The sequence below is a fragment of the Duganella callida genome, from assembly GCF_004614165.1.
GTDB lineage: Bacteria > Pseudomonadota > Gammaproteobacteria > Burkholderiales > Burkholderiaceae_D > Rugamonas > Rugamonas callida.
Genome location: NZ_SPVG01000042.1, coordinates 1 through 57671 on the forward strand (window position 1 = coordinate 1; position 57671 = coordinate 57671).

Sequence of the window (57671 nt, forward strand, 5' to 3'; positions counted from 1 at the left end):
TAGGCGCGCCTACGGCTGGGCTCGTGACGCAATGAAAGACCTGACCCCGGAGTTAGTGGCCCCAGAAGCGGACCTGGCCTTGCAGGGAGACGGTGCCGTTGATGTTGATGCTGCCCAGGTTGCCCGTCACCGGCGCGGTGGGGTCGGTCTGGACGCTCAGCGATTCGAAGCCGAAGTTGGTGTATTTGACGTAGCCCGGCAGGCCGATGGCGATGTAGTCGCCGTTGCCGTCGCTGCGGTTCTGCACGCCCAGGCTGACGGCAAACATGTCCACCGCGCCGCGCACATTCTTGAAGACGATGTAGCGCATCTGCCCATCGCCGTTGAATCCCAGCGACAGCCGGCTGTCGCTGACGGCGCCCACCAGCGTCGGGTCGTTCAGCACCACGTGCGCGGCGAAGCTGATGCCGTCGCCGCCGCGCACCTGCGACAGTTCCTGGTCGTCCAGCGCGCGCAGTTCGCCCGCCTGCACCGCGCCGATCCCCAGCATCAACAGGAATAAGGCCCGCTTCATCAGTATTTGAATTTGATGTCGAGGTACTGGATCTGCACCGAGCCGATGCGCGAGGAGCCCAGGTCCACCGCCGGCTGACCCGGACTGACGAAGGAGATGTTGTCGACCGCGATGCTGCCGGCCGGCGCCTGGCCGCTGCCATAGCGCGCATCGGGCCAGTCGATGCCGATGTGCAGACGCGGTCCCAGTTCGTCGGTCAGCGCATTGATCACCGCCGGCTGCGATGCCACGTTGGCGATCGCCCAGGTGCCGCCCCCCGCGCCGCCGATGTGGATACCGCTCAGTATCATTGCCTCGGTGGCGTCGTCGCGGCCGCGTGGCTGGAACGACAGCTGGCCGATGTCCAGCTTGAGCGCCGCGCCGAAAGCGATGCCGTCGTTGACCTGCGGGGTGGTGAACTGCAGGCCGCCGCCGTAGAACACCAGGTCCTTGACCGCCACGCTGCCCTGCTCGCGCACCACGCCATCGGCGCCCACGCCCCAGTCGTAGGCCATCTGCCAGCGCTGGTCGCCATTCAGGTTGGCGGGAAAGGCGATGTCGATCACGTTCGCCAGGCCCGGCGCGCCCGGCACCACGTCCAGCCGGAACGGATCGGAAAACGGCAGCGGATTGTCGCTGCGCGATGCCGCGAATTTTTCCACGTACAGGCTGGAACCCGATGGCGTGGTGTAGCTGACGCGCGCATCGCCGCTCATGGCGAAACCGTTCAGGTCGAAGCTGACGCCGTCGCGCCCGCGCACCGAGGACAGCGCCGCGTCGTTCATCGGCTCCATCGCCGACACCACTTGCGCCGCACACGCCCATGCCAGTACCGCCAGCGCGCCGCGCATCATCGTCCCTTCGGCAGGTTGGGCGGCGTGATGCCGTTGGTGCTCAGCGCCTGCAGCTTGTCGCGCCAGTTCAGCCACACGCCCGCCTGCGCGGTGTCGGCCGCCGGCTGTCCGGCCGCGGCCGGGAACTGCACCGCCGTCTTCAGCAGCGACACCCAGAAATCGCGGCTGCCGCCACTCACGTCGCCGGCCGTCACGCCGCCCAGCTGCGACAAGGTCAGACACGGCGCCGCGCACGAACCATCCCAGCGCTTGCCGCCCAAGGTGTCGGTGTGCGAGTCCAGCACGATGGCGCTACCGTCGGCCGCCTTCCCCGTCACCTTCATCGAACCGGATAACGTGGTGATCTGCAGACCGATATCGCCCTGGATCGATTCAAAGCCGAAGCGCATGCCGATCGCCTCGCGCGAGGCGCCATCGGCCGCATTGCGGTACACGAATTCGAAATAGGGATTGCTGATCTGGACCGTGCGCTGCGCGTCGGTGCCGTCGCTGCGGCCGAACTGCATCAGCCCGATGTCGAGATCGGCGCCGCTGCCGTTGCGCGCGGCGTAGCTGTATTCGCCCAGGCGCATGTTGCGCAGGTTGGCGCTGAGCGTGATGTCGGCGTCCAGCGCGACTTTGCTGAAGTCGAAGCCGTTCAGGCTGGTGTTGGTCATGCTGACCAGCCCTTGCCCGTAGGTGTTGGACAGTTCCTCTTCGCTCATCGGCTGTATCTGCGCGCACGCCGCGTGCACGCGGCACAGCAGCGCAACGCCCAGCGTCAGCCGGCGCAATATGGTGGCAATCATGGGAGTGAAGCGGCGGTCTCGGTAAGACCGCCGCCGCTCAGCCGATTAGTGAGCGAAGATCCACACGGTGGTACCGCGCATGTCGATCTGGTTCATGGCGACCGAACCGAAGGAGGCAGCGTTGTTGCCCATCTTGATGGCGTCGACCGACACGTTCAGGTAGTGGCCGTCCGCGACCACGCTCTGCGGAATCGCGATCTGCACCACGTCGCCGCCGGTGGCCGGGTTGTAGAAGGTGCCTGGATTGGTCACACCGGCGGCGCCGGCGGCCTGCAGGAACGAAGCCTTCGACAGGATGTCGATGTTGGCGGCGATCAGGCCATTGACCTTGATGCCGTTGAACGAGACCGAACCGCCGCCCAGACCGTTGGCGTCCAGCGCGTCGGTGTCGGTGTAGGTGAAGGAGTCGATCTTGATGTTCAGGTTGGCGGCGATGGATACGCCGTCCTGGCCGCTGACGGTGCTCAGCTCAGCGTCCTGAATCGGGGTCATGGCCGAAGCCGAGAAAGCCAGGGTTGCCAGGGCTGCTGCTACTGCGGTTTTGATGAATTGCATGAATCGTCTCCGTTGATTGGTGTGTTTTTTTTAAGTGCTGCGGGACCATCTTATGGCCCCGCGCTTGCTGCCGTCCATGACTGCGCAGGCCAAGCAACGTGCCTGGCGAGCCGCCGGATTAGTGCGCGAAGATCCAGACGGTGGTGCCGCGCATGTCGATCTGGTTCATGGCGACCGAGCCGAACGAGGCGGCATTGTTGCCCATCTTGATCGCGTCGACCGAGACGTTGAGGTAATGGCCGTCCGCCACCACGCTTTGCGGAATCGCGATCTGCACCACGTCGCCGCCGGTGGCCGGGTTGTAGAAGGTGCCTGGATTGGTCACGCCGGCGGCGCCGGCGGCGGCCAGGAAGGAGTTCTTCGACAGGATGTCGATGTTGGCGGCGATCAGGCCGTTGACCTTGATGCCGTTGAACGAGACCGAGCCGCCGCCCAGACCGTTGGCGTCCAGCGCGTCGGTGTCGGTGTAGACGAAGGAATCGATCTTGATGTTCAGGTTGGCGGCGATCGACACGCCGTCCTGGCCGCTGACGGTGCTCAGTTCAGCGTCCTGGATCGGGGTCATGGCCGAAGCCGAGAATGCCAGGGTTGCCAGGGCGGTTGCGATTGCGGTCTTGATGATTTGCATTTGCTATCTCCGGTTATCAGTGGTTGTTGTCTGGGATGGTCCACGCCTCTGCGATGGATCCGCCGCTCCGGTAAGAACGCCGGCGCACCGCGACCGGGGCCTGGAAAAATTAATATTTGACTATTAATTAAAATCCATCATAGGAGCTGGTCGCGGCATGGGTCCAGCTTGTTGCACTGACCGTTTAAGCCAACAACTTGGCCCTGAGAGCCATCAGAGCGAGAGCGTTGTTGCAACGATGTCGCATTGCTCATGCGCGCGAATAGCATAGCTGGCAAGCTAAAAGCTAGAGTCACATGTCTAAAAAAGAAGCTGCGGTGGCTCCAAAAACCATGCGTTAATAAATTACAAAAAAGAAAAGACGAGTTGCCGCTTAAATAAAGCACGACCGTACTAATCTACAAACAGAGGAGACAACATGCAGATCGAAACTGGCGCCCGACGCCTGTGGGCGGAGCTCACACTTTTTTCTTCCGCGCGCGAGCGCCCGCACGGGAGACGCCTCCCATGCTGATGCTGTTGCTGGGCGTAGTCGCCGCCATCATCGGCGGCGCCGGTGTCATGTCCAGACACGAACCGGTCGACCGGCCCAAGGGCCAGTACGACATTCCGCTGACGCTGACCGGCAACGGCAGCTATGTGCAGTCGGTGCAGATCGAGCCGTTCATCGAGCTCAAGTACAAACACATCGTGCGCCAGGCCTTCGACTTCAGCTGCGGCTCGGCCGCGCTGGTGACCATCCTCAACTATCACCTCGGCGTGATGGTCAACGAACAGCAGGCCATGGAAGGCATGCTGGAGAAGGGCGAGAAGGACAAGATCATCGAGCGGCGCGGCTTCTCGCTGCTCGACATGAAGCGCTACGTCGGCTCGCTCGGTCTGTCCGGCGCCGGCTTCAAGGCCGAGATCAAGGACCTGATGACCCTGGACGAACCGGCCATCGTGCCGATCGACTACGCCGGCTCCAAGCACTTCGTGGTGCTGCGCGGCATACGCGACGGCGTGGTCTACATCGCCGATCCGTCGGCCGGCAACATCGTGTTCTCGGTGGAGGAGTTCAGCCATTGGTGGGACAAGAACACGCTGTTCATCATCTCGCCCGCCAAGGGCCAGAAGCCGGTCGGCCAACTGGCCCTGAACGACCGGGAACTGGGCGCGGTCGACATGGACCGCGTCACCGGCAAGGGCCGCCAGGACGCCCTCAGCAGCACCGCCCTCCAGCTGATGCGCGCCGTGAATTCCGGTGCGGCCGGCACCTGGATGCACCGCAACTAACCCTCAGCGCAGTCACACTCACAAGGAAGCCGACATGACGTTTCGTACCATTCCCTTTGCCGTCGCCGTTGCGCTGATGGCGAGCTCCAGCTTTGCCCAGACCAGCAACACCACCCCTGCCACCGCCGACGCCGCGCGCGACGCGCTGGCCAAGAAGGAAGGCGAAGGCGACCAGAGCGCCCTGCTCAAGCAGACCCTGACCGCCGTCGACAAACAGTACACGCTGATCCGCCGCGGCGGCTTCCAGCTGACCTATGACCTCAGCTACAGCTACGTCGGCGAGGAGCGCATCGTCACCGACATCGCCAACGGCAACGCCACCCTGTTCAATATCGAGAACAACAACTCGCACACGGTGACCAACACCTTTTCGGCCGACTACGGCGTGCTGGACAACCTGACCGCCAACGTCACCCTGCCGCTGCTGTCGCGCTATGCCGACACGGCGGCGCGCAGCGGCATGTCCAACTCGATCGGCGACCTCGGCTTCGGCGCGCGCTGGCAGCCGTTCGAGGCGCGCCGCGACCAGCCCGGCCTGACCCTGACCGGCAACGTGCGGCTGCCGACCGGCCGCAGCCCGTTCAAGATCATCGCCGGCAGCGGCGAGGCCACCGGCAGCGGCGTCGGCGCCGTCACGGCCGGCCTCAACGTCAACAAGATCGTCGACCCGGTCGCGCTGTTCGGCTCGCTGAATTTCACCGCCTACACGCCGGCCAAGGACCTGTGGCAGATCAACGGCAGCCGCATCCTGACGCGCGTGCAGCCGGGCACCACCTTCGGCTTCGGCATGGGCTTCGCGTATGCGCTGTCGTATGGCATCTCGACCACGGTGTCGTTCCAGGAAGCGATCTCGGCCGGCTCCAAGCTGCGCTTTGCCGACGGCCTGGAAGCCAAGACCCACATGCAGACCTCGGGCATCCTCAACCTGGGCCTGGGCTACCGCGTCTCGCCCAAGACCACGATCAATTTTTCGGTCGGCATCGGCGTCACGCCGGACTCGCCCAACCTGGTGGTCGGCATGAACCTGCCGCTGAGCTTCTGACATGATGCGCAAGCTCGCCATCGCCACGGCGGTCGCCGGCACGCTGAGCGCGCCGGTGCACGCGGCGCTGACCGAAAACCTCACCACCAGCGTGGTCGCGATGGCGCTGGGGAACGCGGTGACGGCCGATCCGCCGGGCGTGTCGTCGATCCACTTCAACCCGGCCGGCCTGGCGCGCATGACGGGGGATAGCGAGAGCATCCACAATTTCGTGGCTTCGATCCGCACCAAGGCCAGCTTCACACCGGGACCGAATTTCGACGTCGGCGGCTGGCGCGACGATCCGCTGTCGAACACCTCGACCGGGCCGGTGCGGCAGATCATGTACATCCCCGGTTACGGCATGCCGGGCTGGCGGCTGCCGGCGGTGGCCGTTCCGGGCATCGGCATGACCTGGAACAAGGCCGGCTCGCCATGGACCTTCGGCACCGACAGCTACATGTCGCAGGCGATGAGCCTGGACCGTAGCACCGATCCCAACGATCCGGGCCAGTACCAGGGCCGGCAGTTGCAGATCCAGCGCCTGGTGTATGCCTCGCCGGCGCTGGGCTACAAGGTATCGGACACGCTGCGCGTCGGCGTGGCCGTGCCCATCGCCCACGCCGCCTTCGTGGTCGATACCAATATGCGCTTCCCCAACGAACTGCTGGGCGTATTCGGCCAGCTGCAGAAGGGCTGGTGCCCGGAAGACGGCGGCAACATCATCGACGTGTTCGGCTTCGGCGTCTGCGGCGGCGGCAAGGACGGCATGGTCAGCCCGTTCAAGAAGGCGGCCAATATGCGCGTCGAGCTGACCGCGCCGTTCGATCCGACCATCAACTTCGGCGTGCTGTGGGAACCCAGGCCGTGGTTCGCGCTGGGCGCGGTGTACCAGGGCGGCTCCAAGACCCACTACACCGGCAGCTATGTGTTCAAGACCGAACCGATGCTGCGCAACTTCGTGCGCGGCATGAACGCCAGTCTGCTGGGACCGATCGCCGGCGCGGTGCTGGGCTTCCCGTCCTCGATCCCGGCCGAGCAGAAGGGCAATATGAGCGCGACCATCCCCTTCCCCGCGCACCTGCAGCTGGGGATCAAGCTCAAGCCGGTCAAGTACGTGCAGCTGAACGTGGACGCCAGCTACGCGCGCTGGAGCGAATGGGACGCGCTGCGCTTCCAGTTCGACCAGAGCGTCAAGCTGCTGGAGGTGGCGCGGCTCTACGGCATCCCGGACTCGGGCAAGCTGGTGATCCCGCGCGGCTACAAGAGCGTGGTCAACTTCGCCTATGGCCTGCAACTGAATCCGCTTGACCGGCTGTCGATACGGCTGGGTTACGAGCCGCGCAAGACCTCGGTCCCTGCCGACAAGATCGACCTGCTGGCGCCGCTGCCCGATACCAGGCTGCTCAGCGCCGGCATCGGCTTCAAGCTCAGCAAGACGATGGACATCAACGTCACCGGCTCCTACATGACCGGCAAGTTCTACGCCCCGGCCAACAGCAGCTGCAATATGAACTGCAACACCTTCCTCAACGTGATCTACAACCCCTACGCGGGGCAGGACGTGCGCGGCGACATCCACGTCCGTTATTTCGGCTTTGAACTCAACAAGCGTTTCTGATTTTGAAGGAGCACACCATGAAAAACACAAGCGAACAAATGCGACGCGGCCTGGCGCTGCTGGTCCTGAGCGCGGCCTGTAGCGGCCTGTATGCCGCCGACACCGTACCGCCTGCCAAGAAAGAGCTGGTCGACAAGGTGCTCAAGCTGTGGAACCCGGACAGCATCGGCGAATCCATGTTGCAGGCGCCGGTCGGCAACGCCGTCAACCAGGCGCGCGCCATGCTGCAAGGGCGCGCCTCGCCGGAAAAGCGTGACGCGGCCATGAACGACATCGTCGGCGAAGCCAAGAAATTCATGACCGAAGCCGCGCCCATCACGCGTGCCAGCGCCGACAAACTGATCCAGACCAAAATCGCCCCCATGCTGGCCGAGCGCTACACCGAGGAGGAACTGAAGCAGCTGATCGCCATCCTCGAATCGCCGGTGAAACAGAAATTCGAAGGCATGCTGCCGGAAATGCAGAAGACGCTGGGCGAAGGCGTGGCGGACGACACCCGCGCGGTGATCGATCCCAAGCTGCAGGGATTGCAGGAAAAAATCGGCCTGCGCCTGCGCGCCGCGGTCACGCCATGACGTATTCATCCGCCCTGCATCTGGTGCGCGGCGTGAAATCGCGCCTGGCGCAGTCCGGCGTCCAGGCGGACGCGCTGTTCCGCCAGGCCGGCCTGGACGAAGGCGACGGCCTGGCCTGCGACGCGCTGACCCTGTCGGACAAGCTGAGCCACCTGTGGGAATTGCTGGTGCAGCAATCGGGCGACCCGACCATCGGCCTGAAGATCGCCACTCCGCACCGGCTCGGCTGGCTGGGCGTGATGGGCCACATCATGCTGGTGTCGCCGACGGTGCAAAGCTCGATCGAGCGCTGCCAAGGCCACACGCGGGTCGGCCTGGTGCTGCCCGGCGCGCGGCGCGTCGTGCCGCAACAGCGCTACGACTTCGTCTGGTGCGTGCTGCTGCGTTCGCTGCGCTGCGCCGCCGGGCGCGACGACATCGCGCCGGTGGTGGTCGAATACAGCTTCCCCGAACCAGCCAGCGCCCGGGTGTACCAAGACACCTTCGGCTGTCCGGTGCGCTTCGACATGCCGCACAACGTGATGGAATTTTCCGATACGGATTTGGTGTCGGCGCTGCCGGCCAACCCGCCGCTGCTCGATGGCGGCGGCGAAAAAGTGCTGGCCTCGCTGGCGGCGGCGCAACCGCCGACCTTCAGCGCCAAGGTGCAAACGCTATTGGCCAGCCTGCTGCCGAAAGGCCCGCCGCACCGCGACGACGTTGCCGCGCAGATGATGATGAGCGAACGCACGCTGCAGCGCCGCCTGGCCGAAGAAGGCACCAGCTTCACCAACCTGGTCGACGACACCCGGCGCGAACTGGCGCGGCAATCGCTGAGCGCGGGCGAACTGTCGCTGAAAATGCTGAGTTTCCAGCTGGGTTTCTCCGAGCCGAGCGCGTTCTACCGGGCCTGCAAGCGCTGGTTCGGCATGGCGCCGTCGGACATCCAGCACCTGGCCAGCAAGCCGAAAGACAACGAGTAAAACACAATGGGATGGCTCATGAATAACCAACACAAATCCATGCTGGGTCAGCTGCTGATACGTCAGAAGCTGATCACCGAAGAACAACTGGCGGCGGCGATCGAACTGCAGCGCAAGACCGGTCAGCGGCTGGGCGACATCTTCGCCGAGCTGGAACTGATCACGCAAGAGCACATCGACAGCGCCCTGCGCAAGCAGCGGCGCCTGCGGATAGCGGCAGCGATCGCCGCCTCGCTGCTGGCGCCGCTGGAAACCTACGCCGCCACCGCCTTGCCGGCCGCCGCGCTGAGCAGCAGCGCCCCGGTCACCCTGGGCCGCGAGCAAGAGCGCGCATTGCAGGCGCTGACCGAAGAGGAGCTGGGCGACACCTCGGCGCAGGGCCTGAGCGACGACCTGATCAACGCGGTAAAGCAGGCCAAAGGCAACGGCGTGGCCGTGATCGGCGAAATGGGCAAGCTGCTGAATCCGGTGCTAGGCTTCCTGGAAGCGGACACCAGCATGAAAAACGTCGTCTACGACCCGGGCAAGGCCGTCGCGACGATCAACAAGGACGGCTCCCTGACACTGAGCCTGCCATCGTCGATAGGCGAAATCGCCTTCAACAACATCCATGTGCGCGGCACCGAAGGCAGCAGCTTCGGCAGCATCTCCATCAAAGGCATCGACCTGAGCGGCACCACCATCACGCTCGGTGTCCGGTAAGTCGGAGTTTATTTGTTGCGCGGGACGGCGAAGGCGTCGCCGGCTTTCCACTCGGGCAGCTGGGGGTCGTTGGCGATCAGACGGCCCAGGTTCAGGGTGTATTGCGCCATCTGCACCATGCCGGACAAGTCCCAGCTCGGGTCGTATTCGTCGCTGGCCTGGTGGTAGCGCGTGCGATAGGCGGCGGCCTTGGCTTTCGCGCCTTCCGGGTCCTTGATGTAGTCGCGGCCCGATTCGATCGAGAACGCCGGTACGCCCCTCTTGGCGAAGTTGAAGTGGTCGCTGCGGAAATAGCCGCCGCCCAGGTCGGGCTTGGCTTCCGCGATCTTCATGCCCATCGCTTTGGCGGTGGTTTCGGCCATTTTGCCCAGCTCGGTACGCTCGCTGCCCTGGGTGCCGATGTCGCGCGTGGCGCCGACGAAGTTCAGGCTGTCCAGGTTGAGGTTGGCTGCGGTCTTCGCCAGCGGCCACAGCGGCGATGCGGCGTAGGCTGCGCTGCCCAGCAGGCCTTGTTCTTCGGCCGCCACCCACAGGAACATCTGGCTGCGCTTGGCCGGGTGCCGCTGCGCTTCGGCCGCCATCGCCAGCAACGCGGCGGCGCCGGAGGCATTGTCCACGGCGCCGTTGAAGATGGTATCGGCCTTGGCCTCGCCGTCACGCGGCTGTATGCCCAGGTGGTCCCAGTGCGCGCTGTAGATTACCACTTCGCTTTTCAGCTTCGGATCGGTGCCCGGCACCACGGCTGCGACGTTGAATTGTTCGACCTTGCGCACGGCTGCGTTCATGTCGCCATGCAGTCTGGCGCCCAGCGGCACCGGTTTGAAGTCTTTTTTCTCGGCGGCGGCGCGCAGCGTGTCCAGGTCCTGGCCGGCGGCGGCAAACAAGGCGCGCGCGGTGTCTTCGGTGATCCAGCCCTGCAGCTGCGTGCCCAGCGTGCCGGCCGCCAGCTGGAAGCGTTCGACGCCCGACCAGCTGTTCTGGATCACGCTCCAGCCGTACGATGCGCTCGGCGTGGTGTGGATCAGCAGCACGCCGGCCGCACCCTGGCGCTGCGCTTCTTCGAATTTGTAGGTCCAGCGGCCGTAATAGGTCAGGCCCTTGCCGTTGAAGCGGTTGGGCTGCTGCGCCGTCGGCTGCGGGTCGTTGACCATCATGACCAGGATTTTGCCCTTCAGGTCCATGCCCTTGTAGTCGTTCCACTGTTCGTCCGGTGCGGTGATGCCGTAGCCGACGAACACCAGGTCGGTGTTGAAGCTGTGCGCCGCCATCGCGTCGCCCGGGGCGAACACCCAGTCCTTGCCGAAGGCGATGTCCAGCACCTTGCCGCCCGCTTCCAGTTTCAGCGTGCTGTCGGCCGGCTGCGTTTTGACGCCCGCGATCTGCACCGGTTGACGGAAGCTGCCGCCGTTACCAGGCTGCAGCCCCAGCGCCATCGCCTGTGCTTCCAGGTAGGCGACGGTCAGGTCGCCGCCACGCTGGCCGGTGCCGCGGCCTTCGAGCAGGTCGCTGGCCAGGAATTGCAGGTGCGCGCGCAGCGGCGCTTCCTGCACGCTGGCGGTCTTGCCGCCATCTGGCTGGGCGTGGACGGGGATTGCCAGCGCAAGGCTCATGGCCAGTGCGGAGGCGACGAAGGATGGCGTCATTTTTTGCATGATGTCCTGTGTCGTGATGTGGATGCGTTTTTCGCGCGCACATTGTATGCGATTTGCCGCACCCACTGGCTGCCGCCGGTTGCGCAGCGCAGCATGAACGCCAGGCGTTAAAATGACGACATGACGCCACGTATTCCCTACATCGGCCGCTTCGCGCCCTCGCCCACCGGTCCTCTGCATATCGGCTCGCTGGTCGCCGCCATGGCCAGTTATCTCGACGCCAAGGTCCACCACGGCCAGTGGCTGGTGCGCATCGAGGATGTGGATGTCGGCCGCAACGTGGCCGGCGCCGATGAGCATATCCTCGCCTCGCTGCAGCGCTGCGGCATGCATTGGGATGGCGAAGTCACGTGGCAGACCCAACGCTATGCGCTGTACCGGCAGGCGGTCGCGCAGTTGGGTGAGCTGGCCTATCCCTGCGCCTGCTCGCGCAAGGAAATCGCTTCCCCGATTTATCCCGGCACCTGCCGCAACGGCCTGGCGCCCGGCAAGCAGGGACGCGCGCTGCGCCTGAAGGTGCCGCAAACGCCGCACTGCGTGCTGTCGTTCGAGGACCGCTGGTTCGGTCACTACCAGCAGGACATCACCGCCGATGTCGGCGACTACGTGATCCTGCGCGCCGACGGTTATTGGGCCTACCAATTGGCGGTGGTGGTGGACGACGGCGCGCAAGGCATCACCGATATCGTGCGCGGCGCCGATCTGCTGGATTCGACGCCGCGCCAGCTGTATCTGCAGCAGGCGCTGGGGCTGCCGCAACCAAGCTATCTGCACGTGCCGGTGGTGGTGAACGAAGCCGGCGACAAACTGTCCAAACAAACGGGGGCGCAAGCCTTCGACCGTGGCGGCGATCCGCAACGGCTGCTGCGCGACGCCATGCTGCCGGCCGCGCGCTTCCTTGGTCTTGACGTGCACGCCGACAGTATCGACGCTTTCTGGCGCAAGGCGATTCCTGCCTGGGCGCAACTGCTGCAAACCCTGCCGCGTTCAGCCTAAGCCGTGCGCTGCCGATCACCGCTTTTCTCTACACTACGCAGATGGAAGTCGAACTCAAACTTTTGCTGGCGCCGGAAGATAATGACAGGCTGCTCAAGCATCCCCTGATCGGCGGCGAGGGACGCACGCAGCGGCTGGCCGCGCGCTACTTCGATACGCCCGACCTGCACTTGCTGCGTCACGGTGCTGGCCTGCGCGTGCGCAAGGTTGACGGCGAGTGGATACAGACCATGAAGGCCGGCGGCAGCGTGCAAAGCGGCTTGCACAGCCGCAACGAATGGGAGTGTCCGATCGACCGCTCGTGGCCGCGCCTGGGCAAGCTGCGCAAGCTGGTCGGCGACGATGCGCCATGGCGCGCCATGCTCGATGCGCGCGACCTCAAGGAACGCCTGGAACCGCTGTTCCTGGTGGATGTCACGCGCCAGCTGTGGGATCTGGAGGTCGATGGCAGCCATATCGAAGTGGCGCTCGATCACGGCCACATCGAACGCCATGGCAAGCGCGTGGCCATCAACGAACTCGAACTGGAACTGAAGGAAGGCCAGCCGGCCAGCCTGTACGCCTTCGCGCTGCATCTGCTGGAAGACATCCCTCTGCGCATCAGCAACGTCAACAAGGCGCAGCGCGGCTACATGCTGGTGCGCGAAGTGGGCGTCGCCCCCTGCCGCGCGCAATCGCTGGACTTGCCCCACGACGCCAGCATCGGCGACGCGCAGCTGGCGATACTGGGCAACTGCCTGCAGCATATCCAGAACAACGAGACCGCCGTCATCGAAGGAACCGATCCGGAAACGCTGCACCAGATGCGCGTCGGCGTGCGCCGCCTGCGCTCCGCGCTGAAGCTGTTCGACGCGGTGGCGCCCTGCCCACCCGGTCTGGCCGAAGATGTCCAGTGGCTGGGCGATCAACTGGGCGCGGCGCGCGATTGGGACGTGCTGGTGACATCAACCCTGCCGCGCGCCGACGTCAGCGCCGCCGGCGGCAATGCGCTGATGGATCTGCAGGCGCTGGTGCTGGAAACCTCGCACGCCAAACGCCGCCTGGCAGCGGAAGCCCTGCTGTCTACGCGCTATACGAAACTGATGCTGACACTCGGCTCATGGATGCTGCAGACCGCACCGCTGCTGAGCGGTTCGGCCGCCAGCTTCTCGCGTCAGACGCTGCAGCAGCTGCACGGGAAAATGCTGAAACGCGCCAAGCGCATGAACGACGACGATCCGGTCAGCGCGCACCGTACCCGCATCGCCGCCAAGCGTGCCCGCTACGCGCTGGAGTTCTTCCATGCGCTGTACCGGCCGAAAAGTGTACGGGCCTATCTGAAAAACCTGTCCGCCACCCAGGACGAACTGGGGCGGCATAACGATCTGGTGATGGCCGCGCGCATGCTGCAGGCACTGGCGCGGGAACACCCGCAAGCAGCCGGCGAAATCCAGTTCGCGCGCGGCTATCTGCTGGCCAGGGAAAGCGCACAGCCGGCCGATCTGGACGCCATCCGCGGCCGCCTGCACCACCTGCGCCTGCCGCACGCCAGCCGTTAGTCAACCGTTCGTCAACCGTTCGTCAGCCGCTTAACAGCGGTCAGCGGCGCGCCTGCTTCGCGGTCACGGTCCAGGTCAGCGTGCCCTTGCATTTCGCCTGCTGCACGGCAGCCAATGTATCGTCGGCCTCGGTGCTGGCCTGGGCATATTCCTTGGAACCGGTCAGCTTGAAGTGCAGCGCCGGCGTGGCCGAATTGGCCGTCTTGGACAACGTCGCCTGGAAACCGCGGTCGTTCAGGATCTTGCGGCAATCCTCCATGCCGTTCGATTCCGTGCCGACGATGTCGATGGTGAAGATCCAGCTTTCGGTATAGCCGCGCGCCGCGCGTGCCGGCTCCGGCAGCATCAACTCCGACGGCAGGATGGCGGCGCCGGCGCTCGCGGCCAGCATGGAAGCGCTCAGCAGCAGCGCGCGCACAAATGGACGAACCATGGAGATTCCTTCAAATCCGGTAAAGCCCCTATGGTATCAGGCCAGCAGCGGATAGAGTGTGGCCACCAGCAGCAACGCCATCACGATATTGAAGATGCGGACCGAGCGCGCATCCTGCAACACGCGGCGCATCGCCACGCCGAACGCCGCCCAGCTGCCGACGCAGAGCATGCCCACGCACCAGAACACGCCCGCCAGCAGCGCCACGTCCAGCAACTGGAAGCCCTGCGGCAGATAAGTGGTCAGCGCACCGATGGTCATCACCCACGCCTTCGGATTCACCCACTGGAAAGCCGCCGCGCCCCAGAAGCCCATCGGCCGGGCATTGCTTGCCTGGGTGCCGGTCATCGGCGCCGCGCGCGCCAGCTTCCAGGCCAGCCAGAGCAGGTACAGCGCACCGGCATATTTGAGGATGGTCTGTAACAGCGGCAGCTGTTCGAACACCACGTGCAGCCCGAGTCCGGTGGCAAAGATCATGAAGGCGAACCCGCAGCAAATGCCGAACAGATGCGGCAGCGAACGCGCAAAGCCGTAATTCAGGCCGGACGCCAGAATCATGGTGTTGTTGGGGCCTGGCGTGATGGAACTGACGGCGGCAAAGCCGCACAGGGGCAGCAGCAGATCGGGCGACATGATGGTATCCGGTGATGAAGGTGTACCTGCATTGTAGGGCCCGGTGTACTGGTACTGACCAGCACACTTTACACGAATTGTGCCGTCACTGTATTGGTCTCTTTACCGATACGACTTGCCGCGCCGTCCAAGCTGCTTGTAGAAGCCTTCCAGTTCGCGGCCCACCAGATCCTGGCCGTTTTCGATTACGAAGTCCTGGAACGACGCCGCCACCTTGGGGATGGCCTGTCCGCTCAGGTGCATGATGTGCCAGTCCGCCTCCACCGGGTTCTGCGCCATCGGCAGCATGGCCAGCAGGCCGGCCTCGAATTCCAGGCCGCAGGCGTGGACCGACAGGAATCCCACGCCCAGCCCGGCCGACACCATGCGCTTGATCGCCTCGTTGCTCGACACCTCGGAGCCGAATTCCGCCGCATGGCCCGCTTCGCGCAGCAGTTTTTCGACTGCCGTGCGGGTGCCGGAGCCGCGTTCGCGCACCAGCAGGTTGGCCGCCATCACGTCGTTGAGGGTCAGTTTTTTCTTCTTCATCAGCGGATGCGACGGGCTGGCCACAAAGGCCATCGGATGACGCGCGAACTTGGCGGCATTGGTGCGCAACTCGCGCGGCGGCGTGCCCATGATGGCCAGATCGATCTCGTTCTTGCCCAGAAGGCTGATCATCTCGTTGCGGTTGCCCACCTGGAGCTTCAGCCGCACGTCCGGACGCTCCAGCGTGAACGGCACCAGCAGCGGCGGCAGCAGGTGCTCGGCGGTGGTCACGGCGCCGATACGCAGTGTACCGGAAGTCACGCCTTGCAGCGCCGCCAGTTCGTCGGTGGCCTGCTCCCACAGGCGCAGGATGCGTTCGGAGAAGTCCACCATCACCTCGCCGGCCGCCGTCAGCTGGATGTTGCGGCCCACCTTGCGCGTGAGCGGCATGCCGGCCATCTCTTCCAGCGTGCGCAATTGCAGCGAGACGGCGGGCTGGGTCAGGTGCATGGCGTCCGCCGCGCGCGATACGCTCTCGTGGCGCGCCACCAGCAGCAGCGATTGTAGCTGGCGGAAGTTGGCGTGATACATAAGAAATCCTTATCAATAACTGAAAATCTTTAATTTTTCTTTTAATGATACTACCTTTATATTGTGAATCATCAGACATCGATTCGACGGAGAATGAGCATGAGCATAGACGTGATCTTCCTGGGCCTGGACGGCGTTCTGTTCGACACCGAGGCGCTCCACCTTGCCGCCTGCAATGCGGCCTTCGCCAACGCCGGCCTGTCCGTACGCTGGACCGTGCCGGCGCTGCGCGCGGCGGCCGCGACCCACGGCTACGCGCGCGCCATCGCGTCGCTGGCCGGCATGCCTCTCGTCGCCAGCGACAAGCACCGCATCGCTCAACTGTTCGAAGACAAACACCGCGAATTCCATCATGCGCTGCTGGCGCGTCCGCCGCAGGCGCATAGCACGGCCATGGCGCTGATCGAAGACGCCAGTGCCGCCGGCTGCAAGATCTGCATCCTGACCGACCTGCCGTCGGCGGCCGCCTCCGCCCTGCTGGCGCGTTACTTCGGCGCCGATGTGAACAGCATCTTCAGCGTGGTCGCCGGCGACTGCCGCTTCGACGGCCCGGCCGGCACCGGTCCTTACGCCCACGCGCTGCACGCGACCGGGATCGCGCCGGACGACGCCATCGTCATCGACAGCTCGGCGCCGGCCCTGCGCGCCGCCGCCGCGATGGGCATGCGCACCGTGCCGGTCGCCGCCTACGGCATTGCCCACGGCGCAGCGCAGGGCGCCGAGGTGATACGTCCACGCCAGTTCCTCGCGTTCGACGCGCTGCACGCCGCCTGACGCCGCCCCGCCCCATTCACAACTGGAGAAGCAAATGGAAACCATCGTCATTGTCGGCGGCGGTGCGGGCGGGCTCGAGCTCGCCACCCGCCTGGGCGACACGCTGGGCGCCAGCGGGCGCGCGCGCGTGCTGCTGGTGGACCGCTGGCCCGGCCACTTCTGGAAGCCCCTGCTGCACACGGTCGCTTCGGGCAAATGCGACCCGCAGAGCACCGCGCTGTCGTTCCGCGCCCAGGCGCTCGAACACGATTTCGATTTCGTGCAGGGAGAGCTGCTGTGCGTGGACCGCGCCCACCAGACCATCACGCTGGCGCCGCGCACCGGCGGGGATGGCGCCTGCCAGGTGATCGCCTACGACAAGCTGGTACTGGCGCTGGGCGCCGTCACCAATTTCTACGGCGTGCCCGGCGCCGCCGAGCATGCGCTGACGTTGGACAGCGTGGCCGATGCCGAGACCTTCCGCCAGCGCTTCTTCGACACCTGCATCCGCGCCGGCGAGCGCAAGACGCCAGTGCGCGTGGTGATCGTGGGCGGCGGCGCCACCGGCGTCGAACTGGCGGCGGAACTGAGCAACACCGCACGCGCCCTGGCCGCCTACCGCGTGCATGCGCTGGACCCGGAACAGGATATCCGCATCAGCATCATCGAGCGCGGCGAGCACCTGCTGCCGCAACTGGACACGCTGCAGGCGCAGCGCGCCGCCAACCACTTGCGCGCGCTGGGCATCGATGTGCTGACCGCCACCAGCGTCGCCACGGTGACGGCGGAGGCGGTCACCGATACCACCGGCGGCGTACATCCCGCCGATCTCACGCTGTGGGCGGCCGGCGTGGAGGCACCCGCCCTGTGCGCGACGCTGAAACTGACGGTCGACCGGCTGCACAGAATCGTGGTCGACGGCAGCCTGCGTTCCACCAACGACGGCCGCATCTACGCGCTCGGCGACTGCGCCAGCTACACTTGTCCGCTCATGGGGCCGACGCCGCCACGCGCGCAGGTGGCGCATCAGCAGGCCATGTTCCTGGCCGATCTGTTGTCGCGCCGCGACGGTAACGGCCGGCCGCAATTCCGCTACCGGGATTACGGCTCGCTGGTTTCGCTCGGTCAGCAGGCGGCGGTCGGCGTGCTGGCCAGCGCCCTGACCGGCAGACGTTACCGGGTCGGCGGCGCGACGGCACGCGTCCTCTACCAGCTACTGTATCAAAAGCATCTGCTGCAGCTGCATGGCGCGCTCCGCGTGGCGGCGCAATCGCTGGCCGACTGGCTGCGTGCGCGCATCCTGCCGCCCGTGCGGTTGCACCGCTAAACCGGCCTATAATGGTCGGATGAATACCATCACCTCACTGAACCGCACCGCGGCCAACGCGCCCACCCCGGCGCCAGCCGCGAACAGCCCCGCGACCGGCGCCACCGGTACAGCGGGCAGCTCCGCTGCGTCACTGGTCGCTCTGAGCGGTGACGCACCAACCGCCGCCAGCAAGGGCATGCTGTGGGAGAACCGCTTCCACAGCAGCTCCAGTTATCTGATGGCGAACAACTTCCAAAGCTATAGCGGGTCGGCCCGGCTGAAGGGTCTGGGCGGCGAGCTGCTGAAGCAGGTGGCGTATGACGGCGCCGATTTCTCGCAATCGGTGCAGGCGGCGCCGGATGGCGTAAAGGCCGACACTTACGACATGCTGGTCTCGCCGACGGCGGTGGCCCAGCACGGCCTGGGCGACAACAAGGTCGCTCTGACCATCACCACCCGCAGCGGCGTCAAGGTCGAGCTGACGGTGGAAGCCGGCGATACCGGCATCGCCGTTCAGGCGAAAAGCGACGGTAAGCTGAATGAGGCCGAGCGCAAGGCGCTGGGCAAGTTGTCGGACGCCTTCCAGCAGGCCATCGACGGCATGAGCGAAGATCCGCCGCGCATCGATCTGGCGGGGTTGACGCAGTTCGACAGCTTCGTCCTGTCGTCAGTGGATCTGAAGGGCCAGGTCAAGGTCGATGGAAGCCAGATGCAGAATCTCGAATTCCATGCCGACGCCGCGAAACGCAGCGTGAGCTTCGCCGGCCCGGCCGGTTCAGCGAAGATCGCCGTGGACCTGAGCCAGCCGGCGGCATGGGGCAGCAAGGAGCAGCAAGCCAAGGCCCTGCACAACTATCTGGATCAGGTCGATCAGGCCAACACGCGCGGCCAGGGCAAGGGCGTGCTGCAGAATATGTTCAAAGACGCCTTCACCGACATGAACAGCGATTACGGCACGCAGCCGGTCGCGCGCGGCGTCACGCTGACCGATCAGGACCGCGCTTTCACCACCGGGCTGGCCGACTTCAGCGCCTCGATGTCGCAGACCGAGGTGGCGTCCAATCCGGCGCGCATCACCGAGAAGGACACCTTTTCCTACGAGCTGTCGCAGAAGACCACCATCTCCGGCAAATCGCAGCTGGACCGCGGCATCTCGCAGCAGCAACAGTCGCACCTGAAGGCGCAATATCACGCGCCGGTGTCGGCCAACGCCACGCTGGCACTGGACCTGAACCCGCAGTCGCAGAACTACAAATACATCACGATCGACGACAGCGCCAGCAGCAGCACCAGCATCGCCTACGACAAGGGTGTGCTGGCGAAAGCCCGGCTGGATATGGATGCCCATCAATCCATGCGCGTGCTGACCTATAGCCTGGGCAAGCTGAAAGACGATGCCGCCACACCGTATGGCAAGACCATGTCGCAGGACCTGATACCGATACTGGAACCCGAGCGGCTCGGCCAGCCGGCGCTGACCGAATCGCAGCGCGCGCAGACGCTGGCGTCCATCAACGACAAGATTTTCCTGCGCTCCAACCCCGACGCACTGCCGAATGAACGCACCTGAACACTTCATCCTGCTGGCCCGCTACAACGCGGACATGAACGCCCGGCTGTACGACGCGGCGGCACAGCTGCCGCCCGGAGAACTGACAGCCGACCGCAAGGCCTTTTTCGGCTCGCTGGCCGGCACCATGAACCACCTGCTGGCGGCCGACACCATCTGGCTGAAGCGCTTCAGCACCCATCCCGCGCGCTACCCCGCACTGCGGGCGGCAGAGGCGCTGCCGATGCCGGACAGCCTGAAACGTTCATACGGCGACAGCGTGGCCGAGCTGCGCGCTTGCCGCGAACAGCTGGACGGCATCATCAGCGCCTGGGCCGCGGAGATCCGCGGCGCCGACCTGGATCATCCATTCGAATACCGCAGCATGGCCGGCGCCAGCTACCGCAAGCGCTTCGGCGACGTGCTGCTGCACTTCTTTAACCATCAGACGCACCACCGCGGCCAGGCAAGTACCCTGCTGACCCAGGCCGGCGTGGACATCGGCGTCACCGACCTGCTGGTGTGGGTGCCCGATCTATGAAGCTCGCCGTCTACAGCGCCCAGCCTTACGACCGCCGCTTCCTCGAAGAAGCGCGCAGCGCCATGTCCGGCGTCGAGACGGTCTACTTCTCCGACCGGCTGGAGCTGGACACGGTGCCGCTGGCGCAGGGCTGCGGCGCCGTCTGCGTGTTCGTCAACGACAAGCTGGATGCGCCGGTGCTGGAAGCGCTGCACGCGCTGGGCGTGCGCGCCGTGCTGCTGCGCTGCGCCGGCTTCAACAACCTCGATATCGCCGCCGGCATGCGGCTGGGGATGTTCATGGCGCGCGTGCCGGCCTACGCGCCGGAAGCGGTGGCCGAACACGCGCTGGCGCTGGTGATGACGCTGAACCGCCGCACCCACCGCGCCTACGCGCGCGTCCGCGAAGGCAACTTCGCGCTGGATGGCCTGCTGGGCATGACGCTGCACGGCAAAACCGTGGGCATCGTCGGCGCCGGCCAGATCGGCGCGGCCGCCGCACGCATCTTCCACGGCATGGGCTGCAAGGTGCTGGTCAGCGACCCCGCACCCGCGTCGCAGCTGGATGGCCTGGTCGAACGCGTCAGCCTCGACGAGCTGCTGACCCGTTCCGACATCGTCTCCCTGCACTGCCCGTTGATGGACGCCACCCGCCACATGATCAACGCCGCCAGCCTGGCCACCATGAAGCGCGGCGCCATGCTGGTCAACACCTCGCGCGGAGGGCTGATCGACACCGCCGCCGTGATCGACGCGCTCAAATGCGGCCAGCTCGGCGCCCTGGCGATCGACGTCTACGAACAAGAAAGCAATCTGTTTTTCCACGACCACTCCAGCGACATCATCGCTGACGATGTGTTCCAGCGCCTGATGACCTTCCCGAACGTGTTGGTCACCGGCCACCAGGGCTTCTTCACCATCGAAGCGATGCGCGAAATCGCCACCGTCACTTTCGCCAATCTCGCCTGCTACCTGCAAGGCGCGCGCTGCCCCAATGCCCTGGGAGCCAGCGCCTGACCCCTCCCCGCCGGCAGGCTTGTGCCGGCCGGACAGCCCCGATATACTGCATTGCAGCAACCCTGTATTGACAAGGATAGCCATGTCCCTCGCTTATCGCGCCAACGCCGATTTCGCCCAGTTGAATCACCCGATGCGCGTGCCGCTGTCGGCGGAGATTCATTCCCGTCCCTTCCTGCAGGTGCAGGCGCCCGAGAGCCTGACGCATTTCGCCCTCTATCTGCGGCAGGACCAGCCCTCGCGCCAGAACCACCGCGCCAGCCAGCACAAGATCCTGGAACAGCTTTGCCTGCATTACGGCGTGGCCACGCCGCATCCGCAGGCGCGCTACTTCTTCCATGATTTCGGCCGCTTCCGCCTCAAGTGGGAATGCCACACCGAGTTCGCCACCTACACCTTCGTCGAGCGCGGCGAGCCTGGCGTCGACTGCCGCGCCTCGTTCGAGCGCATGCCGCTGCAGAACGTCCCGCAGGAATGGCTGGCGGGCCTGAACGGCAAGATCATCGTCGCCGCCCACGTCCTGCTGTGCAAAGGCTTGGTCGAGGACACCGCCTTCGCGCAGGACGTGCACCAGCTATTCCAGGGCAAGACGCTGGTCGGCAGCCAGGTCGCCAACGGCGCCGAAGTGTGGACCGACTTCCTGATCCAGCCCGATGGCTTCAGCCGCTTCGTGGTGCGCGACCTGCAGCTGAAGGAGCTGCAGGCCGGCCGCCTGGTCGGGCGCCTGTTGGAGATCGAGACCTACCGCATGATGGCCCTGCTCGGACTGCCGCAGGCGGAAGCCACGCAGCCGGAGCTGAGCGGCATCGAGAACGAGCTGGCCAATCTGACCGCCACCCTGGTGCGCGGCGACGGCGACGAGGACCAGCACCTACTGCACCGGATCACCAGCCTGGCGGCGCAGGTGGAAAAAATCTCGGTCACCAACAGCTACCGCTTCTCGGCCTCGCAGGCGTATTTCAGCCTGGTGCAATCGCGCATCGCCGAACTGCGCGAAGTGCGGGTGGAAGGCATGCAGACGCTGGCCGAATTCATGGGACGCCGGCTGGCGCCCGCCATGAACACCTGTACCTCGGTGGCGCAGCGGCAGGAATCGCTGTCCAAGCGTATCGCGCGCAGCAACGACCTGCTGCGCACGCGCGTCGGCATCGAGCAGGAGAAACAGAACCGCCGCATCCTGCAATCGCTGGACGCGCGCGCGGCGCAGCAACTGCGGCTGCAGCAGGCGGTGGAGGGCCTGTCGGTGGCGGCGATTTCCTATTACACGCTGGGACTGGTGGGCTACGTCGGCAAAGCCATGAAGGCCGGCAGCCTGCCGGTGAATCCGGATCTGCTGACCGGCATCGCCGTACCGCTGGTGATCGCCGGCGTCTGGCTGGGCCTGCGCCGCCTGCACCACCAGCTGTCGGGCAAACACTAGGCGGCAGGCGGATTGAAACGGCTCGCCAGGAAACTGGCGATGCGTTCCTGCGTGCTTTCCAGGTACGGAATGTTGAGGTGGTCGGAATCGGGCACGATTTCGTCCGCGTGCAGCAGCCCCAGTTTCTGCACCAGCTGGTCGGTGTGCGAATGCGGCACGATGTCGTCCACCGCCGCGCGCAGCACATACGCCGGCGCCTTGATCTGGTGGGCGTATTTCACCGATTCGAATTTATGCTGGAGGAAGTAGTCGACCGGCAGCGTCTTGAACTTGCGTTTGGCCAGCGCCAGGATCGAATCGTAAGGCGTGATCAGCACGATGGAATGCGCATCGCGCTCCATCGCCACCTGCACCGCCACGCCGGAGCCCAGGCTGCGGCCGACCACCGCCACCCGCTTGGGATCGACGTGGTGGCGCTCGGCCAGCCAGTCGAACAGCAGGCGGCCGTCTTCGACGAAATGTTCTTCGGCCGGATCGCCGTGCGAATCGCCGTAGCCGCGGTAGTTCACCGCCAGCACCGCCATGCCGGGGAACAGCTTGCCGGCGTCGCGCGCCACCCAGGATACTTCCTCGGAGCGGCCGCCAAAATACACCACGCCGGGATGCGGACCTTTCACCGGCGGCGTCATCAGCCAGCCGGACAGGCGTGTGCCGTCCTTGGCGCGCACGACGATCGGACGCGTGCGGTGACCGGTGCTGTACGGCTTGAGCACCTCGCGCTTGCTTCCCAAGGGGTTGAACAGCAGCCGCTTCTGGTTGGCCGCCACGGCGGCGGTCAGTCCCATCCACAGCACGCTGACGACACCCGCCAGGCCTGCGACTTTTTTGGAATTGTTCATGGCTTTACTTTACTCTTATCCTGCAATCCTGCTGTACGCCAGCATACAAATTTTGCGGCGGCGTGGTATAGACCATACATGGGGGTGATTGCCTCTTTCTCAAGTTGGAGGGCGCAAGCCGGTATAATCTGCGCTTCGCTTTTTATACCTGGCTGACAATGAAACCTGCTGTCGTTCTGTTGCACAGTTCCATGAGCTCGAAGGCCCAGTGGGCGTCGCTGAAGACGCAATTGGGCGACGACTACCGCTGCATCGCCGTCGATCTGCAAGGCTACGGTGCATCGCCCTTCCCGGCCGATGCCGGCGCCGGCTATGTCCACACCCTGGCCCACGAAGTGGACGCGGTGGTGGCCGCCATCGCTTCCGAGCTGGAGCCGGGCGAAGCCTTTCACCTGGTCGGCCACTCGTTCGGCGGCGCCTGCGCGCTGCACCTGGCGCGCCGCATGCCGCAGCGTGTGCTGTCGCTGACGCTGTTCGAGCCGGTGGCCTTCCACCTGCTGCCGGCGCGGCATCCGGCGCACGCCGAGATCGTCGGCGTGGTGCGGCGCATCCTGGCCTGCGGGGCAGATACCGACGCCACCCGCATCTTCATCGATTACTGGAACCGCGGCGGCGCCTTCGATACAGCGCCGCCGTCCGCGCAGGACAAGATGGTCGCGCAGATCGCCAAGGTCAAGCTGGACTTCCAGGCGCTGCTGGGCGAGCCGGCGACGCTGGACGACCTGGCCATGCTGACCATGCCGGCGCTGGTGATGGCCGGCGAGCGCAGCCCCGCCTCCACCCGCCTGCTGGTGGAACAACTGGCCGCCGCGCTGCCCAATGCCACCGCGCTGCAGACGCGTGGCGGTCATATGGGACCGATCACCCACCCGGACGTCGTCAATCCCGCCATCGCCGGCTTCCTGGCCGGCGCCGAAATCACCACCGAATAAGGAACGCCATGCGCCTGCCTGTCCTGCTGCTTAGTGTGTTGACCCTGAATCTGCCTCTGATTTCCGCCGCGACAGCGGCAGACTACAATCTGCCGGCGCGGCCGGATACCGTCGCCTGGGGTTATTACTCCGGCCAGGCCAAGCCGGTGCTGACGGTCCACAGCGGCGACACCGTGCGCATGCAAACCTTGTCCACCTGCGGCACGCCGGAGCGCATGGTCGCGGCCGGCGTCAAAGCGGAAGACATCCCGCCCTACACGGCCGCCATCTACAACGAAGTCAAGGACAAGGGACCGGGCGGCCATATCCTCACCGGCCCGGTCGCCATCGCCGAAGCGGAGCCGGGCGACGTACTGGAAGTGCAGATCCTGAAGGTGGACCTGGACGCCAACTTCGCCTGCAACGCCTTCTCGCTCAACAAAGGCTTCCTGCCGATGGAGTACCCGTACAGCCGTTTCAAGATCGTGCCGCTGGACCGCGAGAAGATGATCGGCCGTTTCGCTCCCGGCATCGACATTCCCTTGAAGCCCTTCTTCGGCAGCATGGGCGTGGCGCCGGCCGGCGGCAAGATCGACAGCGCGCCGCCGTTTGCCCATGCCGGCAACATGGATAACAAGCACCTGGTGGCCGGCACCACGTTGTACATCCCGGTGGCGGCCAAGGGCGCGCTGTTCGAAGCCGGCGACGGCCACGCCGCGCAGGGCAACGGCGAAGTCGATATCACGGCGCTGGAGACCTACCTGAGCGGCAGCTTCCGCTTCGTGGTGCACAAGAACCGTCACCTGCTGTGGCCGCGCGCGGAGACGCCCACCCACATCATCACCATGGGCTTCAGTCCCGATCTGAAGACCGCCACCGAACACGCGCTGCGCGACATGATCGATTATCTGGTCACCGAAAAACACCTGAGCCGCGACGACGCCTACATGCTCTCCAGCGTGGCGGTGGACATGGAGATCACCCAGCTGGTGGACGGCAACGTTGGCGTTCATGCCATGCTGCCCAAGCAGATCTTCAGCAGCAAAGCCACTCCCTGAGGAGGGACTCTGCGACGCCGGGGCGATCGTGCTATTCTGCACGGCTGACCTGGCGCGACGCCATAGACCCTACTCCCAGAAGATGAAATTTTTAAAACTGATCGCCATCCTGACCTGGCTGTTTGCCGCCGGTCTGGCGGCCGCCCAATCACCCGCCCCCGCCGCCGACGCCAAACAACTCTGGCAGTTGCTCGACTACGTCTCTGTCGATTACGGCGGCGCTGTCGCCAAGGGCGAAGTCCTGAGCCAGTCGGAATACGCCGAGATGCGGGACTTCACGGAAAACGCCGGCAAGCAGGCACGCGCCTTGCCGCCAACAGCGGCGCAGGGACAGATCATCCAGGCTGTCGACGCGGTGCGCGCCGCCGTGGCTCGCAAAGCCGATATCACCGAAGTCGCCAGGCTGGCCAAACAGGCAAACGCGCTGATCGTGACCGCCTACGCCATTCCGCTTGCGCCAAGGTCCACGCCGGACATCACCAAAGGCGCCACCATCTATGCCGCCACCTGTGCCGCCTGCCACGGCGCCACCGGCGACGGCAACGGCCCGCTGGCCGCCAAGCTCGAGCCCAAACCGATCGCCTTCAAGGATGCCGAACGTGCCGGCGCGCGCAGTGTGATGGCGCTGTACCAGGTGATTTCGCACGGCGTCGAAGGCACCTCGATGGCCAGCTACGCCTCGCTGCCCGAAGACGACCGCTGGGCACTGGCCTTCTTCGTCGGGGGCCTGTCGCATGACGCTGCCATGCGCAAGCACGGCGAACAGTTGTGGAACGGCGGCAAAGCCAAACGGCTGTTCCCCGACCTGACTGCCATCACCACCACCACGCAGGCCGCGGCAGCCGAAACGCTGGGCGCGGACGACGCGCGCGACCTGACCGCCTACCTGCGCGCCTATCCGGGCGCGGTCGAACAAGGCAAACTGTCCGGCCTGGGCCTGTCGCGTCTGCGCCTGAAAGAAAGTCTGCAGGCGCTGCACGCCGGCGACCGCGCCAACGCCACCCGCCTGGGCCTGTCGGCCTACCTCGACGGCTTCGAGCCGATCGAACCGATGGTCAGCGCCCGCAACCCCACGTTGATGACGGCCGTGGAAGACGCCATGCTGGCCTACCGGTCCGCCGTCTCGCAGGGCGATGCGCCGAAAGCGGAAGCCGCCGCCGTCCGTCTGGAGCAGCTGTTCACGCAGGTCGACAACGTGGTCGGCGACCACAAGGCCGATCCGATGACCACCTTCGCCGGCGCCGCCACCATCCTGCTGCGCGAAGGTGTGGAAGCGCTGCTGATCGTGATCGGCATGATCGCCTTCCTGAAAAAAGCCAGGCGTCCCGACGCCCTTCGCTACGTGCACGGCGGCTGGATCAGCGCGCTGGCGGCCGGCGCGCTGACCTGGGGCGTGGCCACCTACCTGGTCGACATCAGCGGCGCCAGCCGCGAACTGACCGAAGGCCTGGGCGGCATCTTCGCTGCCGTGGTGCTGCTCAGCGTCGGCCTGTGGATGCACCAGAAGAGCGCCGCCGGACGCTGGCAGGCTTATTTGGAAAGCAAGCTGACCGCCATCCTGTCGCGCCGCTCGGCCTGGGGTCTGTTCGGCCTGGCCTTCGTGGCGGTATATCGCGAGGTGTTCGAAACGGTGCTGTTCTATTCGGCCATCGCCGCCGACGGCAACAACGGCGCGCTGGCCGGCGGCTTCGTCGCCGCCGTGGTGCTGCTGGGCGTGATCGCCTGGGTGCTGCTGCGCACCAGCGCGCGTATGCCGCTGGCGAAGTTCTTCTCGTGGACCTCGGTCCTGATCGCGGTGCTGGCGGTGGTCCTGGTCGGCAAGGGCACGGCGGCGCTGCAGGAAGCCGGCTGGCTCAGTGTCAGTCCGCTGCTGATCCCGCGCATCGACTGGCTGGGCATCAACCCGACCATCCAGACCACGCTGTCGCAGGTGGTCGTGGCGCTGGTGGCCCTGTTCGGCTTCAGCATGAACCGCGCCTCTGCCCGCAAGGCCAGGCCATGATGGCGCTGAAACACAGGCTGGCGGCACTGGCGCTGGGCGGCGCGGCGCTGCTGGCACACGCCGGCGAACGCATGGTCGACATCGCGCCCGGCGTCAATGGCGCCTGGGTCACGCCGGACGGCGCCTGGGATGGCCGCGCGGTGCTGATCCTGCACGGCTTTGCCGACGACATGAATGGCGCCGGCAATCTGAGCCAGCGCATGTCGGCACGGCTGGCGCGGATCGGTATCGCCTCGCTGCGCGTGAATTTCCGTGGCGAGGGTGACCGCAATCGCAGCGACATCGACTCCACGCTGGATACCCGCATCGCCGACACTGAGGCGGCATATGCCTTCCTGCGGAAGCAGCCAGGCGCGCAGCCGACGCACACGGGGGTGCTGGGCTGGAGCCTGGGGGCGACCACCGCCATCGTCACCGGCAGCCGTCATCCGCAGTGGTTCCGTAGCATGGTGCTGTGGTCCTCGCCGAGCGGCGACCAATGGGCGCGGATGATGGAGTCGCCGGTGGCGCAACAGGCGGTGCGCGATGGTGCTGCGACCGAGGTGGTGCCGGGGTGGAAAAGCATTACCACCAAGCGGGCGTTTTACGAGAGTTTCCATGGCGTGGATCTGGACCGGCTGCTGCCGAAGTATCCGGGCGCCTTCCTGGCCATCCGCGGCAGCAAGGACTTCTTGCCGGCGCACGAGGCGGAGATGCTGAAACTGGTGCCGGGCAAGCCGGCGGAGGCGGCGCTGATCGGCGGCGCCGATCATATTTTCAACGTGTTCCAGCCCGATAGCGACGCTTCGCAGCGCGTGCTGGATCTGACGGCCGACTGGCTGGCGCGCACGCTCTAATACCTTACCCATCCATTGCGTGGCGGGTTTGCGGCGTCGCCATCATCCAGGCGATTTTCTGCGGCCGTTGGCCCAGAAATGGCGGCTTTGGCCGGACTTCAGGTTGAACGGAACCACCTGGTCGCCGTAACGCACTTTGCCCGCGCCCTCGCCCGCCGTGCGGCGGATGGTGGCGGAGACCAGTTTGCCCTTGGCCCAGCTCAGATCTACCTCATAGCCGCCGCGTGCGCGCAGGCCCTTGACGGAACCGGTGCCCCATGCAGAAGGCAATGCCGGCAGCAGGTGGATTTCGCCGGTTTGCGATTGCAGCAGCATTTCGCAGATGGCGGCGGTGGCGCCGAAATTGCCGTCGATCTGGAACGGCGGATGGGCGTCGAACATATTCGGATAAGTGCCGCCGGCATTGTTCACTTCCGTGCCCTTGCTGCTCTGCTGAGCGGCGCGCGCGCCGGGCTTGGCCAGCTGGCCGCGCAGCATTTTGTAGGCGTGATCGCCGTCCAGCAGGCGCGCCCAATACGCGGTCTTCCACGCCATCGACCAGCCGGTGCCGGCGTCGCCGCGCGCTTCCAGCGACTTGCGCGCCGCGGCGGCCAGCGCCGGCGTTTTGGTCGGCGATATCTGACGGCCAGGGTACAGCGCGAACAGATGCGAAACGTGACGGTGCGTATCGCTTGGCGTATCGAGCACCTTGTCCTTTTTCTCTTCCATCCACTCCAGCAGTTGCCCCCAGCTGCCGATGCCCGGCGTGGCCAACCGGTCGCGCAATGCGGCGATGCGGTCGCGATACTGCGTATCGCCCAGCGCATCGGCGGCTTCCACGGTATTGTTGAACAGGTCCCAGACGATCTCCTGATCGTAGCTGACGCCATCCTCGATCGGGCCGTGTTCCGGCGACCACCCGCGCGGCGCCACCAGGCGGCCATCCGGCAGCGGCTTGAGATAATCTTCCCAGAAGGCGACCGCCTCCCGCATCAAGGGATACGCCACCGCGCGCAGATAATTTTTATCCTGCGTGTAGGCGTAATGCTCCCAGAAGTGCTGCATGTACCAGGCGTTGCCGGTCTTGTTCCAGACGTACCCCATCGCGCCGAATGGATTGGATTCGGTGCGCACGGTCCAGCCGCGTACCGGTTTGCCTTGCGCGCCGACGAAAGTCTCTTCGCGCTGCACTGCCTCGCCGCTCAGGTCCTGTTTAGCCATCTGCACCGATTCCGGATGTGCCAAGGCCTGGGCCGCCGTATCGGCCACCAGCTTGCGGTACACCGGCGCCACGCTCTGCACAAAATCGAAAAACGGCTTGGCGTGCTCGGACAGGTTGGCCGGTTCCGCCGGCCAGTAGTTCATCTGGATGTTGATGTTGGTGTGGTAGTCCGAATTCCACGGCGGCGTCAGGCTGTTGTTCCACAAGCCCTGCAGGTTGGCCGGCAGCGCGCCGCGCGAACTGGAAATAAGCAGGTAGCGGCCGTACTGGAAGAATTGCGCCTCCAGCTCGGGATCGTTGCCCTCCTGCGTGTAAGCTTCGATGCGCTTGTCGGTCGGCAGCGCGCGACGGGCGGCGGAGGCCACGCCGAAATCCACGCTGGTGCGGCCGAACTGCGCGGCATAGTCCTTCTCGTGCGCGACCAGCAGCTTGGGCCAGGCGCGTCTGCCGGCGGCCGCATCCACCTGCGCGGACACGCGCGGCAGCGGCGCCTCACCCTGGAATCGTCTGGCGGCATCGGCCACGTAGCTGGTGCCGGCGCCGATGATCAGCGTGATGGCGTCGCTGTCGCTGAAGGTGATGCGATTACCCTCTATCGCCAGCTTGCCGCCCTCATTCAGCACCCGCACCTGACTGGCGTAGTCCATCGCATTGCTTGATGGCTGCCGGCCTTTGCCGCGCAGCGAGCCCACCGCCGTGATGCGATTGCCCTGGGCGCCGATCTGCGCATCGTGCATGTCGGTCAGCTCGATCGATCCGGTGTACTGGCCACGCTTATCGGCAGTCAGCCGCACCGCGATCACCTGCGCTGGATAGCTGGCCAGCGCCTCGCGCGTGAACTTCACGCCGTTGTGGGTGTACGTCACCGTATGCAGGCTGCGCCCGATGTCCAGCCGGCGCGCATAGTCGGTGGTGCCCTGCTCGTGGCCCGGCAGGTTGATGTAGACATCGCCGAACGGCTGATACGCCCCCATCACCTTGTCGTCGCCGGTCCACAGCGTGATGTCGTTGAACTGCAGGTGCTCGCGCGCCAGCTGGCCGAACACCATGGCGCCGATGCGGCCATTGCCGATCGGGAGCGCCTCCTTTTCCCAGTCTGTCGCCGGTTGGGCGTAACGCAGGGTCAGGTCGGGCGCCGCCACGGCGCTGGCGGAGACCAGCACCAGGACGATCAATGGCTTCATTGCGGCGCGATCTTCACCAGCACGATGTCGTTGACGCGCATCCTGACCTTGACACTGGCCGCGCCGGACGCCGGCACACGCACCGTGGTGGTTTCTGGACGGTCCATGGTCAGCGCCTGCAGGCGCTCGACCTGCCTGGGTGACAGCACCTTGGGCGAGCCCATTTTCAGATAGGCGGTATGCGCGTCGTTGGCCTCGAATCCGGTGCGGTAAACCTTGACCGCATAGGCGCCGGGCTTCAGACCTTTCAGGTCGATGCTGACCGGCTGACTGTCGCGCGTCGGCTGCACGGTGGTGTAGAAACCGCGATTGCTGCGGCCCTGGCGTGGCGTCTGGAAGTCCCATGCCAGCACCTGCACGCCGCTGCCGTCCTTGGCCGCGTAGCTTTGCGCATCGGCCGTCTTCACCGCCGTGTCGCCCAGCTGGTTCAGGTACTTGTACGCGAACCAGGAAGGCTTGCGTATGCCCTGCGGATTCATCAGACCGAAGCCGCCTTCGAACGGCGCGGTCGGCGGACCGGGTTCCTCGAACAAATCGGTGTAGGTCCAGTAACTCATGCCCTGCGCCACGCCCTCGGTGGCTTTCAGCTTGCTGAGGATGTAGGGCGCGCTGATGTAGGAATCATGCACCGGATCGCGCGGCGTGTAGCTGGTGCTCCACTCGGTGAAGTACAGCGGCATGTCGAGGTGGCCGGCCAGCGCCATCTCCTTGCGCACCTTGCGCACGTCGCCGATGATGGCGTCGGGCGATGCGGACAGCTTGGTGTCCTCCTTGCCGTTTTCGTCGAGGAAGCCGCCATCCACGCCGTAAGTATGGGTGGTGACGAAGTCCACCGCCGCGCCGGACTGTCTGGTATGCGCCAGGAACTCCGGCACCCATGCCGCGCCGGCCGTCGCCGGCCCGCCCACGCGCAGCGCCGGATCGATCGCCTTGATGGTGCGCGAGGTGATGTCGAACAGCTCGAAATACGCCTTCTGGTCCGCCTTCTCCCAGAAACCATCCAGGTTAGGCTCGTTCCACACTTCGAAGAACCAGCTGCGCACCTCCTCCTTGCCATAGCGCTCCTGCACGTGGCGGATGAAGGCGTCGATCAGCCCCGCCCATTTCTTCGGATCGGGGTGCGAGGTATTGCCCTTCCAGTAGAAGATGCTCAGGTCCGACGAACGCATCGCCAGCGGCGTGAAGCCCAGTTCCACGAACGGCTTGATGCCGATCTTGAGCAGATGGTCGTACAGGTAATCGAGCCTGGTCCAGTCGTAGACCGGCTTGCCGTCCACTTCCTTGTAGGTGCCCAGCACGTCGTGGAAGATGGCGTGGAAGCGGATGTAGCGAAATCCCAGTTCGTCCTTGGCGGTCTTCAGCTGCGCCAGGCTGTCGTCGCGTATCAGCGTGCCCGGATAGTCGGAGCCCACCGACAGATCGGCGAAACGGTCGCGCGGCGTGCCGGCGGCCGCCGCATCCACGGCGATATGGCGCACATCGGCCGGCGCTGCCACCGCCGCCGCGCCCAGCGCAAACAGTACTGCTGCAGTCAAAATCTTCATATCAACGCTTTACAGTGATCGCTTTACCCTCATAGCTGACAGTCTTGTCGGCCACGTCGAAATTGTCGGTGGTCGAAACGCCCGGCTTGATGAAGCGCACCTTGAACTGGCGCTTGGCCACCATGCCCTTGTACTGGCCGCTGCGTTCGCCGATGGTCACCACGCCCGTCTTGTCGTTGTAGCTGAACGGGATGCGCGACGCTTCGCCGCGCAGATAACCATTGCTGACGCCATCGTCCTCGTACAGGCTGAATTTGCCGTCCGCGCCGGTGTACACCACCAGCGTGATTGGCGCCTCCGGCTTTTCGTCCACGTACTGCGTCACCGGTCCCATCGGCACGATGGCGCCGGCCTTCACCAGCACCGGCATGCGGGTCTCCGGCGCCTTGACGGTCGCCGTGGTGCCGCCCTTGTGCAGCTCACCGGTATACAGATCGTACCAGTTTGCGCCCTTGGGCATGTAAACGCTGCGTTCACGCGCGCCGTAGACGTACACCGGCGCCACCAGCATGTTGTGGCCGAACAGGTACTGGTCCTTGATGTCCTTGACCGCTTCATCGTTCGGGAAGTCCATCACCAGCCCGCGCATGATGGCGCCGGATTCGTAATGGATGTCGGCGGCGGCCGAGTAAATATACGGCATCAGACGGTAACGCAACTGGTCGTACCAGACCATCGATTCGCGCATCGGCGAGCCGGCCGGCGAAATCTCGTGGATCTCGCGCTTGACCACCTCGCCGTGCGAGCGGAACAGCGGCGAGAAGGCGCCGAACTGGAACCAGCGCAAATTCAGCTCGCGCCATTCCTTCAGGTCTTCCGGATTGCCCTGCTTGATGCCGGTGCTGCGGTTCTCCTGCGCCGAGCCGACATCGCCGACCTGGAAGCGCGTCTCCTGCGCATAGCCGCCGATGTCGTGCGTCCAGTTCGGAATGCCGGACATGGAGATGCTCACGCCCGCCGAAATCTGGTCGTACAGATTGTTCCAGCGGCTGGCCGTGTCGCCGCTCCACACCGCGGTGGCGTTACGCTGGATGCCGGCGAACCCGGAGCGCGACAGGATGAACTGGCGCTTCTCCGGCTGGTCCTTGTGCAGGTGCGAGTAGAAGCCTTCCGTATGCACCAGGCTATACGGATTGAAGGTGATTTCGCCGCCGCCATAGATGGTCGGCCCGATCAGCTTCTTGAAATCGGCTGGACGCGTGTTCGACAGCACATCCGGCTCGGTATTGTCCATCCACCAGGCGTCGAAGCCCATGTCCACCAGTTTCGGCTTCATCTGGCGGTAATAGATGTCGCGCGCTTCCGGCGCATACGGATCGTAGTGCGAGTTCTTGTAGCCCGGGCCGACCCAGTCCAGCGCGCCATTTTCGACGTTTTTGGTCCACATGTGGCCCTTGGCCGCCAGCTCCTTATAGTTGTCGGTGTTCGAGTAGAACTTGCCCCAGATCGAAATCATGATGCGCGCGTTCGACTTGTGCACCTCGTCCACCATCGCCTGCGGATTGGGGAAGCGCGCCTTGTCGAAGTCGTGCGAGCCCCACTGGTCCTGCGGCCAGTAGAACCAGTCCTGCACCATGTTATCGACCGGCCAGCCCTGCTTGCGGTACTCGCGCAGCACGCCCAGCAACTGCTCCTGCGTCTCGTAGCGCTGGCGCGACTGCCAGAAGCCGTAAGCCCACTTCGGCATCATCGGCGCCTGGCCGGTCAGGTGGCGATAGCCGCCGATGACGTTGTCGATGCTGTCGCCGCTGATCACGTAGTAGTTGATGGCCTGCGCGACTTCGGACGAGAAGGTCAGCGAATGGCGCTCGGCATCCGGCAACGGGTCGTTGTGGGTGATGGCGATCATGCCGCCGCTCGGTTTCCACTCGACCAGCAGCCTGACCGGCTTGTCGGCCTCGAACTTCTGCTCGAAGTTGTGATACCACGGATTCCAGCCCTGGCGCCACACGTCCATGACTTCCTTGCCATCGACGGTCAGTTTGGCGTAGTCCGACGCATACAGCTGCATCTTGTGCACGCCGTTCTTCGGCGAGGTCATGGTGCCTTCCCATACCACCTTGAGATTCGCGGCTTTCGGATCGACTTCCTTCGGCCAGTTTTCTGCGACGTCCTTCAGGTATTGATAGGCGATGTCCTTTTCCTGGCGGGTGAACACCAGCTTGTCGCCGATGTAGTAGCGCGCGGTCAGGCCGCCGGCCTTGCCGTCGGCGTCGGCCAGCTTCAGGTCGCGGCTCAGCCACGCATACGGTTTGGCGTCGCCGAAGCGCGAGATCGCGTTGTTATCCCACAGGACGCCGTAGTTTTTATCGGAGACAACGAACGGCACGGCAATCGCCATGTTGTGCTGCATGAGCAGCACGTCTTCGCCGTTGAGGTTCATCTGGTGATTCTGATGCTGCCCCAGGCCGTAGAAGGCGTCCCTGGTGCCGTAGTTGAAGCCCTGCTTCACCGCCAGGAACGGCTTGCCGTCGATATCGACCGGCGCCATACTCTCCGCTTCCTGCGTCAGGAAGGCCTTGCCGGCGGCGTTAAAGAACTGCACCTGGCCGGTGGCCAGCGACACCGCCACCGAAATCTTTTTGGCCTTGAGCGTGACCTTGTCCTTGCCCGCCGCGGCGACGCTGAAGTTACCGCTAACAGGCGCGGCCACGGTCATCAGCGAGGGATTCAGCGGCTTGCCCGCCTGGTCCAGCTTGACCACGTGGATGATGTTGTCGCCCATGACTTCCAGGCGCACTTCCCTGGCGGCGCCGCTGTCGGGCTTGACCACCACGCCGGTGGCAGTCTTTTCGAACGTGCCGGCCATGGCATGGCCGGTCACCATCGCGGCCATGCAGGAGGCCGCGTAAGCGATGGTTGTAATGCGCATCTTGTCTCCGAATTTTTTAATAAGTACCGAGTTTAACCTTCAACACGACCGGATTGCCGGTCAGGTTGAGGCCATAGTCGGTCTGGTCGCCGTTCCAGTTGCGTTCCATGATCCACTTGCCGGCAGCGTCGTAGTGCCCTTCTTCCACGCGCGCCCACATCGACGGCTTGCCTTCGGCGTGATCGATCTTCACGCGCGCGCGCTGGCCGATGATGATGAATTCATTTTCCGCGATCTGCGCGATGGCGACACCGCCGTTGGGGATCTCGGTGCCGGCCGGTACGTCCTTGATGTTCTTGAAGTATTCGCGTTCGCCGAACTGCCACTCGCGGAACGAAATGGTAGCCTTCCAGCCCTTCATGTCGATGTGCTGCGGCTGGCGGTCGTCGCCCTCGGCCACGCCGTAGGTGCGGCCTTCGAAGGCCCATCTGGCCCACTGGCGGTCCATGCCGCGGAACACGGCGTAGATTTTGCCGAACGGTTCCACCATGGTCTTGTCGGTGGCCTTGTGGCCGAGCGGGAAATTGCTGTAGTCGGCGTAATCGATGCCGAACGGCGAGAAGCCGATCGCGCCCTTGCCCAGCACCAGATAGGTGTAGCGCACGTATTCGGCGGCATTGCTCATCTCCGGCACCATCAGCGGATTGTCCTGGCGCTGGAACAGGCGCACCGTGTTGACGAACTTTTTCCAGTCCGGGCTGTACACGTCGGGAGCGGCGAAATCGATGTGCGGCGCGGCGGCGCGGTAGATGTCGATCACGTCGTAGGTCGGGCCGCCGCTGGCGAAGTTCTCCTTCCAAGGCTTGACCGGATCTTCGGTCGAGTCGCGCAGGGCGTTATTCACGTACATCGGCAGGTTGTAGACGGCGCGGCCGGCCTTGGCGATTTCCTCGATATAGCTGGCGATCGACCAGGCGTGGAAGTATTCGTCGGCATAGTCGCCATAAACTTCCTTCCAGCTGCCGGTTTTGGCCAGCGCCACCGGCGATTTTTTATGATCCAGCACCGCCTGCGGCACCGGCTTGTTGAACAGCGCCTCGGCTTTGGGCGAACGGTCGCGCGCAAAGCCGTAGGTGCCGACTTCGTTCTCGACCTGCATCATGATCACGGTGCGCTGCGACTCGTCGATCTTCTTGATGTGGGCCATCAGCGCGACGAAGGCCTTCTTGTCGGCCTTGAGCGTCTCCTCGCCCTGCGGCGACAGGCAGTAGATCGGTTTGCCATTCTGGTCCAGCATGCGCGGGAAGCGCGCGTTGTCGAACTTGACCCATTCAGGGGTGTAGCTCGGACCGGTGTTCTTCCAGGTGCCGAACCACAGCAGCACCAGTCTGACCTTGTTCTTGCGCGCTTCCGCCAACAGCGCATCGACGTAGCTGAAATCGAACTTGCCTTCCACCGGCTCGATCTGTTCCCAGGCGACCGGAATTTCGAGGGTGTTGGCGTTCATGTCCTTGATGGCCGCGAACACCTTGTTCAGGGCCAGCGGATAGTTACTGGAATTCTGCGCCTGTCCGCCCAGGATGGTGAAGGGCGCGCCGTCCACCATCAGGGCGAAACGGCCGTCTTTCTGCACGATCTGCGGCATGTCGGGCGAACCCGCGGCGGCCGCCGCGCCAGCTGCGGCCATCATCATGGTGAGGGAGGAAACCAGCTGGCGGGCGGTGTGCTTCATCTAGTCTGAGCCTTTCTCGAATTAGAAGTCGTAGCTGAGTTTTGCCGTGACGCGGCGGCCGGTCTTGAACCATGCGCGCCCCATCATACCGATATTTTGCTGCATCAGCTGCTTGTAGGTCGCGTCGGTCAGGTTTTGCGCTTCCAGCCCGAGTTGCACCTTGTCGCTGAATTTGTAGAACACCGATGCGTCCAGCTGGCCATAGGCATCCGACCAGGTAGGCAGCGCCCAGGCCACCACGTGCTGGCCGTAGGTCGGGCTGGCGGGATTGGAATCCAGGCCGTCGGTGCCCTGGGTGCCGTTGACGTTCACGGCCTGCAGGGCCTTGGAGCGCCAGTTGTACGCCAGACGGGCCGACCATGGGCCTTTGTCGTACAACAGGGCCAGGTTATACGACTGGCGCGACAGGTTTTCCAGCGGCAGGTTGCCGAAGGTGGTGCCGTCGGTGTCGCAACCGTTCAGGTTCAGGTTGGCGTTATCGGCGGTGTTACCACCCGAGCAGTATTTCTGATACACCGGGTTGTACAACTCACGCTTGCTGTCGACGAAGGTGAAGTTGGCTTGCACGCCCAGGCCGGACAGCGCGCCAGGCAGCTTGTCGAAGTACTGCTGGAACGCCAGCTCCACGCCGCGCGCATGGCCCTTGGCGCCGTTGATCGGGCCAGTGGTGATGAAGTCGTGCATCTTGCCGGCGGTGTCGGGCAGCTGCGTGACGTAGCTCTGATTGACGATGATGTCTTTCAGGCGCTTGTTGAAGATCGCCGCCGTTAGCGAGCCCGATTGCGAGAAGTACCATTCCGCCGTCAGGTCGATCTGCTTGGAGGTGGTCGGACGCAGCATCGGGTTGCCCGAACCGGTACCGGTCAGGCTCACGCTGTTGACGGTGGTGACGCCATTGACGGTCGAGCTGTTGGCGGTTTCCGACAGCGTGGTGTAGCCCTGCAGCTGGGTGAAGTCGGGACGCGACAGCGCCGATGCGGCGGCAAAGCGGAACTGCAGCTTGTCGGTGGCCTTCAGACGCAGGTTCAGGCTGGGCAGGAAGTTGTGGTAGTTGTTTTCGTAGTCCTGCTTTTTCGCGAACGGCAGGATGTTCGGAATCGGTACGCCGGTCAGGGTGCCGCCGGTCGGCGCGGTCGAGTTGAACACGGTGTAACCCTGCGCGTTCGAATCGGTCTTCACATAACGCAGGCCGATGTTACCGTCGACCGGGTATTTCAGCTCATCCCAGCCGAAGCGCAGCTGACCATACACGGCCTTGGTCTTTTCCGACTGATCGTTGGTGCCGGCGTAGTTGTCGGCGCCGAAGCTGGCCGGCTGCCATTGGCCGCAGGTCTTGCCGTTTTCCGCGCACAGAATCTGGTAGTACTGATGCAGCGCCGCGTAGCTGCCGGGGAAGCCCTGTGCCAGCGACACATTCGGGAACACCACGGAAGGCACCGATACGCCACCGTTGAAGAAATTGTCGAACGAGTGCAGGTTGGTGTTGCCGCTGAAGCGAGGATCGCCCAGGTAGGCCAGGTGCGCGATATCGCCTCCGACCTGCCATGGCTGGGTGATCGCCGCCCAGTTGTAGCTCGGGTTCGAGTTCTGCGTCACCGCGTCACGGTCGGTCAGGCGGAAGCCGAAGCGGACGTCGCGCAGCACCGGATGATCGAAGTCGTATTTCAGGTCGGTCTTCCAGGCGGTTTCATTGGCTTCGCTCTTGTCCAGGTGTTCCATGGTGAACGCCCAGTAGTAATTGTTCGGATTGGCCAGATTGGCGCGGTCGGCGTCGGTGAACAGAATCTTCGGCACGTTGCCGGTCAGGTCCAGCGTCTCCTGCGGCATGGTCACGCCGGTTGCCACGGTGGAGTCGAAGCTGTTGGTCTTGGCCTTGATGTGCTGCAGGTCGGTGGTGACGGTCCACGCGTCATGACGCCAGCGCAGGTTCCACGATACGTCGGTGGTATCGGAGTTACGCTTGGCGGTGCGGGTGTCGTCGCCGAAGTTGATGCCGCCGTCGGCCGGATCGGTCAGGGTGCCGGTCAGCAGCGCGCCGGTGGGGCCGAACGTGGCGTCAGGCGAAACCTTGATGTTGTAAGGGCTCGACTGGGCGAAGATCGCCTGCTCGTCCCATTGCATTTCGTACTTCGACTTGAAGTAGGTCAGGCTGCTGGACCAGTCATCCTTTTTCCATTGCAGCGCGCCGTAGGCGCCTTCGCGCTTGCGGTTGAATTCAAGGGTACGCCACTGCGCGCCCTTCGGTACGAACACCCGGTTGCCCTTGGCGTCGGTCAGCGGGTAGTAAGGCTCGACCTGGAAGGCGTCGGTGCGGGTGCCGCTTTCCGAATAGGCCAGGTCCAGCAAGGCGCCGACTTCACCGATCGGAGTTTTCCAGCGATTGGAGATCAGGCCCGAATACGATGGCGAGGTCTTGCCCTTCTTCAGTTCCGACCAGGTGGTGTCCGCCGAGATCGACGACTTGAAGCCCTTATAGTCGAACGGCATGGCGGTGCGCAGGTTAACCAGGCCGCCGACGGCGCCTTCGATCTGCTCGGCCGATGGGTTCTTGTAGATGTCGACACCGGCCACCAGTTCCGGCGGCACGTCGCCGAAGTTCAGGGAACGGCCGCCGTTGGCGGAGAACGAGTCGCGGCCATTCAGTTCAGAGCGCACATAGCTCAAACCGCGGATCGACACGCCCGAGCCCTCGACCGAGAAGTGCTCCGGGTCGCCCTTGGCCATGGTGCGATCGATGGTCACGCCGACCACGCGCTGCAGCACTTCCGTCACCGAGCGGTCGGGCAGCTTGCCCATGTCTTCGGCGACGATGGAATCGACGATTTCGTCGGAATTCTGCTTGATCTTCTGCGCCGATTGCAGCGCGGCGCGTTGACCGGTCACCACCACGGCGACTGGCTCGCCTGCTGGTGCTTCGGTCTTGGGTGCATCGGTGGTCGTCTGGGCCATTGCGGCGCCGGCCAGCATCAGGGACATCTGAGCCAGGCCTAAAGCGATCGCTGTTTTTTTGAACTGTTTCATCTACGCTCTCCAAAGTTATACGAATATTTCATGGCTCGTCGGCCATTTGTTATTGGCATTTCAGTCGTCTGTGGGGTGTCAAGGGAATCGCGGGATGAGTTCAGCCCGCAGGCGCTGAAAAGCGCGGCATTCGGATGTCCATTGGTTTCGTCTCGCTCGTTATTTATTTGTATCGCTGCTGCTAGCCGGCGGGGTGCTACTGCGCGCGATTTTGAGCCATTGTGCTAGTTACACAATTGAGGGGCAATTGCGAAATTCACCAAGCGAGAGAATGATTATGAGCAATCGTCGCGTTGAACATACAGGCGCTACGTAAAGCACCTGAGTCGCAGCGGCCGGGCGGCCGCCGCGAGGGAATTGCTTACTTGCCCGCGATCTGGGCCTGGGTGTAGAAGCCGTCCTTGACCACCAGGTCGACGTTCGCTTTGGTCAGCGGAATAGGCTTGAGGAATACCGTATCGACCTGCTTGAAGCCGTTGTCGTACTTGGCGTTGAAGCCCGGCTTCTCGTTGCGCACCAGCTGCACCGACAGCTTGGCCGCTTCCGATGCGATCAGCTTGAGCGGCTTGTAGACGGTCAGGGTCTGCGTGCCCGCCACCACGCGCTTCACCGCCGCCAGATCGGAATCCTGGCCCGACACGGCCACCTTGCCGGTCAGCTTTTGCGCGGCCAGCGCCTGAATCGCGCCGCCGGCGGTGGCGTCGTTGGAGGCCACCACGGCATCGATCTTGTTGCCGTTGGCGGTCAGCGCATTTTCGACGATGGACATCGCTTCGGAAGGGCTCCAGTCCTTGACCCACTGCTGCCCCACCACCTTGACGTCGCCCTTGTCGATCAGCGGTTGCAGCACCTTCAGCTGACCTTCGCGCAGCATCTTGGCGTTGCTGTCGGTCGGCGCGCCGCCCAGCAGGTAGAAGTTCCCTTTCGGCTTCACCGCCAGCACGCCCTGTGCCTGCAGCTCGCCGACCATCTTGTTGTCGAACGAGATGTAGGCGTCGATGTCGGCGTTCATGATCAGGCGGTCGTAGGAGATCACCTTGATCTTGGCCTTCTTGGCTTCGCGCACGGCGTTGGTCAGCACGGTGGCGTTGTAGGGAACGATCACCAGCACATCCACGCCGCGCGAGATCAGGTTCTCGATCTGGGCGATCTGGCGCTGCTCGCTGGCGTCGGCCGACTGCACGAACACCTTGGCGCCCTGCTGCTCGGCCGCCGCCACGAAGTAGTCGCGGTCGCGCGCCCAGCGCTCCAGGCGCAGGTCGTCGATCGAAAAACCGATCTTGGGGTGCTTGGCGTCGGCCATCGCGTTGCCGCCGGCGAAGGCCATCATCACGGCAATTGCGGCCGTGCTCAGTATCTTTTTCATCGTCTAAGTCTCCAGTTTTTAGCAGGTTCTTTTCCCTGCGCCGCTATAGTACATCAGGCGCCGTACCAGCCGGCGTCCACATAGTATTCGCGTCCCGAGCAGCGCGCCGCGCTGTCGGATGCCAGGAACAGCGCCAGCGCCGCCACGTCGGCGATCTCCACGCGCCGCGGCAGGCACTGGCCGGCCAGGATGCGCGCCTCTTCTTCCGGCGTATGCCACAGCGCCTCCTGGCGCGGCGTGCGTATGCCGCCGGGGACGATGGTGTTGACGCGGATGTTGTGGCGCCCCAGATCGCGCGCCAGGCCGCGCGTCATGCCTTCGATGGCGGCCTTGGCGGTCATGTACAGGGTCAGGTCGGGCAAGGCCAGGTGCCAGGAGATGGAACCGAAATTCAGGATCACGCCGGCGCCGGCTGCCTGCATGCCGGGCACCACCGCCTGCGCGCAGAAATACTGGTGGCGCAGATTCACGGCCATGCGGTTTTCCCAGTACGCGGGCGTGACATCGGCCACGCCGTGGCGGTCGTCGTTGGCGGCGTTGTTGACCAGGATATCGACCGGGCCGATCGCCGCGAACACTGCGGCCACCTTATCGAGGTCGGTCAGGTCGCAGGGCACGAACACCGGCGGCGTCGCCAGCGCGGCCAGGCTGGCCTGCAGCGCGCGCGAATCCGCTTCCGCGATATCGAGAAACGTGACCAGCGCGCCCTGGCGCGCAAAGGCTTCCACCATGCCGCCACCGATGCCGCTGCCGCCGCCGGTCACCACCACGCGCTTGCCGGCGAGGCTGGGATAAATCGCCTGCTCACGCGGCGTATTGAATTGTTTTTCCAAGGTCGTGTCTCCAAATGAACTGGAGAATTCTGACCCGCCAAAACATCAGCCGCAATTACGAAAATCACCAAGCATGGTCATGATTTACGCCGCCAGTTCGGGCGCCGACAGCGCCGAGCCATCATCGACGATGCCCATCATGGCGCGGTCCTGGTAGGTGCGCGGCGTGCATCCGAGTTCGCGCTTGAACACGGCGTGCATGTACTGCACCGAGGTGAAGCCGCAGCACAGCGCCACCTCGGCGATACTGCGTTCGCCGTTGGCCAGCATCGACGTCGCCGCGTCCAGCTTGAAGCGCAGGATCACGTCATGCACGCTGCAATTGAGCTCCTGGCGGAAGTAGGATTCCAGCGACGAGCGCGAGATGCCGACGTACTCCGCCACCTGGTGGGTCTTGATGCCCTGGCAGGCGTACTGGCGGATGAAATGGCGCGCGCGCATCACGTGCGGATGCTTGGGCGCCTCGTGCTGGGTGGAGGCCAGCACGTTGATGCCGACCGGCGGCACCAGCACGCGCGTGCCGCTCATGCGCACGCCGTGCAGCATCTGGTCCAGCAGGTGGGCGGCGGTGCGGCCCATCTCCTGCGCGCCCTGGATCACCGAGCTCAGAGGAATGCGGGTCAGCATGCGCGCCAGCGGATCGTTGTCGATGCCGATCAGCGCCACCTGCTCCGGCACCGCGATGCCGGCCATGATACAGGCCTGCATCAGCTGGCGCGCGCGGGCGTCGGTGACGGCGATGATGCCGACCGGCTTGGGCAGGCTGTGCAGCCACTGGATCTGCTGCTCCACCGAATCGTCCCACGACGGCGCGCTGGTGCCCAGGCCGCGGAACACGTGCGGTTCCATCATGTCCTGCTCCATCAGCTGGCGGAAGGCGTGTTCGCGCTCCTGCGCCCAGCGGTTTTCCTGCGCCTCCGGCAGGCTGAATAGCGCGAAGTGGCGCAGGCCGGCCTCGATCAGATGATCGCGCGCCATCTTGATCAGTTTGAAGTTGTCGGTGGCGACGTAGGGCACGTCCTCGGGGTAGGCGGCCTGGTTTTCATAGGAGCCGCCAACCGCCACCACCGGGATGCGGCTGCGCGTCAGCGCCTCGGCCACGGCTGGATCGTCGAAGTCGGCGATGATGCCGTCGCCCTGCCAGCGCTCGATGCCGGGCAGGCGCAGGCGGAAGTCCTCTTCCAGGAACAGATCCCAGGCGGCCCGCGTGGAGCTCAGGTAGGCGGCGATGCCCGCGATCACCTCGCGGTCAAAGATCTTGTTGGCATTGAACAGCAGCGCAATCCTGTGTGACTTCATCTGCATATCTACTACTCCGCTTCGAGACGTAATGGGCCTTCTTGATGGTACATGGCGCCCGATGGGTGGAGGTATGAAATATTTCGCGTCTTCCATAACGAAATTGACTAAATTCTTTAAAGAAATTACGTTTTTCAAGGCGTGACGGGCTTGCCGTACACGATTCCGCGTCCCGCCGTGCTCATATAGACCACGCCGAAGGTGTTCATGTCGCCCACGACGAGCTGGGCGTCGCCGGGGCCGCCGTACTGGTGGGCGTCGTCGTTGATGCGCAACCAGCTGGCGCCGCTGTCGGTGGAGCGATACAGGCCGCGCACGCCGCCGATCTCGCCCCAGATGAAGACGGTCGGATCATCGGCGCAGTCCGCCACTAGGGCCGAGTCCGTGTGCGATTGGCAGAACTGACCCCGGATTTTGCCGAAGCCGACGGCGGCGGCGTAGGTGATGCCGGGCAGGTTGACGAAGCGCTCGCCGGAATCGGTGGAGCGCGCCAGGCCGCCGTCGTACAGCGCCACCCAGATGTCGCCTTCGCGCCCCGGCGCGGCGCGCACCACTTTCGATCCCTTGGCCGAAGCCAGCTTGCCGGCCGGCGCGAAGCTGGCGCCGCCGTCCTGGCTGACCAGCAGCCGGTCATCCGCCAGCGCGTAGAACTTGCGCGGGTTGACCGGATCGGCGACGGCGCGGGCGCGCGCGGTGTGCAGACCTTCCACCTCGCTCCACGTGGCGCCGTCGTCGGTCGAGCGGTAGCTGGTGGTGGAATTTTCCGGACTATGAATGATGATCTTGCCGTCGGCGCTCAAGGCCACCTGACCCTGCTTGCCGTTCATGCTGGCGGTCTTTTTCCAGCTGACGCCCATGTCGCGCGAGATGTACATCTCCTTGCCGGCACGAACCAGCACGTTCGGCTGCCGCGCGGCATAGTCCAGCCCCCAGGTGGTGCCCATGGTCGGGGTGTGGATGGGCGCATATTGCGTCACATCGGTGTGGCGGAAGCCGTCGTAATCGCCGATGGCTGAAATCACCGGGCCGCCGGGGATGCTGACCAGGTTCAGCGGCACCGATTCCTCCAGCCCGATGTCGTCGAACTTCCACACCGGTCTGGCGGCGTGGATGTCGGTCGATTTGAATACACCGTTGCCGGAGACGACCATCAGGGTGCTGGTGTCGAACGGATCGAATTCGATGCTGGCGGTCCAGTGGATGAAGCTGCCCGCGATCCAGCTGACGCCATTGGCGTCGATCTGCACGCCGTTGGCGACGATGCTTTGCCACGATTTGCCGCCGTCCAGGGTCTCGTAGAACTGGTCGCCTATGCCGCCGCGCATCTGGTAGTAATCGATGGTGGAGACCACCATGCGCCGCGGATTGCCGGGATCGACCGTGATGCCGGCATAGGCGCGGTTCAGCGGCGGCGAGATGTCGCTCCAGCGACCGCTGGCGATGTCGTATTGCCAGACGCCGCCCTCTTCCATGATTTCGCCGTTATTCTTGTCGGCGTGCGGGCCGGCGCCTTGCGCAAAGGTGGCCACCAGCTTGCCGTTGGCGACTACCGCCCGCGCCGGCATCAGTTTTTGCGGGCCGCCTTTCATCAGGCTGAAGGTTTTGCCGCCGTCGGCCGACATGTACATGTTGTCGCCGAAGCGCGATACGCCGACGTAGATTTTGTTGCCGTCCAGCAGCACGAAGCTGATGCCGTTTTTATTTGGCGTGGTGCTGACGTTCAGGCCGTCAAGGTGATGCCAGCTCAGTCCTTCATCGCTGCTTTTGAACAGGCCGTTGGCGCGCGTGCCGACGTACAGGATCTTGCCGTTCTGCGGATCGACCTGCAGCTTTTCGCCGTTGCCGCGGCCCATGCCGTTGCCGTGCACCTTGAACTGGCTGGTCACGTCGATGCGCTTGAACGTCCTCCCGTAATCGTCGGACTTGAGGATGGCACTGGCGCCGCCGTTCAGGTAGGCGATGCCGGCGGACATGTACAGCTTGTTGGGCGACGATGGATCCGTCGCCAGCGATTCGATGCCGAGCAGGCCGGTGTCCTCATCGGACACCCAGTCCATCAGTGGAATCCAACGTTTTTTTTTGCGTCCCAGCGATAGGCGCCGCCGACGTCGGTGCGGGCGTAGATCAGGCCCGGCTCGGTCTTGCTGGCGATCAGGCCGGAGACGAAGCCGCTGCCGCCGATCGAGACGTTATCCCATGCATACTGCGCTGCTGCCGGCAGCAGCTGGTTCAGCGTCGGCGCCATGGCCTTGGCCCAGATTTCGTAGCCCTTTTCGTTCGGGTGCAGCAGGTCCGGCATGATGTCTTTCGACAGCGTACCGTCCGGCTGCAGGAAAGCCTGATTGATGTTCAGGAAGAACACTTTCTGGTTGTCGGCGTAGCCGGAGATGATGGCGTTGACCTTTTCGTTAATCTGGCGCAGCGGGTCGTCCGGCCTGGCGCCGCGCGGGAAGATCGCCAGCAGCAGGATTTTGGTGTTCGGCAGGCGCTTTTGCAGCTCGTCGATATTGCGCTTGATGCCGATCGCCGTGGTCTTCGGGTCTTCCTGGCGGTGGCCGGTGTTGTTGGTGCCGAACATCAGCACCGCCACTTTCGGATCCAGGCCGTCGACCTCGCCATGCTCCAGACGCCACAGGACGTTCTCGGTGCGGTCGCCGCCAAAGCCCAGGTCCAGCGCGTTCAGCGGCGCATAGTGACGCGCCCAGACCGGCGCGCCGTCCTTTTCCCAGTTGTGGGTGATCGAGTCGCCGATGAACACCACCTGCGCGCTCTTGCCCAGCTGCTTGGCCTCGGCCAGTTTGTCCTCGTGGCGCTTGGTCCACCAGTTGACCGACCACGATTCATTCAGCTTGTCCGGCGTGACCGAGACGGTCTTGTAATCGGGGCAGCTGGCGTTGGGCTTGCCGCTCATCTGGAACTTGATGTTGGCGACCGACACCTTGCCGTTGCCGCTGCCATCCAGCGCGAATGGCTGGGTGACGGCGCTGAAGTCGTCGCCGTCGTGGTGGAAGCAGCTCAGGGAAAACACCAGGTGCTGCCAGCCCTTGCCCGCCATCGCGCGCGCCGGCACCAGATAAGGCACGCTGCGTTCGCAGTTCTCGCCACAGCGCAGCTTGAAGCTGATGCCGCCATCGGCCAGTTCCTGCACGTTGACGTCCAGCGCCAGCACGCCTTGGGCCAGGTAAGGCCGCAGATCGGCTGGCTTGCCGCCGTCGACGCGCAGGCTGGCGTACCCGGCCTTGTTGAACTCCAGCGTCAGCGCATCGTTCTGTTTGGCCTTGGTCGTTTTGCTGACGCTGACGACACTTTCCGGCACCTTGACCTGGCGCGCGATTTCCACCTTGTCGCCCTCCAGTGTCTTGTTGGTTTCAAAATCGGCAACCTGGATGTGCCAGGAGTCCAGCGGTTTGCCGGCGTACACCTTCAGTTCGTTGGGGGCGGCGGCCAGGGCCGATGACGACAGCAGGGCCAGGGAAACGGCAAGGCGGATATTCATGGGGATTGTCTCGCGTATTTTTTATGCATGACATTGTGCTGGCAGCACGCCGGGCATGCAATTACGAATTTCACCAATCCGCGCAATAATATATTCATTACACCGCGTAATTAGTTCTTTACCAGCCGATGTCTTTAATGCCGGCTCGTAGAGGAATAAAGTGATCTCACCTTAACACTCATCAGGAGCAGATCATGAAAAAGACCATCATCGTTACCGGCGCATCGCAAGGCATCGGCGCCGGCATCGCCAACGCCTTCCTGGCACGCGGCTACAACGTGGTTGCCACCTCGCGCAACGCCAGCAAGTCGACCGAACTGCAACAGTCGGACAGCCTGGCCGTGGTCGATGGCGACATCGGCGACGCCACCGTGGCCGCCAAAGTGGTGGAAACCGCGGTGCAGCGCTTCGGCGGCATCGACGGCCTGGTGAACAACGCCGGCATCTTCATCGCCAAGCCGTTCACCGACTACACCAAGCAGGACTTCGACAACCTGGTGCACACCAACCTGGAAGGCACGCTGTATATCACCCAGTACGTGCTGAAGCAGCTGCTGGCGCAAAAGCGCGGCGGCAGCGTGGTCGGCATCACCACCACCCTGCTCAGCAACCCGGTGGCCAGCCTGCCGGTGGGCGTGGCCATGATGACCAAGGGCGGCATGACCGGCGCCAGCGTCAACCTGGCGCTGGAATACGCCAAGGATGGCATCCGCTTCAACCTGGTGGCGCCGGGCATCGTCGATACGCCGATGCACAAGGAAACCCCGCGCGATTTCATGAAATCCCTGTCGCCGATGGGCAGCTACGCCACCACCAGGCAGATCGCCGACGCCGTGGTCTACCTGACCGAGGCCGAACACGTCACCGGCGAAACCCTGAACGTGGGCGGCGGTGCCCAGCGCGGTCACTGGTAACCTGCATCTGTTGCGTAAGCAATACATTCAATGGCGCCCGCGCGGGGCGCCATTTTTTTTGCCCGCGAAACAATGTCAATAATGATAGACTTATTTACAAGCTCGACTTTGGGAATAGAGACGCTCTGGCCGTGCGGAATCGCACATTGTGCCAGACTGAGCCTTACTACAATCAATCCCACTGCAATGAAGAAACAAGCAATGTTGATTCGCAAAATATAGCGCGCTCCGTCTTGCCCGGCGACGCCAGCGCTGCTCTCGTTTGTCCGGCAATTCTAGGAGAAGTACCATGCGCTCGCCCGTGCGTTCCTGCCTGCTCGTCTGCCTGACCCTTGCTGCCTCGGTAGCAAACGCGCAGACCAAACTCGATCAAAGCCAGACCATGAATCTGCTGCCCATGGGCGGTTTTTACCAGACCGGGCTGGCGCAGTCGTTCCAGACGTCGGCCGATATGATCGCCGGCGCCGGCATCCAGCTGTGGCCGCGCGCCGAGGAAAGCGGTCCTGTCACCATCGCGCTGTGGGACGCTTTGCCGACCCAGGGCGGCACCAAGCTGGCCGAGGGCACATCCAAGGGCACGCCCGATCTGTGGGTGGATGTGTTCTGGTCGCCGGTGACGGCGGTCGCCAACAAGACTTACTACCTGACCTTAAGCAGCGACACCGAGATCTTCATCGTCGGCGGCATGACCGACAACTACAGCAAGGGCATGGCCTACGCCAACGACTACACGGCCTTTGCGCAATACGACTACACCTTCCGCACTTTTTCCGCGCCGCGGCCGGTGATCGATGCGCCGCCACCGGCCGTGCCTGAACCAGCCTCGGTCGCCATGCTGCTGGCCGGCCTGGGTGTGTTGAGCCTGGCTCGACGCCGCAAGACCGCGCAGGCCGCGCCGGCGCCCGCCTACGACACGTCCAAGCCGATCAATTACGGCATGATGAGCTGGCTGTAAGGTGTGCCCGCAAGGTCTGCGGCAACGGCGTCCATGACCGTCGCCCAGTCGCCGCGCTGCGCCTGACGGTACAGCGTGGCGCTGGGATACCACGGGCTGCCGCTACCCTGCTCCAGCCAGCGCCATTCGAATGGCTGCTGCGCCATGATCCACACTGGCCGGCCCAGCGCACCGGCCAGGTGGGCCACGCTGGTATCGACCGAGATTACCAAGTCCAGCAGCGCACACAGCGCGGCGGTGTCGCTGAAGTCATGCAACTGACCGGCCAACTGGCGCACGGGCAGCGTATCGAGCAGCGCCTGGTCGTCCGGGCGCACCTCCTTCTGCAAACTGATGAATTCGCACTGATCCGAGAAAATGCGGGCGAATACCGCCAGCGGGATGCTGCGGTGGGCGTCGTTCGGATTGTCCGGATTGCCGCCCCAGACCACGCCGACGCGCAACTTGCGCCGCTCCCCCAGCCGCGCGCGCCACTGCGCGACCTTGGCCGGATCGCTGGACAGATAGGGCACGTCATGCGGCACCGTCGCCAGCGTGGTGGCGAAGGCCAGCGGCAGGCTCATCAACGGTATCTGGTAGTCGAAGGCAGGCAGCGGTTCGTCGCGGACGACGACCCGTGCCACGCCCGGCAGCGTCGCCATCAACGCGGCCAGCGGCTTTTTGACTTCCAATATCACACTGGCGCCGCGCGCGGCGACCAGCGGCGCATAGCGGCAGAACTGGATGGCGTCGCCCAGGCCCTGCTCCATGTGCAGCAGGATGGTCTTGCCCTGCAACGGTTCGCGTCCGCTCCAGCGCGCTTGCCGGAACTGGCGGCGGCCTTTGTAGACGCTTAGCGTTTCCGCCTTCCAGCGCCACTCGTACTCGCGCCAACCGCGCTCGAAGTCGCCGCGGCGCAGATGCACCAGCGCCTGGTTCCAGTGCGCCAGCGCGTTGTCCGGATCGAGCTTGAGCGCCTGCGCGTAATTTTCCATGGCGCGGTCAGCCTGACCGATCTGATCCAGCAGGCTGCCGAGATTCGTGTAGGTCTCGGAATGGCGCGGCGCCAGGGCCACCGCCTGTTCATAGGAGCCCAGCGCGTCGTCATAGCGCCGGGCGGAACGCAGGATGAAGCCGCGCGTCAGGTGAAGGCTGGCGTTATCCGGCTGCAGCGCCAGGGCGCGGCCGATGCTGGCCAGCGCCTCGTCGCGCCGCGCGGCGGTATTGAGCACCTGGGCGTGCAGCTGCCAGATGGCGGCGTCGGCATCGTCCAGTTCCAGCATGGCGGCGTACGCGCGCGCGGCCGACTGCGGCCGGCCGGCGTCCTGCAACTCCTTGCCAAACTGACGGTAACCGGCGAGGAACCGGGCCACCTGCTGGCGGTCGTCCGCCGAACGGGTCAAGGCGGCACGCTGCTTGTAGGCCAGCGCCAGCTCAGGGTGGAGGCGGATCGCCTGGTCGTAGCATTGCAGCGCTTCCTGCGGGCGTCCGCGCGCTTGCAGCAGCAGGCCCAGCTTGTAATGCGCATCGGCGTATTCGGGCACCAGCGCCAGCGCCTGGCGATAGCTGGCATCCGCCTCGTCCGGGCGGCCCAGCGCCAGCAGGATATCGCCGCGGTGGCTCAAAGCTTCGATATTGTGCGGATTGCACGCCAGCGCCTGTTGCGCGCTGTGCAGCGCGTCGTCATGCCGTCCAAGCTGCACGAGCACGGCGGCGCGGTTGCTCCACGCCTGATCGTCGCCCTGGTGCAGCGCCAGTGCGCGCTCGTAGCTGTGCAGCGCGTCGGCATTGCGCTGTGCCGCCTGCAGGGCGACGCCGCGATTGAACCAGACATCGGCGTGGTCCGCATTCAGCGCCAGCGCGTGGTCATAGCTGCGCAGCGCATCGTCGATATGCTGCATCTCGCGCTGAGCATTGCCCAGGTCGCTATGCACGCCCGCATGACCGGGATCGACCGCCAGCGCGGAACGGAAGAAGCCCGCCGCCATGTCGTAGTTGCCGACCTGGAAGGCCACGATGCCGACGTGGTGCAAGGCGCCGAAGTGGCCGGGCGCCAGCTTGAGCACCTGCTCATAGGTTTGCATGGCCCGGGCGAAGTCGCCCTGGCTGTGCAGCTGCAGGCCTTGCGAGAACAGTTGCTCGGCCTGGGAAATGGATGGATGTGGATTCGCCATGCCGCCGATTATATAGGCGGATTCAGGCGGTAAGGCCGCTCCTCGTAGCTGAAATGGTCAAAGTCGGCGTGCAGGCCGGCGCCGGACATGTCCTGGCACGCCATGCCGACAAAGGCGCCGGTAAAGTTGGGCATGCCGGGCGCGTTGGCCTCGTCGGACAGAATGCTGGCGTCAAACTGCTGCGGCAGCCATTGCCATGCACCGTCGGCCAGGCGATAACCGAAGTGCAGACGCTCCTCGTCCACTTCCACGCGCAGTTGCACCGGCACGCCGGCCGGTATCGGCACCGGTACGGTGAAGGTATCGGTCTGCACGTGATTGGGCAGGCTGCTCATCACGCGCAGATGCTTGCCGTTCTCGTCATCGTGGCTGATGTACAGGTAGTGAAACTTGGCGGCGCCGTAGTAGCAGACCAGTCCGGCCTGCTGCTGGTAATGCTCGGGCTCGAATTCGAGCACGGTAGACGCACTGTAGCAATGCGCCTGCTGGCGGCGCGCGACCAGCGCCTGACGGAACTGGCTGCCGATGCTTTCGCGCCCATACAGGCGCAGATAACCGGCGCGCGCGGTCAGGCTGAACAGTTCTTCCGGCCACGGCGTGCGCAGCCATTGGAAGGCCAGCGGCAGCCGGGCGTCGTCGAAATCCTCGCGCACGGGCGCCGGCGGGAAGCGGTGTTCCGGCAGACCGGGCGCTTCGGCCTCGCGCTGCGGCGCGGCGGCGCGCAGCCAGCCGTCATCGTCCCACTGCATGCGCTGGATGGCCGTCTCGCGGCCCAGCGTGCAGGTGCCGCGATTGCGCAGCGGGCGGCCACACAGGTAGACCATGTAGGTCTGGCCGTCCGGCGTTTCGACCAGATCGGCATGGCCGGCGCGCTGCAGGTCCAGGTCGGGCCGGTTGCGCGAGGTCAGGATGGTCTGCTGCGGATGCAACTCGTACGGGCCATGCAGGTCGCGTGCTCGCGCCATGGTCACGCCGTGGTTCCAGCCGGTGCCGCCTTCCGCGGTAAACAAGTAGTAATAGCCGTTGCGCTTGTACAGGTGCGGCGCTTCGGTCAGGCCGTGCGGCGTGCCCTTGAAGATGTTCTCGCGCTTGCCGATCAGCTTGCGTTCTTGCGGCGAATATTCCTGCATCACGATGCCGGCGAAGCGGTTGCCGCCGGGGCGATGGTCCCACAGCTGGTTCAGCAGATACTTGCGGCCATCGTCATCGTGGAACAGCGAGGGATCGAAACCGCTGCTGTTCAGATAGACCGGGTCCGACCAGGGGCCTTCGATACTCGGGCTGGTCACCAGGTAGTTATGAAAATCGCGCAGCGACGCGCTGCCGGTCGCCGCGCCGCTGGAGGTGCGGCCGTAGCGTTTGACGTCGGTGTAGATCAGCCAGAACAGCCCATCCGCGTAAGTCAGGCAAGGCGCCCAGACGCCGCAGGAATCGGGCGCGCCCAACATGTTGAGCTGGCTGGCGCGCGTGAGCGGCCGCGTCAGCAGACGCCAGTTGACCAGGTCACGCGAGTGATGGATCTGCACGCCGGGATACCATTCGAAAGTCGAGGTGGCGATGTAGTAATCGTCGCCCACGCGCACGATGGACGGATCGGGATTGAAGCCGGGAAGAATGGGATTTTGTATCATACGGTTTTCTCGCGTACCAAAGTCCAGAGCAGCACCGCCGCCACCAGGTCCAGCACGGCCAGGCTGATAAAGAACGGCGTGTAGCCGATGGTGGCCATCAGGCCGCCGATCAGCAGGGAAAACAGCAGCAGGCCGAAGTTGCCGAAGGTGCCGCACATGCCGGCCACCGTCGCCACTTCGTTGCGGCGGAACAGATCGGACGACATGGTGATGACGGTGACCGACAGGGTCTGGTGCGCAAAGCCGGCCAGGCTGAGCAAGGCGATCGCCGCGTACGGGCTCTCCACGAAACCGACAAAAGCCACACCCATCATCATGCAGGCGCCCAAGGTAAACGCGCCGCGCCGGGCGTTGATCAGGCGGACACCGCGCTTCTGCAGCGCCAGCACCACGGCCGGCCCGAACAGGCAGCCGAGGTCGGCGGCCAGAAACGGCAGCCAGGCGAACATGGCGATCTGTTTCAGATCGAAGTGGCGCACCGTGGTCAGGTACAGCGGCACCCAGAACGACAACGTGCCCCAGGCCGGATCGGCCAGGAAGCGCGGCAGCGCGATGCCCCAGAAATTGCGCATCTTTAGAATGCTGAGGATGGACGGCTTGCCACCGGAGCCCTGCAGATGCTGTTCCTGCCCGGCGGCGATATGCTGCGCCTCCTCGGCCGACAGGCGCTTGTGGCGCGCCGGCGCATCGTACAGCAGCAGCCACACCGCCACCCAGACCAGACCGAGCGCGCCGGTGATCACAAACGCCGACTGCCAGTTGTAATGCAGGATGGCCCACACCACCAGCGGCGGCGCCAGCATCGAGCCGAACGAGGCGCCGATGTTGAAGATGCCGCCGGCCATGCCGCGTTCCCTGGCCGGGAACCATTCGGATACCGTCTTCATGCCGGCCGGATTGGCCGAGCCTTCCGCCAACCCGAGCAGGCCGCGCAGGAAGGCCAGCGTCTGCCAGTTTGTCGCCAGCCCGTGCGCCATGCAGACCAGCGACCAGGCCGACGCGAACAGGGCGAAGCCGAACTTCAAGCCGATCACATCGAGCACGTAGCCGCACAATGGCTGCAGCATGATCATGCCCTGGAAGGCCGCCGTGATGTACGAGTATTCCTTGGTGCTGATGTGCAGATCGGTCAGCAAAGTCGGCGCCGCCACCGACAGCGTGCTGCGCGTCAAATAGTTGATCACCGCGCCGAGCATGATCAGCCCGATCATCCACCACCGTAGTCCCCTGATCTTATGCATGTTTGCGCAATCATTTTTATAAGGACTGCCACGATAGCACATTATTCGCAGCGTGATTGCGCAATCTCGACTGTATAACTATCCCGACAATCAGGACTGCTTGCGCAGCACGACGTGCGTTGCCGACGGCGTCTGCACATGCTCGGCGACGCTGAATCCCATCCTGGGCAGATCCAGACCGGCCAACAGCGACTCACCGCGCCCCAGCAACACCGGTGAAATGGCCAGATGCATCTCGTCGACCAGACCGGCCTGCAGGTACTGGCGTATCGTCGCCACGCCGCCACCGAGGCGCACGTCCTTGCCGTTGGCGGCCTGGCGCGCCTGGGCGTAGGCCGACTCGATGCCATCAGTGACAAAATGGAAGGTCGTGCCGCCCTTCATCTCCAGCGGCGGACGCGGATGATGCGTCAGTACGAACACCGGCACGTGATACGGCGGCTCATCACCCCACCAACCCTTCCAGCTGTCGTCCGGCCACGCCCCGCGAACCGGCCCGAACATGTTACGGCCCAGAATCCAGGCGCCGACGTTCTCGAAGCCCTGGGCGGCAAAATCTTCGTCCGGGCCCTCCGTGCCCTTGGAGGCATCGCCCATCATGCGCTGGAACGTGCGCGTGCCCATGAACCACTGATGCAGCCCGCGGGCGCCCTCGCCCATCGGATTCTCCAGGGTCTGGTTCGGCCCGGCGCCGTAACCATCGAGCGACAGGGTAAAGCTGCGTACTTTAAGTTTGGACATCGAATCTCCAATAACCGGTGAGGTCGAAAGCAAATCAGTGTACCTCGATAACCAGCGCATTCTTAAATAAGAATATTTAAAAAGATGTAGTGTGACGCACTCCAATATATCCATGATAAGCACATTCCGTCACAAAGGATCTGAAACAGAAATATTATGGTTCCCATGAACGTCCAGCCGGCTCCGCTTGCAGCCTGACTGATTCATGAATTGATATTTTTTTACTGTCGGGCGCAACTTTTCCAGTAGCTGCGGCGAAATGGCAGGTACGACGACCACTCGGCCGTCGGCAACCTACCCTATGGAGTTTCGCATGACACGGATCGGCGCATACCTGGCACAAGCAGCACTCTCAACCATTCTGGCGGTTTCCGCTTCCTCCGCCTTTGCCGCCCTGCCCGTCGGCGCCGCGGCGCCCGATTTCCGCCTGGATGCCGCGCTGGCCGGCAAGCCGATGAGCTTCTCGCTGACCAAGGCATTGCAGCAAGGCCCGGTGGTGCTGTACTTCTTCCCCGCCGCCTTCACCCAGGGCTGCACGGTGGAAGCGCATGCGTTTGCCGAGGCGACCGACGATTTCCACAAGCTGAAGGCGACAGTGATCGGCGTCACCGCCGGCAACGCCGACCGCGTCGCCGAGTTTTCCAAGCTGGAATGCCGCGACAAGTTCGCGGTCGCGGCCGACCCGGGCGCCAAAGTCGCCGCCGAGTATCAGACCCAATTCCGCACCAAGGACGGCAAGGCGCTGTCCGAACGCACCTCATTCGTCATCGCGCCCGACGGCAAGATTCTGCTCAGCTATACCGATCCCAATCCGGAACTGCACATCCAGAAAACCATGAGCGCGGTGAAGGCATGGCACGAGGCGAAGAAGTGACCGTCAGCCAGACCAGGAGCCAGCGATGCTGACGATGCTCGCGGCCGCCTTCATCGGCGGACTGATCCTCAACTGCATGCCTTGCGTGTTTCCGGTGATTTCGCTGAAAGCGTTCGGCCTGATCCGCCATCTGCATGACCGCCGGGCCGTGCGCATCGAAGGACTCGCCTTTCTTACCGGCGTGGTGGTCACCATGCTGTTGCTCGGCGCCGCACTGCTGGCGGCGCGCGCCAGCGGCGCCGCGGTCGGCTGGGGCTTTCAGCTGCAGTCGCCGGCATTGATTGCCGCACTGGCTCTCATCATGCTCGCCCTGGCACTCAACATGATGGGCGTGTTCGAGATCGGACTGGCGGCACAACGCCTCGGCGGCATCGCCGGCCCGCGCGACGGTCCGCTCGGCGCCGCGCTGACCGGCGCCCTGGCCATCATCGTGGCGACGCCCTGCACCGCGCCGTTCATGGCCGGCGCGGTCGGCGCGGCGCTGTTGCGTCCGCCAGTTGAGGGCATGGCGATCTTCCTCGCGCTCGCGTTGGGGTTTGCCGCGCCATTCACGGCCATCGCGCTGGTGCCGGCGTGCGCGCGGCTGTTGCCGAAGCCGGGGCCGTGGATGGCCATCCTCAAACATGTGCTGGCCTTCCCGATGCTGGCCGCGGCGGCCTGGCTCGCCTGGGTACTGGATCAGCAGGCCGGCGCCACCGCCTTGGCAACGTTGCTGGCGTCAGCTGTCGTGCTGGGCTTCGCGGCCTGGCTCTACGGGCTGGCACAACAGCGCAGGCTCTCGGGACTGTACTACCGGCCGCAGCTGGCGCTTGCCGTCCTGCTCGTCGCTGGCCTGGCGGTGCCGCTGGCGGGTCTGCCCACTACCAGCGACAGCCACAGCAAAGCCAACACCGCCGTCGCTGGCGACGCGCCCCTGGCCAGGCCAAGCGTGTGGACGCCGCAAGCCGTGAGCGCCGAGCGTGGACACGGCAAACCGATCTTCGTCAACTTCACGGCATCGTGGTGCATCACCTGTCAGGTCAATGACAAGGCGGCGCTGTCCACCAGCGCGGTGAAGGCGGCGATGGCACGGACCGGCACGATTTACATGGTTGCCGACTCCACCAAATATAATCCGGATATCGACCAGGCCATCAACGAATTCGGCCGGGGCGGACTTCCGGTGTATGTGGTCTATCCGGCTGACGGTGGCGAACCCGTGCTGCTGCCGCAGCTGCTGAGTCCCGATATCGTCGTGTCTGCTTTGGAGAAGGCTGCAAAAAAACGGTCATAAGCACAACCAACCGGAAACCAACTTGACCGACACATCGCCCACCGAGAACGATGCATCCAGCGCCGCCTGGCCGCAGCTGATGGTGCGCGCGCAGGATGGCGACCAGCTGGCCTATGCACGTTTGCTGAAGGCGGTCGTGCCGGTCATCCGCGCGCTGGTGCGGCGACAGATCCATCAGGACGACGCGCTGGTGGAGGACGTGGTGCAGGAAGTGCTGCTGGCCGTGCACCGCGTGCGGCAGACCTACGATCCGGGCCGGCCGTTTCTGCCTTGGCTGGCCGCGATCGCCTCCGCCCGCGCCATCGACGCGCTGCGGGCGCGCGGCCGCCGCCAATGCTGGGAAGTGATCGATGAAGACGCCGTGCTCGCGCATCCGGACGAATCCGCGTCCGGCGGGCTGGAACAGCTGGCGGTCGCACAGCAGGTGGACAGCATGCTGAGCCGCCTGCCCGCGCGCCAACGCCGGATGGTGGAACTCGTACATTTGGGCGAGATGAGCCTTGTAGAGGCGGCGTCGACCAGCAGCATGAGCTTATCGGCCGTGAAGTCCGTGCTGCATCGTGCTTTGACCACGCTACGCCGTAATGGAAATGCCGACCATGAATAACCATGATGCCTTGATTGAACAACTCAGCCGCACCGCGCAACCGGTACAACGCACGCGCCCCGCCTGGCTGCGCGCGGCCGGCTGGATGCTGCTTGCGCTCCCCTGCGGTTTTTTGGCATCGTTGCTGCTGCCACGCGGCAACGCCGACTGGTCCCATCCGGGCGCGCTGTGGGCGGGCCTGTGGATACTCGTTTCGTTCTGCCTTGGCGCGCTGGCCATCGGGACCGCGTTCACCGTCAGCATCGCCGGCAGCCGCGGCGCGCACTGGCGCTGGCTGACTGCGTTGTGCGTGGCCTGGCTGCTGATCGGCGTGATCGACGTGCTTGATTCGACAGATCCGGTCGGCCAGCTTGGCGATGGGCAGTACTGCTACACCTTCATGCTGGTTGCCGGCTTGCCGATGATCGCGATCGCGTTGGCCGCGCTGCGGCGCACCCGCTCAATTCGCCCTGCCGGCAGCCTGGCCACCGCGGGGCTCGGCATCGCCGCGATGGCGCAAATCCTGCTGGGATTCTGCCACCCGGTGGCGGGCGAGTTGATCGACCTGATGATGCATCTCGCCGCCGCGCTGACACTGGTTGCCATCACGGTGCTCGCGGGACGACGTTGGATTGCTTTGTAAGCAAACAGCTGTCCCTGGAACAGCCGCTACCTGTCGGTTCGGCCGCGATTCCGGTATCATTCGGCATGCATAAGATTTCTTTCCAACCGTTTATCATCGGCGTCGCTGGCGGCAGCGGCAGTGGCAAGTCCACGGTGTCCCAGCAGGTTCTGGCTTCGTTCGGCGCCGACATGG

General features: G+C 64.5%; 49 protein-coding genes (1 of these 49 running past the window's edge). 25 read left to right on the forward strand and 24 right to left on the reverse strand.

Going from position 1 to position 57671, the window contains the following annotated elements; translation table 11 throughout:
- Positions 1-52 precede the first annotated feature (52 nt).
- From E4L98_RS04495 to E4L98_RS04515, 5 genes are all read right to left on the reverse strand, one after another.
- Positions 53-514 carry a hypothetical protein gene (locus E4L98_RS04495; protein WP_135200378.1) on the reverse strand — a complete coding sequence of 154 codons (462 nt, stop codon included), beginning with the start codon at positions 512-514 and terminating at the stop codon, positions 53-55.
- Positions 514-1347, reverse strand: a complete 834-nt coding sequence (locus tag E4L98_RS04500; RefSeq protein ID WP_135200379.1) for a DUF6160 family protein — start codon at positions 1345-1347, stop codon at positions 514-516. Before E4L98_RS04500 ends, E4L98_RS04495 begins: the two co-directional genes overlap by 1 nt.
- Positions 1344-2135 (reverse strand): hypothetical protein, encoded by a 792-nt coding sequence (locus tag E4L98_RS04505; RefSeq protein ID WP_229257245.1) that lies wholly within the window; start codon positions 2133-2135, stop codon positions 1344-1346. The genes E4L98_RS04500 and E4L98_RS04505 overlap by 4 nt, the downstream gene beginning before the upstream one ends.
- 45 nt (positions 2136-2180) lie before the next feature.
- Complete coding sequence (locus tag E4L98_RS04510; RefSeq protein ID WP_135200380.1) at positions 2181-2690, reverse strand: DUF6160 family protein; 510 nt, start codon at positions 2688-2690, stop codon at positions 2181-2183.
- Positions 2691-2808: 118 nt separating this feature from the next.
- Entirely contained in the window at positions 2809-3318 is a 510-nt protein-coding gene (locus E4L98_RS04515) for a DUF6160 family protein (protein WP_135200381.1), read from the reverse strand.
- A 507-nt stretch (positions 3319-3825) separates the two neighbouring features.
- On the opposite strand from E4L98_RS04515, the gene E4L98_RS04520 reads away from it, so the two are divergent.
- The 6 genes from E4L98_RS04520 to E4L98_RS04545 are packed head-to-tail and all read left to right on the forward strand — an operon-like array spanning position 3826 to position 9474.
- A complete protein-coding gene (locus E4L98_RS04520; RefSeq protein ID WP_135200382.1) occupies positions 3826-4593 on the forward strand; it encodes a C39 family peptidase in 768 nt (255 codons plus the stop codon).
- A 34-nt stretch (positions 4594-4627) separates the two neighbouring features.
- Positions 4628-5635 (forward strand): transporter, encoded by a 1008-nt coding sequence (locus E4L98_RS04525; RefSeq protein ID WP_135200383.1) that lies wholly within the window; start codon positions 4628-4630, stop codon positions 5633-5635.
- A 1-nt stretch (position 5636) separates the two neighbouring features.
- A complete protein-coding gene (locus E4L98_RS04530) occupies positions 5637-7235 on the forward strand; it encodes an OmpP1/FadL family transporter (protein WP_135200384.1) in 1599 nt (532 codons plus the stop codon).
- A gap of 17 nt (positions 7236-7252) precedes the next feature.
- Positions 7253-7810 (forward strand): DUF2059 domain-containing protein, encoded by a 558-nt coding sequence (locus E4L98_RS04535; protein ID WP_135200385.1) that lies wholly within the window; start codon positions 7253-7255, stop codon positions 7808-7810.
- Positions 7807-8772, forward strand: coding sequence for an AraC family transcriptional regulator (locus E4L98_RS04540; protein WP_135200386.1), 966 nt, complete (start codon positions 7807-7809; stop codon positions 8770-8772). The genes E4L98_RS04535 and E4L98_RS04540 overlap by 4 nt, the downstream gene beginning before the upstream one ends.
- Positions 8773-8790: 18 nt before the next feature.
- Positions 8791-9474, forward strand: a complete 684-nt coding sequence (locus E4L98_RS04545; RefSeq protein ID WP_229257247.1) for a cyclic di-GMP-binding domain-containing protein, MshE-related — start codon at positions 8791-8793, stop codon at positions 9472-9474.
- An 8-nt stretch (positions 9475-9482) separates the two neighbouring features.
- On the opposite strand, the gene E4L98_RS04550 is transcribed toward E4L98_RS04545, so the two are convergent.
- Complete coding sequence (locus E4L98_RS04550; protein WP_135200388.1) at positions 9483-11126, reverse strand: M28 family peptidase; 1644 nt, start codon at positions 11124-11126, stop codon at positions 9483-9485.
- Between the two features lie 120 nt (positions 11127-11246).
- Between E4L98_RS04550 and gluQRS the strand changes: the two genes are divergently transcribed.
- Both gluQRS and E4L98_RS04560 read left to right on the forward strand, forming a co-directional pair.
- Positions 11247-12122, forward strand: coding sequence for a tRNA glutamyl-Q(34) synthetase GluQRS (gene gluQRS / locus E4L98_RS04555; RefSeq protein ID WP_135200389.1), 876 nt, complete (start codon positions 11247-11249; stop codon positions 12120-12122).
- Between the two features lie 41 nt (positions 12123-12163).
- Entirely contained in the window at positions 12164-13660 is a 1497-nt protein-coding gene (locus E4L98_RS04560; protein ID WP_135200390.1) for a CYTH and CHAD domain-containing protein, read from the forward strand.
- A 40-nt stretch (positions 13661-13700) separates the two neighbouring features.
- Here the strand turns inward: E4L98_RS04560 and E4L98_RS04565 are convergent, their stop codons facing one another.
- The 3 genes from E4L98_RS04565 to E4L98_RS04575 form a co-directional block, all read right to left on the reverse strand.
- Complete coding sequence (locus tag E4L98_RS04565; RefSeq protein WP_135200391.1) at positions 13701-14093, reverse strand: hypothetical protein; 393 nt, start codon at positions 14091-14093, stop codon at positions 13701-13703.
- Between the two features lie 36 nt (positions 14094-14129).
- Positions 14130-14726, reverse strand: a complete 597-nt coding sequence (locus E4L98_RS04570; RefSeq protein ID WP_135200392.1) for a LysE family translocator — start codon at positions 14724-14726, stop codon at positions 14130-14132.
- 102 nt (positions 14727-14828) lie between these two features.
- Positions 14829-15785, reverse strand: a complete 957-nt coding sequence (locus E4L98_RS04575; RefSeq protein WP_135200393.1) for a LysR family transcriptional regulator — start codon at positions 15783-15785, stop codon at positions 14829-14831.
- Positions 15786-15884: 99 nt separating this feature from the next.
- On the opposite strand from E4L98_RS04575, the gene E4L98_RS04580 reads away from it, so the two are divergent.
- The 6 genes from E4L98_RS04580 to E4L98_RS04605 all read left to right on the forward strand — a co-directional run bounded on the left by E4L98_RS04580 (position 15885) and on the right by E4L98_RS04605 (position 22352).
- The gene (locus E4L98_RS04580; RefSeq protein WP_135200394.1) at positions 15885-16559 is read left to right on the forward strand and encodes an HAD family hydrolase; all 675 of its coding nucleotides are present in this window, start codon (positions 15885-15887) and stop codon (positions 16557-16559) included.
- Between the two features lie 34 nt (positions 16560-16593).
- Positions 16594-17865, forward strand: a complete 1272-nt coding sequence (locus E4L98_RS04585) for an NAD(P)/FAD-dependent oxidoreductase (protein ID WP_135200395.1) — start codon at positions 16594-16596, stop codon at positions 17863-17865.
- Between the two features lie 19 nt (positions 17866-17884).
- Positions 17885-19417 (forward strand): hypothetical protein, encoded by a 1533-nt coding sequence (locus E4L98_RS04590; RefSeq protein ID WP_135200396.1) that lies wholly within the window; start codon positions 17885-17887, stop codon positions 19415-19417.
- Positions 19404-19937, forward strand: coding sequence for a DinB family protein (locus E4L98_RS04595; RefSeq protein ID WP_135200397.1), 534 nt, complete (start codon positions 19404-19406; stop codon positions 19935-19937). The genes E4L98_RS04590 and E4L98_RS04595 overlap by 14 nt, the downstream gene beginning before the upstream one ends.
- Positions 19934-20932, forward strand: coding sequence for a 2-hydroxyacid dehydrogenase (locus E4L98_RS04600; RefSeq protein WP_135200398.1), 999 nt, complete (start codon positions 19934-19936; stop codon positions 20930-20932). Before E4L98_RS04595 ends, E4L98_RS04600 begins: the two co-directional genes overlap by 4 nt.
- Positions 20933-21014: 82 nt before the next feature.
- Positions 21015-22352, forward strand: coding sequence for a DUF3422 family protein (locus tag E4L98_RS04605; RefSeq protein WP_135200399.1), 1338 nt, complete (start codon positions 21015-21017; stop codon positions 22350-22352).
- On the opposite strand, the gene E4L98_RS04610 is transcribed toward E4L98_RS04605, so the two are convergent.
- Positions 22349-23191, reverse strand: a complete 843-nt coding sequence (locus E4L98_RS04610) for an alpha/beta hydrolase family protein (RefSeq protein WP_135200400.1) — start codon at positions 23189-23191, stop codon at positions 22349-22351. The two genes, E4L98_RS04605 and E4L98_RS04610, sit on opposite strands and share 4 nt — an antisense overlap.
- A gap of 158 nt (positions 23192-23349) precedes the next feature.
- Here E4L98_RS04610 and E4L98_RS04615 point away from each other — a divergent pair, with 158 nt between their 5' ends.
- The 4 genes from E4L98_RS04615 (at position 23350) to E4L98_RS04630 (ending at position 27998) form a co-directional block, all read left to right on the forward strand.
- Positions 23350-24123: an alpha/beta fold hydrolase gene (locus tag E4L98_RS04615; protein ID WP_135200401.1), complete on the forward strand. Its 774-nt coding sequence runs from the start codon at positions 23350-23352 to the stop codon at positions 24121-24123.
- Positions 24124-24131: 8 nt separating this feature from the next.
- Entirely contained in the window at positions 24132-25160 is a 1029-nt protein-coding gene (locus E4L98_RS04620; protein WP_135200402.1) for an acetamidase/formamidase family protein, read from the forward strand.
- Positions 25161-25242: 82 nt separating this feature from the next.
- A complete protein-coding gene (locus E4L98_RS04625; RefSeq protein ID WP_135200403.1) occupies positions 25243-27162 on the forward strand; it encodes a cytochrome c/FTR1 family iron permease in 1920 nt (639 codons plus the stop codon).
- Positions 27159-27998 (forward strand): alpha/beta hydrolase family protein, encoded by an 840-nt coding sequence (locus E4L98_RS04630; protein WP_135200404.1) that lies wholly within the window; start codon positions 27159-27161, stop codon positions 27996-27998. Before E4L98_RS04625 ends, E4L98_RS04630 begins: the two co-directional genes overlap by 4 nt.
- 42 nt (positions 27999-28040) lie before the next feature.
- Here the strand turns inward: E4L98_RS04630 and E4L98_RS04635 are convergent, their stop codons facing one another.
- The 10 genes from E4L98_RS04635 to E4L98_RS30530 all read right to left on the reverse strand — a co-directional run bounded on the left by E4L98_RS04635 (position 28041) and on the right by E4L98_RS30530 (position 46486).
- Positions 28041-30383 carry a glycoside hydrolase family 95 protein gene (locus E4L98_RS04635; protein WP_135200405.1) on the reverse strand — a complete coding sequence of 781 codons (2343 nt, stop codon included), beginning with the start codon at positions 30381-30383 and terminating at the stop codon, positions 28041-28043.
- Positions 30380-31927, reverse strand: coding sequence for a GH39 family glycosyl hydrolase (locus E4L98_RS04640; protein ID WP_135200406.1), 1548 nt, complete (start codon positions 31925-31927; stop codon positions 30380-30382). The genes E4L98_RS04635 and E4L98_RS04640 overlap by 4 nt, the downstream gene beginning before the upstream one ends.
- A 1-nt stretch (position 31928) precedes the next feature.
- Complete coding sequence (locus E4L98_RS04645; RefSeq protein ID WP_135200407.1) at positions 31929-34799, reverse strand: TIM-barrel domain-containing protein; 2871 nt, start codon at positions 34797-34799, stop codon at positions 31929-31931.
- A gap of 16 nt (positions 34800-34815) precedes the next feature.
- The gene (locus E4L98_RS04650) at positions 34816-36471 is read right to left on the reverse strand and encodes a GH35 family beta-galactosidase (RefSeq protein WP_135200408.1); all 1656 of its coding nucleotides are present in this window, start codon (positions 36469-36471) and stop codon (positions 34816-34818) included.
- Positions 36472-36492: 21 nt separating this feature from the next.
- Entirely contained in the window at positions 36493-39492 is a 3000-nt protein-coding gene (locus E4L98_RS04655) for a TonB-dependent receptor (RefSeq protein WP_135200409.1), read from the reverse strand.
- 361 nt (positions 39493-39853) lie between these two features.
- A complete protein-coding gene (gene xylF, locus E4L98_RS04660) occupies positions 39854-40822 on the reverse strand; it encodes a D-xylose ABC transporter substrate-binding protein (RefSeq protein ID WP_371857192.1) in 969 nt (322 codons plus the stop codon).
- An 89-nt stretch (positions 40823-40911) separates the two neighbouring features.
- Positions 40912-41691 (reverse strand): D-xylose 1-dehydrogenase, encoded by a 780-nt coding sequence (gene xylB / locus E4L98_RS04665; RefSeq protein ID WP_135200411.1) that lies wholly within the window; start codon positions 41689-41691, stop codon positions 40912-40914.
- Positions 41692-41775: 84 nt separating this feature from the next.
- Positions 41776-42990, reverse strand: coding sequence for a XylR family transcriptional regulator (locus tag E4L98_RS04670; protein WP_135200412.1), 1215 nt, complete (start codon positions 42988-42990; stop codon positions 41776-41778).
- A gap of 134 nt (positions 42991-43124) precedes the next feature.
- On the reverse strand, positions 43125-45047 hold the full coding sequence (locus tag E4L98_RS30525) for an exo-alpha-sialidase (RefSeq protein ID WP_229257250.1): 1923 nt from the start codon (positions 45045-45047) through the stop codon (positions 43125-43127).
- Positions 45047-46486 carry a GDSL-type esterase/lipase family protein gene (locus tag E4L98_RS30530; RefSeq protein WP_229257251.1) on the reverse strand — a complete coding sequence of 480 codons (1440 nt, stop codon included), beginning with the start codon at positions 46484-46486 and terminating at the stop codon, positions 45047-45049. Before E4L98_RS30530 ends, E4L98_RS30525 begins: the two co-directional genes overlap by 1 nt.
- A 194-nt stretch (positions 46487-46680) precedes the next feature.
- On the opposite strand from E4L98_RS30530, the gene E4L98_RS04680 reads away from it, so the two are divergent.
- Both E4L98_RS04680 and E4L98_RS04685 read left to right on the forward strand, forming a co-directional pair.
- Positions 46681-47400 carry an SDR family NAD(P)-dependent oxidoreductase gene (locus tag E4L98_RS04680; RefSeq protein ID WP_135200413.1) on the forward strand — a complete coding sequence of 240 codons (720 nt, stop codon included), beginning with the start codon at positions 46681-46683 and terminating at the stop codon, positions 47398-47400.
- A 289-nt stretch (positions 47401-47689) separates the two neighbouring features.
- Positions 47690-48355, forward strand: coding sequence for a VPLPA-CTERM sorting domain-containing protein (locus E4L98_RS04685; protein WP_135200414.1), 666 nt, complete (start codon positions 47690-47692; stop codon positions 48353-48355).
- On the opposite strand, the gene E4L98_RS04690 is transcribed toward E4L98_RS04685, so the two are convergent.
- The 4 genes from E4L98_RS04690 to E4L98_RS04705 all read right to left on the reverse strand — a co-directional run bounded on the left by E4L98_RS04690 (position 48331) and on the right by E4L98_RS04705 (position 54121).
- Positions 48331-50508 carry a tetratricopeptide repeat protein gene (locus E4L98_RS04690; protein WP_135200415.1) on the reverse strand — a complete coding sequence of 726 codons (2178 nt, stop codon included), beginning with the start codon at positions 50506-50508 and terminating at the stop codon, positions 48331-48333. The two genes, E4L98_RS04685 and E4L98_RS04690, sit on opposite strands and share 25 nt — an antisense overlap.
- Positions 50509-50516: 8 nt before the next feature.
- Positions 50517-52139, reverse strand: coding sequence for a glycoside hydrolase family 43 protein (locus tag E4L98_RS04695; RefSeq protein ID WP_135200416.1), 1623 nt, complete (start codon positions 52137-52139; stop codon positions 50517-50519).
- Positions 52136-53380 carry an MFS transporter gene (locus E4L98_RS04700; RefSeq protein WP_135200417.1) on the reverse strand — a complete coding sequence of 415 codons (1245 nt, stop codon included), beginning with the start codon at positions 53378-53380 and terminating at the stop codon, positions 52136-52138. Before E4L98_RS04700 ends, E4L98_RS04695 begins: the two co-directional genes overlap by 4 nt.
- 90 nt (positions 53381-53470) lie before the next feature.
- Positions 53471-54121 carry a dihydrofolate reductase family protein gene (locus tag E4L98_RS04705; RefSeq protein ID WP_135200418.1) on the reverse strand — a complete coding sequence of 217 codons (651 nt, stop codon included), beginning with the start codon at positions 54119-54121 and terminating at the stop codon, positions 53471-53473.
- 322 nt (positions 54122-54443) lie between these two features.
- On the opposite strand from E4L98_RS04705, the gene E4L98_RS04710 reads away from it, so the two are divergent.
- From E4L98_RS04710 to udk, 5 genes are all read left to right on the forward strand, one after another.
- The gene (locus E4L98_RS04710; protein WP_205746662.1) at positions 54444-54995 is read left to right on the forward strand and encodes a peroxiredoxin; all 552 of its coding nucleotides are present in this window, start codon (positions 54444-54446) and stop codon (positions 54993-54995) included.
- 25 nt (positions 54996-55020) lie between these two features.
- Entirely contained in the window at positions 55021-56268 is a 1248-nt protein-coding gene (locus tag E4L98_RS04715; protein WP_135200420.1) for a protein-disulfide reductase DsbD family protein, read from the forward strand.
- 22 nt (positions 56269-56290) lie between these two features.
- Positions 56291-56875, forward strand: coding sequence for a sigma-70 family RNA polymerase sigma factor (locus E4L98_RS04720; protein WP_205746661.1), 585 nt, complete (start codon positions 56291-56293; stop codon positions 56873-56875).
- Positions 56868-57497, forward strand: coding sequence for an NrsF family protein (locus tag E4L98_RS04725; protein WP_167761275.1), 630 nt, complete (start codon positions 56868-56870; stop codon positions 57495-57497). Before E4L98_RS04720 ends, E4L98_RS04725 begins: the two co-directional genes overlap by 8 nt.
- 65 nt (positions 57498-57562) lie before the next feature.
- Positions 57563-57671, forward strand: partial view of a uridine kinase gene (gene udk / locus E4L98_RS04730; RefSeq protein ID WP_135200422.1) — the beginning only. Its footprint extends 533 nt past the window's final position; the window shows 109 of its 642 coding nt (coding positions 1-109); it begins with the start codon at positions 57563-57565; its stop codon lies beyond the right edge, outside the window.

Bases quoted from the DNA above. Each gene is read 5' to 3' on its own strand.
- E4L98_RS04495 (WP_135200378.1), bottom strand. From the start codon at position 514: ATGAAGCGGGCCTTATTCCTGTTGATGCTGGGGATCGGCGCGGTGCAG.
- E4L98_RS04500 (WP_135200379.1), bottom strand. From the start codon at position 1,347: ATGATGCGCGGCGCGCTGGCGGTACTGGCATGGGCGTGTGCGGCGCAA.
- E4L98_RS04505 (WP_229257245.1), bottom strand. From the start codon at position 2,135: ATGATTGCCACCATATTGCGCCGGCTGACGCTGGGCGTTGCGCTGCTG.
- E4L98_RS04510 (WP_135200380.1), bottom strand. From the start codon at position 2,690: ATGCAATTCATCAAAACCGCAGTAGCAGCAGCCCTGGCAACCCTGGCT.
- E4L98_RS04515 (WP_135200381.1), bottom strand. From the start codon at position 3,318: ATGCAAATCATCAAGACCGCAATCGCAACCGCCCTGGCAACCCTGGCA.
- E4L98_RS04520 (WP_135200382.1), top strand. From the start codon at position 3,826: ATGCTGATGCTGTTGCTGGGCGTAGTCGCCGCCATCATCGGCGGCGCC.
- E4L98_RS04525 (WP_135200383.1), top strand. From the start codon at position 4,628: ATGACGTTTCGTACCATTCCCTTTGCCGTCGCCGTTGCGCTGATGGCG.
- E4L98_RS04530 (WP_135200384.1), top strand. From the start codon at position 5,637: ATGATGCGCAAGCTCGCCATCGCCACGGCGGTCGCCGGCACGCTGAGC.
- E4L98_RS04535 (WP_135200385.1), top strand. From the start codon at position 7,253: ATGAAAAACACAAGCGAACAAATGCGACGCGGCCTGGCGCTGCTGGTC.
- E4L98_RS04540 (WP_135200386.1), top strand. From the start codon at position 7,807: ATGACGTATTCATCCGCCCTGCATCTGGTGCGCGGCGTGAAATCGCGC.
- E4L98_RS04545 (WP_229257247.1), top strand. From the start codon at position 8,791: ATGAATAACCAACACAAATCCATGCTGGGTCAGCTGCTGATACGTCAG.
- E4L98_RS04550 (WP_135200388.1), bottom strand. From the start codon at position 11,126: ATGCAAAAAATGACGCCATCCTTCGTCGCCTCCGCACTGGCCATGAGC.
- gluQRS (WP_135200389.1), top strand. From the start codon at position 11,247: ATGACGCCACGTATTCCCTACATCGGCCGCTTCGCGCCCTCGCCCACC.
- E4L98_RS04560 (WP_135200390.1), top strand. From the start codon at position 12,164: ATGGAAGTCGAACTCAAACTTTTGCTGGCGCCGGAAGATAATGACAGG.
- E4L98_RS04565 (WP_135200391.1), bottom strand. From the start codon at position 14,093: ATGGTTCGTCCATTTGTGCGCGCGCTGCTGCTGAGCGCTTCCATGCTG.
- E4L98_RS04570 (WP_135200392.1), bottom strand. From the start codon at position 14,726: ATGTCGCCCGATCTGCTGCTGCCCCTGTGCGGCTTTGCCGCCGTCAGT.
- E4L98_RS04575 (WP_135200393.1), bottom strand. From the start codon at position 15,785: ATGTATCACGCCAACTTCCGCCAGCTACAATCGCTGCTGCTGGTGGCG.
- E4L98_RS04580 (WP_135200394.1), top strand. From the start codon at position 15,885: ATGAGCATAGACGTGATCTTCCTGGGCCTGGACGGCGTTCTGTTCGAC.
- E4L98_RS04585 (WP_135200395.1), top strand. From the start codon at position 16,594: ATGGAAACCATCGTCATTGTCGGCGGCGGTGCGGGCGGGCTCGAGCTC.
- E4L98_RS04590 (WP_135200396.1), top strand. From the start codon at position 17,885: ATGAATACCATCACCTCACTGAACCGCACCGCGGCCAACGCGCCCACC.
- E4L98_RS04595 (WP_135200397.1), top strand. From the start codon at position 19,404: ATGAACGCACCTGAACACTTCATCCTGCTGGCCCGCTACAACGCGGAC.
- E4L98_RS04600 (WP_135200398.1), top strand. From the start codon at position 19,934: ATGAAGCTCGCCGTCTACAGCGCCCAGCCTTACGACCGCCGCTTCCTC.
- E4L98_RS04605 (WP_135200399.1), top strand. From the start codon at position 21,015: ATGTCCCTCGCTTATCGCGCCAACGCCGATTTCGCCCAGTTGAATCAC.
- E4L98_RS04610 (WP_135200400.1), bottom strand. From the start codon at position 23,191: ATGAACAATTCCAAAAAAGTCGCAGGCCTGGCGGGTGTCGTCAGCGTG.
- E4L98_RS04615 (WP_135200401.1), top strand. From the start codon at position 23,350: ATGAAACCTGCTGTCGTTCTGTTGCACAGTTCCATGAGCTCGAAGGCC.
- E4L98_RS04620 (WP_135200402.1), top strand. From the start codon at position 24,132: ATGCGCCTGCCTGTCCTGCTGCTTAGTGTGTTGACCCTGAATCTGCCT.
- E4L98_RS04625 (WP_135200403.1), top strand. From the start codon at position 25,243: ATGAAATTTTTAAAACTGATCGCCATCCTGACCTGGCTGTTTGCCGCC.
- E4L98_RS04630 (WP_135200404.1), top strand. From the start codon at position 27,159: ATGATGGCGCTGAAACACAGGCTGGCGGCACTGGCGCTGGGCGGCGCG.
- E4L98_RS04635 (WP_135200405.1), bottom strand. From the start codon at position 30,383: ATGAAGCCATTGATCGTCCTGGTGCTGGTCTCCGCCAGCGCCGTGGCG.
- E4L98_RS04640 (WP_135200406.1), bottom strand. From the start codon at position 31,927: ATGAAGATTTTGACTGCAGCAGTACTGTTTGCGCTGGGCGCGGCGGCG.
- E4L98_RS04645 (WP_135200407.1), bottom strand. From the start codon at position 34,799: ATGCGCATTACAACCATCGCTTACGCGGCCTCCTGCATGGCCGCGATG.
- E4L98_RS04650 (WP_135200408.1), bottom strand. From the start codon at position 36,471: ATGAAGCACACCGCCCGCCAGCTGGTTTCCTCCCTCACCATGATGATG.
- E4L98_RS04655 (WP_135200409.1), bottom strand. From the start codon at position 39,492: ATGAAACAGTTCAAAAAAACAGCGATCGCTTTAGGCCTGGCTCAGATG.
- xylF (WP_371857192.1), bottom strand. From the start codon at position 40,822: ATGATGGCCTTCGCCGGCGGCAACGCGATGGCCGACGCCAAGCACCCC.
- E4L98_RS04670 (WP_135200412.1), bottom strand. From the start codon at position 42,990: ATGAAGTCACACAGGATTGCGCTGCTGTTCAATGCCAACAAGATCTTT.
- E4L98_RS30525 (WP_229257250.1), bottom strand. From the start codon at position 45,047: ATGGACTGGGTGTCCGATGAGGACACCGGCCTGCTCGGCATCGAATCG.
- E4L98_RS30530 (WP_229257251.1), bottom strand. From the start codon at position 46,486: ATGAATATCCGCCTTGCCGTTTCCCTGGCCCTGCTGTCGTCATCGGCC.
- E4L98_RS04680 (WP_135200413.1), top strand. From the start codon at position 46,681: ATGAAAAAGACCATCATCGTTACCGGCGCATCGCAAGGCATCGGCGCC.
- E4L98_RS04685 (WP_135200414.1), top strand. From the start codon at position 47,690: ATGCGCTCGCCCGTGCGTTCCTGCCTGCTCGTCTGCCTGACCCTTGCT.
- E4L98_RS04690 (WP_135200415.1), bottom strand. From the start codon at position 50,508: ATGGCGAATCCACATCCATCCATTTCCCAGGCCGAGCAACTGTTCTCG.
- E4L98_RS04695 (WP_135200416.1), bottom strand. From the start codon at position 52,139: ATGATACAAAATCCCATTCTTCCCGGCTTCAATCCCGATCCGTCCATC.
- E4L98_RS04700 (WP_135200417.1), bottom strand. From the start codon at position 53,380: ATGCATAAGATCAGGGGACTACGGTGGTGGATGATCGGGCTGATCATG.
- E4L98_RS04705 (WP_135200418.1), bottom strand. From the start codon at position 54,121: ATGTCCAAACTTAAAGTACGCAGCTTTACCCTGTCGCTCGATGGTTAC.
- E4L98_RS04715 (WP_135200420.1), top strand. From the start codon at position 55,021: ATGCTGACGATGCTCGCGGCCGCCTTCATCGGCGGACTGATCCTCAAC.
- E4L98_RS04725 (WP_167761275.1), top strand. From the start codon at position 56,868: ATGAATAACCATGATGCCTTGATTGAACAACTCAGCCGCACCGCGCAA.